Raw genomic sequence first — 56588 nt, forward strand, 5'->3', positions numbered from 1 at the left:
GATTCTTACACAGCCACTGGATCGATCAACCGATCCTTAACTGATCGGCATTACACCCGAAGGTGGCGTTATCGTTATTAATACTGGTCTTTATCCAACCAGTTGCCGCTTTCTATCAGCGTGAAGCCCTCAACGGGGCGCTGATAGACATACATCCAGGCGCTACCGTAGGGCGTCTGGATCAGGTGACGAGCATACTCGCCGCCTTTGGTACGCAGCGCATCCAATTCAGCCAGCGTCGATGCGTCAATACGATAGACCTCACCATGTACCGTGCCATCGCCGGGCACCGCGCCTGGATAGTGGCCCAGGCTGTACAGTTGATAATCATTGACACTATGATCGCCCAGCCACTGAGCGTTGGTCATCCAGTGGCTGTTGCCTTGTTTGCGTCGTAAACTGCCGTAAACAAATATTCGCATTGCTAAAACTCAAACTGATAGAGCAAATCGAGAGCCTGGTCTACGCCAGACACAGCTTCCATATATAGCTTAGGCATCAGGCGATAGCGTAACGTCAACGTCGCCAGGGAGTCAAAGATCCCTACCCCATATTTTACCTGCAGACCCGGCAGTACATAGCCGCTGACCACCACCTGGGAGGAGTCGCCCACTCCCTCGGTATCCAGCGCCAGATTGCTTACGCCAAACGTCTCGCCGATTTTACCCACAACCTGACCACTTTGTGCAACCCCCATACCAATAAGCATTGAAGTCATGGCTGCGCTATCGCTCTGTCCGCTGCCTAAACCCTGCCCGCGTAGCAGGTAAGAGAGCGCTTCCTGCTGCGACATCGCCGGATCGGAGAAAATCTCCGCTTTCGGCTGATCGGCCGAGCCGGTCACGCGAACGCCGGCGATAACGTCGTCCTCGGTGGCGTCCGGATTACGAATGGCTTCGATATTCAGCAGCGGCTGATCCGGCGGACCAGAGAACAGCAGCTCGCCTTTACGCACGATCAGATCCTGGCCGTAGGCATGGAAACGCCCTTCCGGGATGTTGATCTGCCCGTTGAGCCCCAGCCCCTGTTTGTCCTGCGCCACTTTCAAATCGCCGGTCAGACGCGCTTTCAGACCAAAGGCGTCGAGACGAACGTTGTTGCCCACGTGAATCGTCAGATTGCTGTTGATAGGGATACCGGCGCTCTGCTGCTTAATCGGCTGCAGATTTTTATCCAGCATCACTTCGTCAGATGAGACCCCAACGGCGCTTTCCGGCACTTCGTTGACGACGATACGCGCCCAGGGTACGTCAACGCTGCCATCCAGGTTAAACAGGCTTGGCGTGGCGGTAAAGACCACGTCCGGCGACACATCCAGGCGCACCATCGGCGGCACGGTTATCCGCACCCGGCTGCCCTTCGCCGCAATCTGCGCGCGCCAGTTGTCAATCTGCGTCCAGTCGGCGTTGCCGCTGAGCGCAATCTGTCCCTGGCGAGTGTTCACCGTCCCCTGCAGGGTCGAACGGGTACCGGTAAAATTCATCGCCAGCTGGCTCGGCTGCATATCAAAAGGCATAAAGTTACCGTCAATATCCACGCCGTTCAGCTGCATCTGACCGAAAAGCTGCGGGCTCTGGACGTTACCGCCCAGCGTCAGACGCGCGTTCAGTCTCCCTTCCGCCTTTTCACCGCGCGAGAAGATAGGGTTGATCATCGCCAGCGAGAAGTTGCTGATATTGACGTTACCGCCCAGATTGCGTCGGCCCTGGGGATCGGTGACCTGCACCTGTCCGTCCAGCTGGCCATTGTTGGTCAGGCGAATCAGCCAGCCCAGCTGGGCGCGGTTATTGTGCAGATCGGCCGTGAGGTTCAGGGTATCGAAAGCCACCGGCAGCGGCGCGTCGTTGACCGTCTGCGTCACCTTCACGTTACGCCCGCTCAGGGTGACCTTACCCTGCGGCAGCCCCTCTTTGGTGGTGTCCCAGCTCACATCGGCATTACCGCTAAACACGCCGCTGGCCTGGGTCGCTTCCGGCATAAAGGGCTTGAGCATCGCGAGATCGAAACGGTTGAGGTTCACCACCGCGCGCCCGCTCGCGCCGGCGTCGATGGTCTGCGGTACGCACAGCTCGGCGTTCGGGTTAGTCCAGCAGTGCGGCCCGATGCTGATTTTCTGCTCAAGGTTGCGGTAATCCAGCGCGATATCACGCGTCAGCGCCACCGGCCCCACCGGGGTCTGGAAACGGGTATTGCTCAGCGTGCCTTTCCAGCGCTCCGCTTTGCGGTCAAAGCTCCCCGCCAGCGAGAGCTGCCCGGAGACCGGATCGCCCTGCACCCGCAGCTGCAGGTCGTGCTGCTTCTCATTGCCCTTCGCATTGAGCTGCACCAGGCTGATATTCACGCCCGGCTGGCTAATACGGTCTACGCGTACGTCAAGGTTACCGCCAATCTGGTCGGTGGATTTCACATCGCCCTTCACGTTCACCTGAGCCACCGACAGCTCCTGCCAGCGCAGCGCCCGGGCGGTGATATCCGCCAGCAGCTGCGGCGCGTCGACGGTGCCGCGAACCTTCACCAGCCCTTTCGCCGTCCCGCCCAGGCCCGGCAGGGCGTTATCGAGATGCGGCGCGTCAATGGTGGCGTCGAGGTTAAGGTCTTTGACCCCCAGCTCACCTTTCACGTCGGCGCTGTTAGGGCCTAAAGCCAGATGCAGGCCGGGGATTTTCCACTGCATATAGCTGTTGCCCTGCAGCGATCCGCTTACATCGACTTTGTTTTGCTTCACGTTACCGGTAATTTTCAGCTCCGGCACCGACATCTGCCAGCTGCCGCCGTACAGGCTGCCCTGGGTCTTAATCAGACCGTTGAGCTTCGACGGCCAGTCCGGGACCTCTTTAGCGGTATTGATACCGTCAAGCGTCAGTTCGCCGCGCCAGCTGATCGCCTGCTGCCAGTCGAGCAGCGCCTTCAGTTCGGTTTTCCCTTCGAGGGCGGCGACGGTGAGCTTATCGAGATTCACCTGCTGCTCGTTGCCCTTCGCGTTCAGGTTAATCTTCGCTGGCGGCAGCGACTGCCCTTTCACCGCGGTGCTAAAGGCCAGGGTGTAGTCGGTCATCTTGCCGTTAAATTTCAGCAGAAGATCGTCAGCCTGATACGCTTTCTCGCCGGTAAACGGCCAGTAGAGCTGCTTGCTTTTCACCTCCATATCCAGCGGCAGGCCGGCCTCAGCCAGCTGCGTTTCGGCGCGCAGCGTCATCGCGACTGGACCATTCAGATCGACGCCGACCGTGAGCTTTTTACGCACTTCGCCGCCCACTTTTAGCTGCACTTTCTCGCCCTTCAGGGGGTCAATATTCAGCGTACCGTTGAGGGTGATATCGACCGGCCAGTTATCCTGCAGCTGCGCGTTACCGGAAGCCGTGACTTTCCCCTGGTCGGAGTCCACGTCCAGCGCGTCCAGCTTCATCTGCCCATCGATGCTGCTGACTTTAAGCAGCAGATTGTAGATGGTTATATCGGTATCGCCGGTGAGACGCAGCTGCTCGCCGCGGAACGCCTGAATATTAAGATTCAACGGCAGATGGACGTCAGTCATTTCCGGCAGCACCGGTTTCGAGAACAGCTCTTTCATCGTCTCGCCGAGCGGCTTTTCTTCCGGCCGCGGGTTGTCAATTTTCGGCTCGACAACCTGCTCCTGAGCCACCTTCGCCACCTTCGGCAGCGCGATGAGCAACCCCTGCAGCGAGGTCGGCGTCAGGGTGAGGTTTTTCTCCTGCCAGTTAAGCCCCGTGGAAAAGTCGCGCACCGAGACGGCGGTATCGTCAATTTTTACGTTGACGTTATGCAGCGCCACCCGGCTCAGGGTAACGGGATAAGGCGTGGAGAGATTCAGCGGCCCGCTCTCTTCTTCTTCAACCGGCGCCGCTGGCGGCATCTTGCTGGTATCGATCGCCACATAGATATCGCGCAGAGAGATATCGTTGACGCACAGGCTGCTGTCCCACAGGCAGCGTAGCTTAACGCCCAGATGGAACTGGCCGGCGGTGACCGCCACGCCCGGCTGCTCAAAGCGCACGTTCTCCAGCGTCAGATCGCGCCAGCCGCCGGTGGCTTTACCGATTTCCAGCCCCGGGACCCAGCGATCGGCGGCTTTGATAACCAGATGCAGACCGGTCGTCGTCCCCACCAGGAATCCTACCGTCCCCAGCAGCAGCAGCAGAAAAATCAGTACGCCGAGGCTTATCTTCTTCCATAAACTCATAATTCAGGCCCCAGACCGATGTAAAACTGTAAACCGTGCTCTTCTTTGTCGCCGATCGGTCTGGCGATATCCAGCTTGATTGGCCCGACCGGAGACTGCCAGCGCACGCCGAGGCCGGCGCCGGTTTTAAAGTTGCTTTCGCGGATATCGCTTACCGCTTCGCCGCTATCGACGAACACCGCGCCCCACCACTTGCCGCTCACGTTGTACTGATACTCCAGCGAGCCAGTAGCCAGCTTCGAGGCCCCCATCAGTTTGCCGTCGTCATCTTTTGGCGAGATAGATTTGTATTTATAACCGCGAATGCTGCGGTCGCCGCCGGCGAAGAAACGCAGATCCGGCGGGACTTTGCTGAAGTTATCGGCCTCAATCCAGCCGAGGTTGCCGCGCACCACGAAGCGGTGGCGGTCATAAAGGGTGCGGATCCAGACGTCCTGCGCCTGCATCACAATAAAGTTAATATCCGAGCCCCACATGGTGTTGGAGTAGTCCACCGAATAGCGCTGCGAATCGCCCCAGGTCGGCATCAGGCCGCCGCGCGAACGGGTACGGTTCACCGACACGCCGGGATAGATCAGCATGGTGGTGTTGGTGACGTTGGCCTGGGTAAAGTGGTCAAGGCTCCAGCGCAGGTTCAGCGCGCGCTGCCAGCCGCTCGACATCTCCCAGTAGCGCGAAACGGCCAGGGTGGTGGAGTCAGATTTGGTATCGTTGAGATCCGTGCGTTTAAAGCCGCCCTGCATCAGGTAGTACTGCTCCAGGGGGCTTTTTAACAGCGGTACCTTGTAGCTGAAATCAAGCTGCTGTTCAGGGGCGGAAAGGCTGAGGCTGGAAGTGAGGCTGTGGCCGTAGGAGTTCATCCACGGCTTTCTCCAGGTGCCTTTGACGCGCGGCCCGACGTCGGTTGAGTAGCCGACCCCGGTTTCCACGGTGTTCTCTTTACGCGGAGAGACCACGCCCTGCAAAGGCAGCACTTTCGTCTGGCGGGACTTGTCAAACTGCGGCGCCACCACGACGGAGCTAAACCAGCCGGTTGCCGCCAGGCGGCGGTTAAGTTCGGCTAAATCCTGCGAGGTGTAGTAGTCGCCCTGCTTAAACGGCACCAGGTTTTGCAGATATTCGTCGCGAATTTGCGAGCCTTCAAAAGTGACCGGGCCAAAGCGGTAGCGCTCGCCGCTGTTGTAGTCGATATCCCAGAAGGCCTGATGCCGGTCGAGGGAAACGCCAAGCTGGCTTTTATTAAACTCGCTGTCAAAGTAGCCCTTACGCAGCGCAACCCGGGTCAGAGAGCTTTTAAAACTGTCATAATCACCGTGATTGAGGACCGTGCCGATCGCCGGGCGCGTGTTTAGCAAATCCAGATAGTCGCGATCGGTTCGGGCGCCGCCGCGTAAAATCACGTCAGTGCCGCCAATGCGCACCGGTTCGCCGGGCGTGACTTTGGCGATCAGCACCTGACGCCCCCTCGCCGGCGGCGGACGTAAATCAAAATCAATCGTGGGTTCGTAGTAGCCCAGCGCTTTCAGTCCTTCGCGGATAGCATCATCAACGCGCGCGCGAAAGCGCCGGTCCGGCGTGACTTCATCGCTCTGGATCGTAGAGAGTTGGGCGCGGACGTTTTTTTCCAGTTCCCCGGATAGTCCCTCAACCTGCAAACGCACGCTCGCTGCGCTGGCGACCCCGCTGACCAGCAAAACGCTGGCGATACATAACTGGCGGATTTGTAGCACTTTTTCTCCTGAATATCCTTGTTTCCCCCCGAAGGAAACGAAAGTGCCGCTCCACGGCTTAACAAAACCCTAACAACTAAGGGTTGAAAAATAGACGTTATCCCAAATAATTCTTATGTTTAAATCTAGACGTATTAAGCGCGTTTATTGTGTTCAAAGACACGCTTGGTTACAACCTTAACCACATTTTCTGTTTTGAGAGGCCCACCGTGAGTCTATTTGATAAAACGCATCTTGTCGCCCAAGCGGACGCGCTGCCGGGACGCAACACGCCGATGCCGGTGGCTACGCTCCACGCCGTCAATGGTCACTCGATGACCAACGTTCCCGCAGGAATGGAAGTCGCCCTGTTCGCCATGGGCTGCTTCTGGGGCGTTGAACGCCTGTTCTGGCAGCTGCCCGGCGTTTATAGCACCGCCGCTGGCTACACCGGCGGCTATACGCCCAACCCAACCTACCGCGAAGTCTGCAGCGGCGAGACCGGCCATGCTGAAGCCGTGCGCGTGGTCTACGATCCGCAGGTTATCAGCTATGAGCAGCTGCTCCAGGTATTCTGGGAAAATCACGACCCGGCGCAGGGCATGCAGCAGGGTAACGACCGCGGAACGCAGTATCGCTCCGCGATTTATCCGCTAACGCCTGAGCAGAGCGAGGCGGCGAAGGCCAGCCTGGCGCGTTTCCAGGCGGCAATGAATGAAGCCAACGACCCGCGCACTATCACCACCGAGATCGCGACGGCGAAGCCGTTCTACTATGCGGAAGACGATCATCAGCAGTATCTGCATAAAAATCCGTACGGATACTGCGGCATTGGCGGAATTGGGGTTTGTTTGCCGCCGCAGGCCTGATGCGGCTGCACCGTAGGGCAGGCCGCCGGATTGAATAATTTACGCTCTGGCGGCTTTACAGTACCTTACGCTATACTACGCCGTGCTATCGCCGGTCCAGAGCCTTCGGACCGGCTTTTTGTGAATTCCACTTAGCGTTATCCACTTCCCTTCCGAGGATCTGATCTCAACGGTCAGATAAGATATGTTAAACAGTATTTTAGTAATACTTTGTCTGATAGCCGTCAGTGCGTTCTTTTCGATATCGGAAATCTCGCTGGCCGCATCACGTAAAATCAAACTCAAGCTGCTGGCCGATGACGGCAACATCAACGCTCAACGCGTGCTGAAGATGCAGGAAAACCCCGGGATGTTCTTTACCGTGGTGCAAATCGGCCTCAACGCGGTAGCGATTCTCGGCGGTATCGTCGGCGATGCGGCATTTTCGCCGGCGTTTAATAGCCTCTTTAGCCGCTATATGTCCCCGGAGCTCTCCGAGCAGCTGAGCTTTATTATCTCCTTTACCCTGGTCACCAGCCTGTTCATTCTGTTTGCTGACCTGACTCCGAAACGCATCGGTATGATCGCGCCTGAAGCCGTCGCTTTACGCATCATCAACCCGATGCGCTTCTGCCTGTTTCTCTTCCGCCCGCTGGTGTGGTTGTTTAACGGCATGGCCAACAATATCTTCCGCCTGTTCAAAATTCCGATGGTGCGTAAAGACGACATTACCTCCGATGATATTTACGCCGTGGTGGAAGCCGGCGCGCTGGCAGGGGTGCTGCGTAAGCAGGAGCATGAGCTGATTGAGAACGTGTTCGAACTGGAATCGCGCACCGTGCCTTCATCGATGACCTCGCGTGAAAACGTCATCTGGTTCGATCTTCACGAAGATGAACAGAGCCTGAAGAATAAGGTCGCGGAGCATCCGCACTCCAAGTTCCTGGTCTGTAATGAAGATATCGACCACATCATCGGCTACGTTGATTCCAAAGACCTGCTGAACCGCGTGCTGGCAAACCAGAGTCTGGTGCTGACCGGCGGCGTGCAGATTCGCAATACGCTGATTGTCCCGGATACCCTGACGCTGTCTGAAGCGCTGGAAAGCTTTAAAACCGCCGGTGAAGACTTCGCCGTGATCATGAACGAATATGCGCTGGTGGTCGGGATTATCACCCTGAACGACGTGATGACCACCCTGATGGGCGACCTCGTCGGCCAGGGGCTGGAAGAGCAGATCGTCGCGCGCGATGAAAACTCCTGGCTCATTGACGGCGGAACGCCGATCGACGACGTGATGCGGGTGCTGGATATCGATGATTTCCCGCAGTCCGGCAATTACGAGACCATCGGCGGCTTTATGATGTTTATGCTGCGTAAAATTCCCAAGCGCACCGACGCGGTGAAATTCTCCGGCTATAAGTTTGAAGTGGTGGATATCGACAACTACCGCATCGATCAGCTGCTGGTGACCCGTATCGACAATAAGCCGACGGTGCTGGTGCCCAAGCTGCCGGATGCGGCCAACAGCGATAAAGAGTCAGCGTAAAACCGTTGACGAACCGACAAGGCGGATGAAAATCCGCCTTTTTTATTGTCCGAATGTGAGGCTGCTCACGCCCCTCGGGCAATAGCAGATTTTTACTGCTCCACAGCGAAACGTTCATGACTCCCCTCTGCGCAAAAAGGTAACTTTGCTCGCGTCTACACGATCATATTCCTGAATAAAGGAAGCGAGGGTTACCATGATAGAATCAAATAAAAACTACTATATAAGCTGTCTGTTCTTCCTGTTCTTCTTTATTGGCTGGGGATGCTGCTATCCTTATTTATCATTGTGGTTAACGGAAACCATCGGCATTAATTACACTGACGTCGGTCTGGTTTATTCCTTTACCGCGATTATTGCCGTTTGCGTTCAACCACTATTCGGTTTTATATCCGACAGGCTGGTCTATCGTAAAAACCTGATGTGGCTGCTGGCCATCATTATTACCCTCTTTGCCCCCTACTGGATCTACGTCTTTGCGCCATTATTAAAAGTTAACGTTTTTCTCGGGGCGCTGGCGGGCGGCATCTATATTGGCATGGCCTACGGCGCAGGCTGCGGTATTTGCGAAGCTTACATTGATAAAGTCAGCCGTGCTTCCGGTTTTGAGTTTGGTCGCGCCAGAATGTTTGGCGGCATTGGCGCGGCTATCGGCACCTTCGCGGCAGGCAAGCTCTACGGGATCGACCAGAACATGATTTTCTGGCTGGCCAGCGGTGCCGGCGTATGCCTGCTGGTCATTGTCTGGAAAATGCAGATTAGCGCGAATAAACAAGGCGCGATACACAGCAGTAAAGCCTCGCCGGTCACCCTGAGCGACGCCACCTCGCTGCTGAAAATGAAGAAATTCTGGTTCTTCGCGATCTACACGATCGGCGTCGGCGCGGTATATGAAACCTACGACCAGCAGTTCGCCATCTATTACAGCCACTTCTTTGAGAGCAAAGCGCGCGGCGCGGAAGTCTTCGGCTATTTAACCACAGGTCAGATTTTCCTTGATGCGGTAGTGATGTTTTTCGCCCCATGGTTCGTGAATAAAATCGGCCCGAAAAATGCTCTGCTGTACTGCGGAATGATTATGAGTCTGCGCATTATCGGCTCGGCCTGGGCTATCGGTCCGGTGTCCATTAGCCTGATTAAACTGCTGCACGGTTTTGAGAGCTCGGTATTACTCGTCGCCGCGCTGAAATATATTACTGCCAACTTCAACCCGCTGCTTTCGGCCACGGTTTATTTAATCGGCTTCCAGTTTTCGAAAAGCTTTAGCTCTATTTTCCTTTCTACCGGCATCGGTCATATGTACCAGAGCATGGGCTTTACCAGCAGCTATATCGTGCTCGGCGGTATCGCCCTGTGCTTTACCCTGATTTCATTTATTACGCTGGACAAAGCGCGCGCTTTTGCCCCGCAGCCGGCGCCCGCGCATTAATTTAAGGAGGTAACCTGTATGTCTGATTTATTTTATGGCGTGGCCTATTACGATGAATATATGCCGGAAGATCGGCTGGCGAAAGATATCGCCTTAATGCAGGAAACGGGCATTAACGTGGTGCGGATTGCCGAATCGACCTGGAGTACGCTGGAGCCCCGGGAGGGCGAATATAACTTCTACCATATCGACCGGGTGCTGAATGCCATGCATAAAGCGGGGATCGCGGTGATTATCGGCACGCCAACCTACGCCGTCCCGGCCTGGCTGGCGGCGAAGCACCCGGATATTCTGGTCACTACCGTCAACGGGCAGCAAAAATATGGCCCGCGCCAGATTATGGATATCGTCAACCCGACCTTTCGCCGCTATGCCGAAAAGATTATCCGTACGCTAATGGCGCACGTGCAGCACCATCCGGCGATTATTGGCTGGCAGCTGGATAACGAAACCAAGCATTACGATAATATCGGCCGCCATATGCAGGAGGGTTTTGTACGCAGCCTGCAGGAAAAATACCCCGACCTTGACCAGTTGAATAACGATTTTGGTCTGGACTACTGGAGCAACCGCATCGATAGCTGGCAGGATTTTCCGCCGGTCGAAAACACTATCAACGCCAGCCTCGCCTGCGCGTTCTCCCGCTACCAGCGCCAGCAGGTGACGGAGTATCTCGCCTGGCAGGCGGAGATCGTGCGCGAATATGCCCAGCCGCATCAGTTCGTCACCCACAACTTCGATTTTGAATGGCGCGGCTACTCCTACGGCGTGCAGCCGCGAGTTGACCATTTTGCGGCGGCACAGACGCTGGATATTGCCGGTGTCGATATCTATCACCCGAGCCAGAAACACCTGACCGGGCGAGAAATCGCGTTTGGCGGCGCCATTACGCGTTCGCTAAAGCAGGGTAAGAATTACTTCGTGCTGGAAACCCAGGCGCAGGGCTTTGCCCAGTGGACACCTTATCCGGGCCAGCTGCGCCTGCAGGCTTTTAGCCACGTGGCATCGGGGGCGGCAATGGTCTCTTACTGGCACTGGCATTCGATTCATAACGCGTTCGAGACCTACTGGAAGGGTCTGTTAAGCCACGACTTCTCGCGCAACGCGACCTGGCAGGAGGCCACCACTATCGGGGCTGACTTTGCCCGCCTGTCGCCGCAGCTGGCGGAGCTGAAGGCAGAAAACGACGTCGCGCTGCTGATAAGCAATGAGGCGATGGACGCCCTTAACCAGTTCCGTCCCGGCGACGCGCAGGGCAATATTTACAACGATATTTTCCGCCGCTTCCACGATGCGCTGTACGACCACAATATCAGCCTCGATATTATCCACGACGTTAACGAGGAAACCGCGCGCTACCGCGCGCTGATCGTACCCGGACTCTACGCCGCCGATGATGGCCTGCTGACGCGCATCAACCGCTATATCGAGCAGGGCGGCAGAGCGCTGATCGGCTTTAAATCAGGCTTTAGCGATGAAAACGTGAAGGTGCGCAGCGGCGCGCAGCCGGGAATTTTGCGCGAGAGCTGCGGCGTGAGCTACAGTCAATTCACCCTGCCGGAAGAAACCACGGTAAGCGCCTGCAGCGCTGACATTGATTGCCGTCAAGACAATCAGGCCGAGCTGTGGATGGAGCTGCTGACGCCGGACGCCGGTACCCGTACGCTACTGCGCTATCAGCATCCGGCATGGGGCGACTATGCCGCCGCCACCGAGGCGGATTACGCTCAGGGTCGGGCGATTTACGTTGGCTTCCTGCCGCAGAAAACGCTGATTAGCCAGCTGTTCGATCGGCTGACCGCAGGACTGGATCTGCGTTCACGTACATCGGCCTACCGCTATCCGATGGTGGTCAAAAAGATGCGCAACCGCGACGGCAACAGCATCCACTTCCTGTTCAACTACTCCGGCGAACCGCAGGCGTTTATCAGCGAGACATCGGGCAACGCGCTGTTGAGCGGGGAAAAAGTTAGCTGCGGCCAGCCGTTGCGCCTCAAAGCATGGGAATTTACTATCATCGAAAGTTAAGCGGGCGGCGGCGCTCGGGCGGGAGAAACGATGGAACTGGATATCAATGAGCTACTGAACTTCTCGCCATTGATGAAGACCTTTACCTTCAACGCCTGGGTCGTCGCCGGCTTTACCCCCATCACCCGCGGCTCAAAGCTGGACTACTACATAAACCGCCCGCAGGGGATGAAAGGTTACATCATCAATCTGACGCTTCGCGGCCAGGCGCGCGCGAAAGCGGGAGACGGCTCCCTTCTGTGTCGTGAAAACGATCTGCTGCTCTTCCCGCCCGGCGTTCCGCACCATTACGGACGGGACGAACACAGCGAATACTGGGATCATTTATGGATCTACTTCATCCCCCGGCCCTACTGGATAGACTGGCTAAAATGGGATCAAACGACCCACGGCATTGGTAAAACCACGGTCAACGATCCTGAGCAGCTGCAGAGTCTGCGCGATCTGTTCTATGAAGTTATCCGCCACCACTCCGCTTCCGCCCCGCTGTCGGAGGCGCTGGCGATGAATGCGCTGGAGCGCCTGATCCTGAACTGCTTTCAGCGACAGCCGATCAGCAACCGCCACGCCCACGACCCGCGGATTAACGCGGTGTGCGACTATCTTAACGAACATATTGCCCAGGAGATGAAGATCGAGACCCTGGCGGCGATGGTTTTTCTCTCCCCTTCGCGGCTGGCGCATTTGTTCAAAAATGAGCTGGGGCAAACGGTTTACGCCTGGCGCGAGGCGCAGCGCATCAACCGCGCGAGGTGGCTGATCCAGAGCACCTCCCTGCCGCTTAACAAAATCGCCCTGTCGGTAGGTTACGGAGACCCGGTCTATTTCACGCGCATTTTCCGTAAACATAACGGCATTCCCCCGGGCGAGTACCGTAAACGCTATGCGGAAATGAAGGGATAGGTCCAGAAACATCAACGGCTCCCTTAGGGAGCCGCCTTTTTACCGTGTAGTCATACCTCTTTTCAGGTTATGCCATCTCTGTTTGCAGACGGCTCACCTGGCGGTTGACTTCAGACATCACTGACAAATGCAGCTTGTCCTTAACCTTCGGGATAAGGATTTTGCCCTTATCAAACTCAAAAGCGCCAACGTCCTTGATATACAAACGTCCACGGAACAGGATCTTCACGTACTTCGCTACTTGTAGCGGGTTGTAGCGTTGGAAAATTTTCATTGTTGTCTCCTGCCAGGGTTACGCTCCTGTGGTGCCACAGTTAGCCCACGTACCGGAATCGCAAATTTTAATGCCCTGAAACTATAGTCCAGAATCTGAGTGATACCCAGTTTGTATAAGTTTATTTACCTTATGATGACAATAATTCAGAGTTTTCGTTTCAGGCATCCGATGAAGGTAGTATAAGTCGCCGATTTTAGACGGAATTGTGCGTCAACACGCAAACTGGCACCATCATTGCGGGTAATGCCCATAAATCGCACTTATGATTAAAGCAGACCAAGTGGTCGGATCACCTGCACAGATAATAAAAGGAAACACCATGACCCTACGTAGATTACTGGCCGTTTCATGTCTCCTGTTCCCGCTGATGGCGTCGGCGCATAACTTTGTCGATGGCCAGCGCGTTGCGCCGGTCGGCGTCGCGGATCGGGGGGAGCTGGTACTGAACAACGATAAGTTTAGCTATAAAAGCTGGAATAGCGCGCAGCTGGTGGGGAAAGTGCGCGTCGTGCAGCATATTGCCGGGCGCTCGTCGGCAAAAGAAAAAAACGCGACCCTGATTGAAGCGATTAAAAGCGCGAAGCTCCCGCACGATCGCTATCAAACCACCACAATCGTCAATACCGATGACGCTATCCCGGGTTCAGGCATGTTTGTCCGCAGCAGTATTGAGAGCAACAAGCAGCTCTACCCCTGGTCGCAGTTTATCGTCGACAGCAACGGTGTGGTCCGCAAAGCGTGGCAGCTTAATGAAGAGAGTTCGGCCATCGTGGTGCTGGATAAAGATGGCCGCGTACAGTGGGCTAAAGACGGCGCGCTTAGCCAGGAAGAGGTGCAGCAGGTGGTTGCCCTGCTGCACAAGCTGCTCAATAAATAGAGACCCGGAAGCCGGGGTTGAGGAACGATTCACGCGGCGTGTAATCAAGGGTACGCCCCTGCCAGTCGTGAACGTGCGCCCCGGCGGCGCTGGCGACCGCATGACCGGCCGCGGTGTCCCAGGTGGAGGTCGGCCCGAAGCGCGGATAAAGCTGGGCCTGCCCTTCGGCGACCAGACAGAACTTCAGCGATGAACCGATTGAGGTGGTCTGGTGTTCGCCAAGCTGCTCCAGATACTCCTGCAGCTCCGGGTCATTGCCGTGGGAGCGGCTAATCACCACCAGCGGCGGACGCGCATCGCGGACCTGAATCTGCTTGCGAACGCCGCACTCCTCTTTCCACGCTTTGCCCTTTTCCGCGCTGTACATCACCTTCATCACCGGCGCGTAGACCACGCCAAGGATCGGCTTCCCGTTTTCAATCAAGGCGATATTGACGGTAAACTCGCCGTTGCGCTTGATAAATTCTTTGGTGCCGTCCAGCGGGTCCACCAGCCAGTAGCGCTGCCAGTGCTGGCGCACCTCCCAGGCCGGCGGGTCCTCTTCCGACAGAACCGGAATATCGGGCGTCAGCGCCAGCAGGCCGCTGATAATCACCTTGTGCGCCGCAATATCCGCGGCCGTGACCGGAGAATCGTCCTTCTTGCTGGCAACGTCCATCGGCTGTTTTCCATCGTAAACTTCCATGATGGCATCGCCCGCGTTCCGTGCTAGCTGACATACTTGTTCTAACATTCTCCACCTCGTCTGGTTACAGTGGCGTTAACTCGTTGTTTTATTTATATCGCATCATTGTGAGTTCCGCTATCTGTGATAACGATGGCGGTTTCTTTCACCGCTTTTCTGGCATGATTCACATTTCTGTAAGCAACAGAATGTAAATACATTTTCTTCTGTGCCATTGCTCATAAAAAAGGACGCCACTGATGATTAAGTTTAGCGCAACGCTGCTGGCCACGCTGATCGCCGCCAGCGTAAATGCGGCGACGGTCGATTTGCGGATCATGGAAACCACCGATCTGCACAGTAATATGATGGACTTTGACTATTACAAAGACAGCGCCACGGAAAAATTTGGCCTGGTGCGCACCGCAACCCTGATTGAGAAAGCGCGCCAGGAAGCCAAAAACAGCGTGCTGGTCGATAACGGCGACGTTATTCAGGGCAGCCCGCTGGGCGACTATATGGCGGCGAAGGGACTGAAAGAAGGCGATGTTCACCCGGTCTACAAGGCGATGAATACCCTGGATTATGTCGTAGGTAACCTCGGCAACCACGAGTTTAACTACGGGCTCGACTTCCTGCACAAAGCGCTGGCCGGGGCAAAATTCCCCTACGTGAACGCCAATATTATTGACGCCAAAACCGGCCAACCGATGTTTACGCCTTATCTGATTCAGGATACCCAGGTACAGGATAGCGATGGCAAAACTCAGACCCTGCGCATTGGCTATATCGGCTTCGTACCGCCGCAGATTATGACCTGGGATAAAGCCAATCTCAGCGGCAAAGTCACCGTCAATGACATTACCGCCACCGCGCGCAAGTTTGTCCCGGAAATGCGTGAGAAAGGTGCGGACGTGGTGGTGGTCATTGCCCACTCCGGCCTTTCCGCCGACCCGTATCAGGCGATGGCGGAGAACTCCGTTTACTATTTAAGCCAGGTGCCTGGGGTCGATGCCATTATGTTCGGCCACGCGCACGCCGTCTTCCCGAGCAAAGATTTTGCCGGTATCAAAGGCGCAGATATCGCGAAAGGTACGCTGAACGGCGTACCGGCAGTGATGCCGGGCATGTGGGGCGATCACCTTGGGGTGGTCGATCTGGTTCTGAACAACGACAGCGGTAAATGGCAGGTCAGCGCAGCGAAAGCCGAAGCGCGGCCGATCTACGATGCGGTGGCGAAGAAATCGCTGGCGGCAGAAGACAGCAACATGGTGGCGGTACTAAAAGCCGACCATGACGCCACTCGCGAGTTTGTCGGCAAACCGATTGGTCAATCCTCGGACAATATGTACAGCTATCTGGCGCTGGTGCAGGACGATCCGACCGTACAGGTGGTCAATATGGCCCAGAAGGCCTACGTTGAGCACTATATTCAGGGCGACCCGGATCTGGCGAAACTACCGGTACTCTCCGCCGCCGCGCCGTTTAAAGTCGGCGGACGCAAAAATGACCCCGCCAGCTTTGTTGAAGTGGAAAAAGGGCAGCTCACCTTCCGCAACGCCGCCGACCTCTACCTGTATCCCAACACCCTGGTGGTAATGAAAGTCAGCGGTAAAGAGGTTAAAGAGTGGCTGGAGTGCTCCGCCGGGCAGTTCAATCAGATTGACCCCGGCAGCAGCAAGCCGCAGTCGCTGATTAACTGGGACGGCTTTCGCACCTACAACTTCGATGTCATCGATGGCGTGAACTACCAGATCGATATCACCCAGCCGGCGCGCTATGACGGCGAATGTCAGCCCGTTAATCCGCAGGCCGAGCGAATTAAAAACCTGACCTTTAACGGCAAGCCAATCGATCCGAACGCCACTTTCCTCATCGCGACCAATAACTACCGCGCTTACGGCGGTAAATTCCAGGGCACCGGCGAGGATCATATCGCGTTCGCCTCGCCGGATGAAAACCGCTCGGTGCTGGCGGCGTGGATTGGCGCGGAGTCGAAGAAAAACGGCGAGATCCATCCGGCGGCGGATAACAACTGGCGCCTGGCGCCGATCCACAGCACCGTACCGCTGGATATTCGCTTTGAAACCTCACCAGGCGATAAGGCCGCGGCGTTTATCAAAGAGAAAGCGCAATACCCGATGCGCCAGGTGGCTACCGACGATATCGGCTTTGCCATTTATCAGCTGGGTTTGAGTAAATAATTGCCGGTTCCCCGGTTGTGCTGCGCTTACCGGGGCTATCCTGACATCATCCTCAGGCTACCTGTTCGTGGTTCGCCAGAACCGCGGGCAGGTTCAGCTCAATCCAGTCCGCCAGCGCCGCCACCTTCTCGCTCACCTGCTCACCGAGCGGAGTCAGACTATATTCAACGTGCGGCGGTACCACCGGGTACGACACGCGGTTAAGAAAGCCATCCTGCTCCAGCGCCTGGAGCGACTGGGCCAGCATCTTTTCGCTGACGCCGCCGATCTTACGCCGCAGATCGCTAAACCGATGGGTGCCATCGCGCAGGGACACCAAAATCAGTACGCCCCAGCGGCTGGTCACGTGCTTGAGCACTTCCCGCGAGGGGCACTGTTCGGCAAACAGGTTGCCGTTGCGTAGCTGCTCGCTCAGCGTCAGATTCGCCATATTCACACTTACCTTTTTGTACGTACTTACTAAAAGTTAGTTAAGGTGTTAGCTTACCACAACTGCCAATGAACACGAAGGAGAAGACCTATGATCGCAATTACCGGCGCAACCGGCCAGCTTGGCCAGCACGTCCTGGAAAATCTGTTAACTACCGTCCCCGCAGGCCAGGTTGTGGCTATCGTGCGCAACCCGGCGAAGGCCGAATCGCTGAGCCAAAAGGGCGTAGTGGTTCGTCAGGCCGACTACAGCGATGAAGCCGCGCTGACCGCCGCCCTGCAGGGCGTGGACAAACTGCTGCTGATCTCGTCCAGCGAAGTCGGCCAGCGCGCCGTCCAGCACCGCAACGTGATTAACGCGGCGAAAGCCGCCGGCGTGAAATTTATCGCCTACACCAGCCTGCTGCACGCCGATACCTCCCCGCTGGGGCTGGCGGATGAGCATATCGCCACCGAGAAAATGCTCGCCGACTCCGGCATTGCGTATGCCCTGCTGCGCAACGGCTGGTACACCGAAAACTACCTTGCCAGCGCGCCGCCGTCGATTGAACATGGCGTATTTATCGGCGCGGCCGGTAACGGCAAAATCGCCTCCGCCACCCGCGCGGACTACGCCGCCGCCGCCGCTCGCGTTATCGCCGAAGAGGGCCATGCCGGAAAAGTGTACGAGCTGGCGGGCGATGAAGCGTGGACCCTCAGCGAACTAGCCGCTGAGCTGAGCAAACAAAGCGGTAAAAACGTGGTGTATCAAAACCTCAGCGAAGCCGACTTCGCCGCCGCGCTGAAGGGCGTAGGCCTGCCCGCTGGCCTGGCTGACATGCTGGCGGATTCTGATACCGGCGCGTCCAAAGGCGGTCTGTTCGACGATAGCCGCACCCTGAGTAAGCTCATCGGTCGCCCAACCACGACGCTGGCAGAGAGCGTCAAAGGCATTCTGTAACTGTTACATAGTGGTTAATTTTTGTAGCATCCCGGCGGGCCATCCTCAATAATGCACGGATGTCCGTCGGGAGTTATCGCATGCAAGGCGTACCAGAACAGTTCAGTGATGAAAGAGACAGCGCGCGCTTTCGCCATCTGGCGCAGCTGCCCGGCGTTGAGCTGTACCATGCCCATATCTCCCGCTACGCCTTTGAACCGCACACCCATGAAGCTTTTGGTATCGGCGCGATAGAGCTTGGCGCCGAGCGTTTTCGCTATCGCGGCAGCCAGCACGTGGCTTCGGTTAACTCGATCGTCACCATGAACCCCGATGAGCTGCACACCGGCGAGGCGGAGACCGCCGACGGCTGGCGCTATCGGATGATTTATCTCGACCCGGATACGCTGGAAGAGGTGACCGGCGTGCGCCACTGGTGGTTCAGCGAGGTGGTGCGTCAGGATCCCCTGCGCTCCCGGCAAATCGGCAATCTCATCTACGGCCTGTGGCATACTGACGATCCGCTGGCGCAGCAGGGGCTGCTGCTGGATTTGATCGATACCTTCCGCCCGTTTGCCCATCACGCCGCTGCGCTGCCCGAAGCCCGCCACCGCTTCGAGCGGGTGCGCGACTATCTGCACGATAACTATATGCGTACGGTGACCCTTGATGAGCTGGCGCAGGTGGCGGCGCTGAGCCCATACCATTTCCAGCGCCAGTTCAAAGCGCACTTCCACGTTACGCCGCACCAGATGCTGATGGCGATTCGCCTGTGGCGCGCTAAAGCGTTTCTCACCCACGGCATGCCCGCCGCCGACGTCGCTCTCGCCGCCGGGCTGACCGACCAGTCGCACCTGACCCGCGCGTTCACCCGCCGCTACGGCATTACGCCGGTGCGTTATCAAAAGCAGGTTCTCCCGCGCTAATGCGCAACCTCATACAATATTCCCGCTTTTGCCTCGCCTACACTGTCGCCAACGAAAAGAGTAATGGAAGGCGTGATGATTAGTGGTGTGCTGTACGCCCTGCTGGCAGGGCTGATGTGGGGATTGATATTCGTGGGTCCTTTACTGGTGCCGGAATACCCGGCGGTTTTACAGTCGATGGGGCGCTATCTGGCGCTGGGGCTGATCGCCCTGCCGCTGGCCTGGCTGGGCCGCGCGCGGCTGCGCCAGCTCACCGGGAAAGACTGGTGGACGGCGCTGGGGCTGACCATGATGGGCAACTTAATCTATTACGTCTGCCTGGCCAGCGCGATTCAGCGTACCGGCGCGCCGGTATCGACGATGATCATCGGCACCCTGCCGGTCGTGCTGCCGGTTTTCGCCAACCTGCTCTATAGCCAGCGCGACGGCAAGCTGCCGTGGCGACGCCTGTTCCCGGCGCTGGTCTGTATTGCCCTCGGCCTGGCGTGCGTCAATATCGCCGAGCTGCATCAGGGCTTACCCGATTTCAGCCCGTGGCGCTACGGCTCCGGTATCGCGCTGGCGCTGATCTCGGTGGTATGCTGGGCCTGGTACGCGCTGCGCAACGCCCGCTGGCTGCGGGAAAATCCGGATAAACCGCCGATGATGTGGGCCACCGCGCAGGCGCTGGTGACCCTGCCGGTATCCCTGGCCGGATACCTTATCGCCTGCGGGTGGCTGCACGGCCAGCACGCGGACTTTCCGCTCCCCTTCGGCCCGCGTCCGGCGATGTTTGTCACCCTGATGCTGGCGATCGCTATCTTCTGTTCATGGGTCGGCGCGTGGTGCTGGAACGTTGCCAGCCAGCGTCTGCCAACGGTGATCCTCGGGCCGCTGATCGTCTTCGAAACCCTTGCCGGACTGCTGTATACCTTTATTCTGCGCCAGAGCCTGCCCCCGCTTCTCACCTTCAGCGGTATCCTGCTGCTGGTGCTCGGCGTGGTGTCCGCCGTGCGTGCCCGCCCGGAAAAGCCCGCGCTGCAGGAGCTGGTCAGCGAGAAAAAATAGCCTGGTATCCTAAAGGGGTATTCCCAGGTACATAAGATGCATTTAAAATACAACTTATATTCTTGATGACGAGGTAACTGCTATGGCTTTCCGTGACCAACCTTTAGGCGAGCTGGCGCTGACGATTCCGCGCGCCTCCGCGCTGTTCCGTCAATACGATATGGACTACTGCTGCGGCGGCAAACAGACGCTGGAGCGCGCGGCGTCGCGCAAAGAGCTGGACGTCGCGGTGATTGAAGCCGAGCTGGCCAAACTGGCGGAAGTGCCGGTAGAGCGCGACTGGCGGGCTGCGCCCTATGCGGAAATCATCGATCACATTATCGTTCGCTATCACGACCGGCATCGCGAGCAGCTGCCGGAGCTGATTTTACAGGCCACTAAAGTCGAGCGCGTTCACGCCGACAAGCCCAACGTTCCGAAAGGCTTAACCAAGTATCTGACCATACTGCACCAGGAGCTTTCCAGCCATATGATGAAAGAGGAGCAGATTCTGTTCCCGATGATCAAACAGGGCATGGGAACGCAGGCCGGCGGTCCTATCAGCGTCATGGAAAGCGAGCATGATGAAGCGGGCGAGCTGCTGGAGGTGATTAAGCACATCACGCAGAACGTGACGCCGCCGGCGGAAGCCTGCACTACCTGGAAAGCGATGTACAACGGCATCAACGAGCTGATTGATGACCTGATGGAGCACATCAGCCTTGAAAATAACGTACTGTTCCCGCGTGCCCTCGCCGGAAAGTAAATAAAAAGGCGCCCGCAGGCGCCCTCGACATTGTCAGTCTTATTGGCCACCCCGGGTGGCCTTTTTTATGACGGACCGTTGCAAGCAACGTTAAAAACCGCTGCCGAAGATTTTTTATTTCGCCAGGCGCTTCTTGCCGGCAAACAGCCAGCCCGCGCCGAGCAGCACAAACCACAGCGGGGTCACCATCAGCGCTTCGCGGGTATCGGCTTCCAGCGTCAGCAGGACCAGCACAAAGACGAAGAATGCCATGCACACCCAGCACATCAGTTTGCCCAGCGGCATCTTATATTTGGACTGCTCATGCAGCTGCGGACGCTTTCTGCGATAGGCCAGATACGAGCACAGGATAATCGTCCAGACGAACATAAACAGGATCGCCGACACCGTGGTAATCATGGTAAACGCCGCGATCACGCTTGGATTGACCATCAGCATGACTACGCCGCCCAGCAGACACATACAGGAGAAGGTCAGGCCTTTCGCCGGTACCGCGCGCTTCGACAGCTTGGCGAACATTTTCGGCGCCTGTCCGTCCTGCGCCAGACCGAACAGCATACGGCTGGTGGAAAACACGCCGCTGTTAGCGGAAGAGGCCGCCGAGGTCAGCACCACGAAGTTGATCAGGCTTGCCGCCGCCGGCAGCCCGACCAGCACAAACAGCTCAACGAACGGGCTCTTTGACGGCACGACGGAGCTCCACGGCGTCACTGACATAATCACGATCAGCGCAAAGACGTAGAACATAATGATGCGGATTGGAATCGAGTTAATCGCCCGCGGCAGGGATTTCTCAGGATCTTTGGTTTCCGCCGCCGTGGTTCCCACCAGTTCGATGCCCACAAAGGCGAATACCGCTATCTGGAAGCCGGCAAAGAATCCGCTGATGCCTTTCGGGAACCAGCCGCCGTCATTCCACAGATGGGCGAAAGAGGCCTCTACGCCGGTCGGTGACTGGAAGTGCATCATCACCATCACCAGGCCGACGACAATCAGCGCCACGATAGCGACAATTTTGATCATCGCAAACCAGAACTCCATCTCGCCGAACATCTTCACGGTGGCGAGGTTAAGGCCCAGCAGCAGCAGGATGACCGCCAGCGAGGCGACCCAGTCGGAGAGTCCCGGGAACCAGAACTGCGCATAGGCGGTGATCGCCACCACGTCCGCCATCCCGGTTACCACCCAGCAGAACCAGTAGGTCCAGCCGGTAAAATAGCCTGCCCAGGGGCCCAGCAGGTCGGCGGCAAAATCGCTGAACGACTTGTATTCGAGATTCGACAGCAGCAGTTCGCCCATGGCGCGCATGACGAAAAACAGCATAAAGCCGATGATCATATAAACAAAAATAATTGACGGCCCGGCAAGGCTGATGGTTTTGCCTGAGCCCATAAACAGCCCGGTGCCAATCGCACCACCGATAGCAATAAGCTGAATATGCCGGTTAGTGAGATTTCGCCGCAGCGATTGTTCAGTCGGAGCCTGTTCGTCGGCAGCGACTTTTACCTGATCTACCATGTGATTTTTTCCTGTTGTACCTGTCTGTGTTGTTCGGGCTCTACTGGCCCTTCATTCGTATTAACCCCGGAACGAGGGTTTATCGATATTAGGTAAGAATCGGAGGGATGAATACTATGATTTAGATATAATGTTAATTTTATGTTTAAAGTGAGTGTTATATCACTCCGGTTACGCGAAACAGCTCACAAAAATACACCCATTAAGCAGATATGCAATATAAAGCTCCACCAAACGCTCAACTTAAGGGTTTTACACTATTTAAAGCGGCTCCCTCCCCCATACGGGAGAGGAAGCACCTGCTGTTTAGATAATATCCAGCAGTTCAACTTCAAAAATCAGGGTGCTGAACGGAGGAATGGATGCGCCCGCGCCGCGCTCGCCGTAGGCCAGGCTGTGCGGAATCGTCAGTTCCCATTTGGAACCCACCGGCATCAGCGTCAGCGCTTCAATCCAGCCGCCGATCACCCCGGTCACCGGGAATTCAGCCGGTTCGCCGCGCGCAACGGAGCTATCGAAGACGGTGCCGTCGATCAGCTTGCCGGTGTAGTGAACGCGAACGCGGTCAGTACGCGCCGGGATCGGGCCTTCGCCCTGGGTCAGAACGCGGAACTGCAGGCCAGACTCGGTGCTGTTCACGCCTTCGCGCTCGCGGTTTTCTTCCAGGTATTTCTCGCCATCCGCGGCCATTTCCTGGAAACGCTCGCGACGCACGGCGTCAGCGCGTTCGTGGATTTCGCGCAGCGCGCGGTGAACGGCTTCCACCGGCACCTGCGGCTGTTGACCTTCCAGCGCGTCAGCAATACCCGCGACCAGCGCTTCCGGCAGCAGCCCCTGCAGGCCAGATTCGCTCAGCTGTTGTCCAACCTGCAAGCCGATACCGTAACTTGCCTGTGCTTCGATCGTGTCAAAAGTTGGGGTTGCCATCTTTGTTCCTTTTTTGGTGGGGATTCTCATGCTCCCGGGCCTTCAAATTGCGAAAGGCGGCGAGCGGAGAAAAGAGGTGGGAAGCATATCAGCCATAGCACGACGGGTAAAACTTTGTCGCCTGGATGATGACAAATCTAAGGGAAACAGAAACAATAGAGAGATAAGGTTAACCTCACGAAACATAGCTTTGTCTCGTCCTTCAGGAAGTTAGCCATCTATACTCTAGAGAGAGCAGGATAAAAATATGCGGAGCAGGAGGAAAGCCATGCCCGGGCGCTTTGAACTGACATCTACCCTGGCGAAGATCTGGCACGCCCCGGATCATTTTCGCCTCATGGATCCGCTACCGCCGATGCACCGCCGCGGCATCATTGCCGGGGCGCTGCTGGTAATTATCGGCGTTCTGCTCCCTTCCGAGGATAACAGCAGCCCGGTTCAGGCCAGCCGCGAGGCGAATCTCAACCTGCAATCCCAGTCGCAGCCCTCTTCCGGCAATCAGGCGGTCCCGCTGCCGCCCATCACCAACACGCCGCCGGTCAACGATGCCGATCAGGTGGCGCCGGTCGCACCGGAGCCGATTCAGGATGAGCAGCCGGATCAGCCGCAGCAGACCGCATCTCAGCCTTATCAGGAGCCGCAGTCGACTCCCGGCATCGAGCAGCAGTGGCGGACCTACCGTATTGAATCGGGGAAAACTCTCGCGCAGCTGTTCCGCGACCACAACCTGCCGCCGACCGACGTTTACGCCATGGCCCAGGTGGAAGGCGCCGGTAAACCGCTAAGCTCACTGCAGACCGGGCAGACGGTCCAGATCCGTCAGAACGCCAGCGGCGTGGTCACCGGGCTGACTATCGATACCGACGGCGGCCAGCAGGTGCTATTTACCCGCCAGTCGAACGGCAGCTTTATTCGCGTCCGTTAAGGCCTCACGGCCGGGTAGCTTACCCGGCCTGCTGTGGCGATTTCCCGGATGTTGTCCCCGGCTTATTCACCCACCAGATCCCGGCGCACACCAGCGCCAGCGCAACCGCATATTTCAGTTCAAGAATATTCTCGCCGAGGAAGATGGCCGACAGTACGGTGCCGGCGACCGGGACCACAAAGTTGAACGGCGCAATCATGCTCACCCGGTTATGCTTGAGCAGCACGCTCCATAGCGCAAAGGCGATGGAAGAGAGCAGCGTCAAATAAGCCAGAACCAGCGCAGCAGCGGCGCTGTGAACCTCAAGGGTGCCGCCGGTCAGATAGCCGCCGCCGACCAGTACCAGGCCGCCAAACGCCAGCTGCCAGCCGGTCATCACCGTCGGGTCAACCGTCTGCGAAATGCGCTTCCCGTACAGCGTCGCCGCCGACAGGATAAACGCCGCCAGCACCACAAAGCCGTCACCCTGCCAGACAAAGCTAAAATCGCTCAATGAACGATTAACATTCACCAGCATTACGCCGGCAAAGCCGACAATACAGCCGATGGCTTTGTTGTAGCTCAGCCTGTCATTCTGATAGATAAAGTGCGCCAGCAGAACGCTGAAGAAGGTACCGGTGGCGTTCATAATCGATCCCTTCACGCCGGTGGTAAACGCCAGGCCAACGTAGAAGAAAACGTACTGGATAGAGGTTTGCGTGACGCCAAGTATCGCCAGCTGCCCGCACTGACGGGGATTCAAGCGGGCAATCGGCTTACGCTGCACCAGCGCGAAGAGCAGCAGCAGCGCGCCGGCAAACAGAAAGCGATAGCCAGCAAAGACGATTTTAGACGGCACATCATCAGTGGCAATCTGAAACAGTTCATAGCCGCTTTTAATCGCCGGATAGGAGCTTCCCCACAGCAGACAGCAGAGGGTTGCGCAGGCATAAGCCACTTTCTTGCGGGAAAAAATCGAGGGTGCGTCCATTCACTTCACCAGAAATAAAATAGTGTTTTATTTTATTATCCAGAAAGTTGCTAAGAATAGCCACCATACCAGGAAAAGATTCGACAAAGACAGAAAAGCAAAACGCCGGCACAAGGCCGGCGTCTCGACGTGAGTTGAGTAAAAAATTACTCAGCTACAACGTTAACAACCAGTTTAGCGAAAACTTCGCTGTGAACCTGGAAGTCCACTTCGTGCTCACCGGTGGTGCGCAGAACGCCGTTCGGCAGACGAACTTCGCTCTTAGCAACGGCAACGCCAGCTGCAGTTACAGCGTCAGCGATGTCGCGAGTACCGATGGAACCGAACAGTTTACCTTCGTCGCCAGATTTAGACGCGATGGTAACGGTGCCCAGTGCGTTGATTGCTTCAGCACGTGCGTTAGCAGCGCCCAGAACTTCAGCCAGTTTGGCTTCCAGTTCAGCACGGCGTGCTTCGAAGAATTCAACGTTTTTCTTGGTAGCAGGAACAGCTTTACCCTGTGGTACCAGGAAGTTACGAGCATAGCCCGCTTTAACGTTAACCTGATCACCCAGGCTACCCAGGTTTGCTACTTTATCAAGCAGAATAACTTGCATTACCTTATCCTCTCAAAGTCGTATTAATGGACCGTGACCGATTACTGATGACGATCAGTGTACGGCAGCAGGGACAGGTAGCGAGCGCGTTTGATAGCGCGTGCCAGCTGACGCTGATATTTTGCACGGGTACCGGTGATACGGCTCGGGACAATCTTACCGCTTTCGGTGATGTAGTTTTTCAGCGTAGCGATATCTTTATAGTCGATCTCTTGAACGCCTTCCGCGGTGAAACGGCAGAACTTGCGACGACGGAAATAACGTGCCATATGGCTAGTCTCCAGAATCTATCAATTCAATCTGCTCGGCATGCAGAACCATTTTGCTCAAGCCGTTCTTTGCCTTGTGGCAAGAGATGAACCCTCGAACGATTACTGCGCTACCGACCGTTATACTGTGAGTAATGGCCTGGTTCTGGTGTCCGCTAATTATCACGGGCATCTGGCACCATGCCTGCCGGTGAAAACCGGCTTCCTCCTGCACTGAACGATGCTCAAGCACGAACTGGCAGTGTGGAATTCCTGACGGGCTGACCTTACGAAGTGGAGTCCTGCATACAATGCCGGACAGCTCCAGACGGTTGGTCATCAGGATTACTCTTCAGAATCCCCAGCTTCAGAATCATCTGCGGTTTCGTTGGCGAAATCTTCGCGACGCTCACGGCGCTCGTCTTTCGCTTTAACCATCGGAGATGCTTCGGTAACAGCGTGCTTAGTACGCATTACCATGCTGCGGATAACGGCGTCGTTGAAGCGGAAGTTAGTTTCCAGCTCATCGATCGCTTCCTGCGGCGCTTCAACGTTCAGCAGAACGTAGTGAGCTTTGTGCAGTTTGTTGATCGGATAAGCCAGCTGACGGCGGCCCCAGTCTTCCAGACGGTGGATCGTACCTTCTGCTGCAGTGATTGCACCAGTGTAACGTTCGATCATGCCCGGAACCTGTTCGCTCTGGTCAGGATGGACCATAAAAACGATTTCGTAATGACGCATCGAATTGCTCCTTACGGATTATTCAGCCTCCTGTCTGGGTCAGCCGCGGCCCATGGAGGCAAGGAACGTGTTAAAGGGCGGCTGAAAAATTGACGCGTCATAATACGGGCGAGCGGGGTTTAAGACAAGTGAATTGTGCAAATAATTCGCACTAAGCGCGAAGTGGCCTTAAGCCGGTGATTTAAAATTAATCAACGACGGAAGCGACAATTTTTTGAACAACTGCATCAGAAATGGTCGCGATACGCCAGACAGGCAGAGATTACACTTAGATCAGAAGCAATCCATACCCCAGGGAAGCGGGTGAACGTCAGGAGCGTCATAAGGAGGTAGGTGATGAAATACATCCTCATAACCATGATGGCAGCGCTTTTGTTGAGCGCCAACGCGCTGGCTGCTATTAAAATCGATGCCCGCCAGGCCCGCAACATGGACGATGTGCAGAGCCTCGGCGTTATCTATATCAACCACAACATCGCCACCGAGCAGGAAGCCGACCAGGCGCTTAGCCAGCAGAGCGATGCTCAGGGAGCGAAGTACTTCCAGCCGATCCTCATTCATGAACCGGGAAGCGACGGCGCCATTCACGCCAGTGCCGCCATTTACCGCTAGTTTTCCCGGATCGTTGGCTTCTTCCCGTTGCAGGGAGAAGCCAACGATGGCATTGCCCGGCGGTCATACCCGCACAATCGCGCCTTAATGCAATTGAGAATTATTTTTTCTCGTGACTTATCAGCGCCAGCGTAACCTGATTTAATCACTCTTTAACCGCATGATTATCCGGAGTGCTTCATGGTTCCGCGTTTTGCCACGCTAAGCCGTATCCCAAAAGGGGTTTGGGTTCTTGGCGGCGTTAGCCTGCTGATGGATGTTTCCTCGGAAATGATCCACAGCCTGCTCCCTCTATTTATGGCCACCACGCTGGGAGCCAGCGTCATTATTATCGGCATTATCGAAGGCGTCGCGGAAGCCACCGCGCTGATACTGAAGGTGTTTTCCGGCGTCATCAGCGATTATGTCGGCAAGCGTAAAGGGCTGGCGCTGCTCGGCTATGGCCTGGGTGCGCTGAGCAAGCCTCTTTTCGCCATCGCGCCCACCTCAGGCGTGGTGTTTAGCGCCCGGATGATCGACCGCGTGGGCAAAGGGATACGCGGCGCGCCGCGGGATGCGCTGGTCGCCGACGTCACCCCGCCGGAAATTCGCGGAGCCGCCTACGGGCTGCGCCAGTCGCTGGATACCATCGGCGCTTTTCTGGGGCCGCTGCTTGCCGTCGCGCTGATGTTTGTCTGGGATAACGATTTCCAGTCTATTTTTTGGGTCGCGGCGATCCCCGCCGTTCTCTCTATCGCTTTACTGGGCTTTGGATTAAAAGAGCCCAGGACGGCGGTCGTCCAGAAACGCACTAACCCCCTGCGCCGCGAGAATCTCAAGAAGCTTTCCGCCGCCTACTGGTGGGTGGTGGCTATCGGCTCGATTTTTACCCTTGCCCGCTTCAGCGAAGCCTTTCTGGTCCTGCGCGCCCAGCAGATGGCGATCCCGCTGTTCGCTATTCCGCTGGTGATGGTCGCCATGAATCTGGTTTACAGCCTGACCGCCTATCCATTCGGGAAACTATCGGACAGCATGAGCCACAGCAGAATGCTGCAGTGGGGCCTGCTGGTGCTGATCGCCGCCGATATCGTGCTGGCGCTCAGCAGCCACTGGAGCACGCTTTTAGCCGGCGTCGCGCTGTGGGGTATTCATATGGGCATGACGCAGGGTCTGCTGGCGGCGATGGTGGCGCACACCGCCCCGCCTGAACTGCGCGGAACAGCGTTCGGGATGTTCAACCTGATGAGCGGCATCGCCCTGCTGCTGGCCAGCGCCGGTGCGGGCGTGCTGTGGGAAGTTCTGGGCGCCGCCTCGACGTTTTACGCCGGCGCGATAATCTGCGTCGTGACGCTGGTTGGCATGCGCTGCATGCCGTCGGCTTATCAGCAAAACTAAAAATGGCTCCGGAGCAGACCGGTTGATTCATCATAAAGATGAAATGCTCCGGAGCACCTGTTTCACTTTTGCCCGTAATAGGCATCTGGCCCGTGCTTGCGCATAAAATGCTTGTCCATCAGCCAGCTATCGATGGGCTTCAGCTGCGGGTTGATCGCGCGAGCAATCCACGCCATCCGCGCCACCTCTTCCATCACCACCGCGTTATGCACCGCATCGTGCGCATTCTTGCCCCAGGCAAAAGGCCCGTGCTGGTAGACCACGATGCCCGGCGTATGCAGCGGCTCAACGTCACCCAGCGTTTCGATAATCACGTGGCCCGTGTTCAGCTCATAAGCCTCCGCCACTTCCTGCGCGCTTAACGCCCGGGTGCAGGGAATGTCGCCAAAGAAGTAGTCCGCGTGGGTCGTCCCCAGCGCGGGAATAGCCAGACCCGCCTGCGCCCAGGCCGTCGCGTGCGTCGAGTGGGTATGCACCACGCCGCCAAGGCTCGGATAGCGGCGATACAGCGCCAGATGCGTGGCGGTATCGGAAGAAGGACGATAGCGACCTTCCACCACGTTCCCCTCGAGATCCACGACCACCATATCGTCCGCTTTCATGGTCTCGTAGGCGACGCCGCTGGGCTTAATCGCCACCAGCCCCCGTTCGCGGTCGATAGCGCTGACGTTACCCCAGGTAAAAGTGACCAGGCCGTAGCGCGGTAAATCCATATTGGCGTCGAAAACCTGCCGTTTCAGCGTTTGCATTATGCCACCTCCAGCAGACCGGCGCTGGCCATCCGCGCCTTCACCCAATCGCGCGCTTTCGCGACCTCGGCGGCGGGATCGTCGGTCGTTTCGCTCCACATTTCAATTAGATACGGACCGCAGTAGCCCGTCTGCTTGAGCGTTTCGAAACAACGTTCAAAATCGACGACGCCTTCGCCGAACGGCACGTTTTTAAATACGCCGGGTTTCGTGTCTTTTATATGCACCGCCACGATATGCCCCATCCCGGCCTGAAGCTCCATCTGTACGTCGTTATCCCAGGCGGAAAGGTTGCCGATGTCCGGATAGAGCTGGAACCACGGATTATTCAGGTAGTGGGCGTAGCCCAGCGCCTTGCTGATCGAGTTCATCAGCGGGTAGTCCATAATTTCCATCGCCAGCGTTACCTGCGCGCGGCTGGCCATTTCAACGCTCTCTTTTAGCCCATCGCGGAAACGACGGCGCGTCTCGTTATTGGCTTCCTGGTAGTAGACGTCGTAGCCCGCCAGCTGGATTACGCGAATCCCCACATCCTGCGCCAGCCGAATCGCTTTGCGCATAATCTCCAGGCCCTGCGCCCGTACCGCGTCGTCTTCGCTACCGAGCGGGAAGCGCCGATGGGCGCTCAGGCACATTGAGGGCACGCGCACCCCGGTTTCCGCAATCGCGTTAACCAGCGCGAAGCGCTGCTCCCGGCTCCAGTCGAGCCGGGCCAGGCGGGCGTCAGTTTCATCGACCGACATTTCGACGAAATCAAAACCGAGCGCCTTAGCCAGCCGCAGACGTTCCAGCCAGCACTCCCCGGCGGGGAGCGCTTTTTCATAGATGCCGAGCGGAATAGGTTTCGACAGCATAGCCGCTCCTTAGCCCCACAGCTGGGCGATCGAACGTTTGAACTGCCGCGCGGCTTCCACCGGGGAAGCGGCGTCGCGAATGCTGCGGCCGGCGATAAAGACGTGGATCGGAATCCCCTGGAACAGCGGCAAATCCTCCAGCGCCAGGCCGCCGGTGACGGTGACTTTAAAGCCCATCCCGGACAGGCGTTTGATCGCGCTGATATCCGCCTCGCCCCACGCTACGCCGGCGGCCTGGGCATCGCGGCTGCGGTGATAAACCACCTGCTGAATGCCCGCTTCACGCCACTCCTGCGCCTGCTCCCAGGTCCAGTAGCCGGTCAGTTCGATCTGGACGTCGCCGTTGAACTCTTTCGCTACGTCCAGCGCGCCTTTGGTGGTGTTGATGTCCGCGCAGCAGATCACGGTGACCCAGTCGGCGTTGGCTTCAAAGCACATGCGGGAGAGAATTTTACCGGCATCGGCGATTTTGGCATCCGCCAGCACGATTTTGTTGGGATAGAGCGCCTTCAGGTCGCGAACGGCGCGTACGCCCTCAGCCACGCAGAGAATCGTACCGACTTCAATAATGTCCACTTCATCGGCAATCAGGCGCGTCGTTTCATACGCGGAAGACATAGATTGGTTATCGAGCGCAACCTGCAACATAGGTAATGACATTTTGGTGTTCCTTTTAAACGGCCGCTGCCGTAGCGTTATCAATTAATTCCAGGACTTCCTGCGCGGAGCGGCAGGCGCGTAAACGGTCAAAATTGGCTTCATCTTCAAACAGGTTGACGATCTGCATGATGCCGACTTCCTGATGGGTATTGGCATCCACGGCCGCCATGGTGATCAGGATGTCGACCGGGTCGTTATCCTCATGATTGAAAACCAGCGGCGTTTTCAGCGTAACCAGCGCAAAGCCCGTTTTCTTCACCCCCTCTTCCGGCCGACCGTGCGGCATCGCCAGACCGGGAGCAATCACAAAATAAGGGCCGTGCTGAGCAACGCCATCCAGAATGGCCTGGTAGTAGCGCGGCTCCACGACATCCGCCTTCACCAGTAAATCAACGCTCAGCTTGACGGCTTCCTGCCAGGTGCTGGCGTCAGCCTGTAAAAGGATGGAGTTGTTCTCCACCAGCGAATCACGTAATTTCATTTGGCGTCCTTACTTCACATCCTGCGGGAAGTGCGCTTTGATCACCTCCAGCAGTTTTGGGCCAAAATCCGCAGGCGAGAGCATGTTGCGCACGCCAACCACGTATTTGTTGCCGGAGACGCTAATCTCACCGGCGATATGGGTGGAGGCGATGATAATGTCCGCGCCGTTGAGTTCACTTTTGTATTCCCCCACCGCGCAGCTGTTTACCGTGTGATCGATATTTGACTGGGTCAAAAACTGGTCCACCTTCATCTTCATGATCATGGAACTTCCTTGCCCGTTGCCACATACAGCCAGAATACGTACGGTCATAGTCAAAACTCCTTATTGAGCAGAAGCATCTGCCAGTTGTTTTTCCGCGTCCTCTTCAGCGCGCAGCGTGCGCCCTGCGAAGAACATATAAGCCAGTGCGATAATGATAATGACGGCCATAAACGCGATACCGATGGAGGCGAAGCCCTGCATCATCGGCGGCGCCAGAATTGACCAGTCCGCCATGCCCATCCAGGCGCTCATGCCGGTCAGCTTCACCGCCCAGACGCAGCCAAAGATTTCGATCATGCCCATCACCAGACAAATCTTGAGCGCCGCGCGCCAGCCGCCAAAGTGGTTAGCAAAGACGCCGATGGTGGCGTTCGAGAAAAACATCGGGATAAAGCCCGGAATAATCAGAATGGAAGAGCCGAAGCCGACCAGAATACCGACGGCGATCAGCTGGCCGATGGTGCCCCACATAAAGCCCCAGACGACGGCGTTTGGCGCAAAGCTATAGATCGCCGCACAGTCAATGGCCAGTACGGCGCCGGGAATCAGGCGCTGGGAGATACCGTTGAACGCCTCGGAAAGTTCGGCGACGAACATGCGCACGCCCTGGGTGATAATGAAAATCGCGACGGCGAACGAGAAGCCCGTTTGCAGGATATAGACCGTCCAGTGGGTGTTACCCGCCATCGCCTGTACGGTGTCGATGCCGAAGGAGAGCAGAATCGCGCCGAAGAAAATGGTCATCACGATGGCCGTGGAGACGATGTTGTCGTGAAAGATGTTCAGCCAGCCCGGCAGCTTAAGATCCTCAACGCTCTCCTCTTTTTTACCCAGATACGGGGCGACCTTGTAAGCAATCCATGAAGCGAACTGCTGCTGGTGTCCGATGGAGAAGCCGCAGCCGTCGGTCACTTCCTGGGTCGGCTTATACATCATGTTCGAGGTAATGCCCCAATAGAGCGACACCAGTACCGCTGTACAGATGATGGTCGTCCACATCGGGTAGCCGAAGATGTAAAAAGAGACGGCAATCAGCCCCGCCTGCTGGAACATGATGTGCCCGGTCAGCATGATGGTGCGAATACCGGTAATACGCCGCAGCAGGACATAACAGATATTCAGCGCCAGGGCTAACAGCACGGCATAGCCCACCCAGCTGTAGGCGTCGCCCATGCGTTCGATCGTGGCCATCATTGACGCGTAGGTATCGGAGATAGCGCCGTTAATGCCGTAAACCTCAGACATTTTCGCCACGACCGGCTTAAACGTGCTGGTCAGAATGCCGGAGCCGGCCTGCAGCAGCATAAAACCGATAATGGTTTTAATCGTCCCTTTAACAATAACGCTGGCGCTTTTGCGCAGCAGGATATAGCCCAGGCAGGTCACAATACCCAGCAGCAGCGGGGCGTTTGTCATAACCTGGTTAAAGAACACGGTAAAGATGTGGTAGAGAATCTCCATAACACACTCCAGAAGGTGGACGCTCTGAACGCACGCTACGCCCAGGTTGGTTGTTGCGATCACTCTAATAATCAAAAATAATCACAACAAGATTATATTTGATTAAATGTGACGCACGCCGCAAATAATCACACAATCCGCCATCGTATTAATTCTCATTTCTACAAAATGTAAAATAGTATATTTAAATCAATGAAATAAAACCTAACTCATGTCATAACGTCAGCCTGCCCCTCTTTTTACTCTCCACGATCCCCCTCATGAAGGGCAAATTTCAGGATTGCAATCCTGAACAAACGGTGCCAGTATTCGTCAAAACAAATCACATTGTGATTACTTTTGATAATATGTGAGGGAAAAACAAATGAGTAAAGTACAAACCATCACCCGCGAATCATGGATCCTGAACACTTTTCCGGAGTGGGGTAGCTGGCTGAACGAAGAAATTGAACAAGAGCAGGTTGCGCCGGGCACCTTTGCCATGTGGTGGTTGGGCTGTACGGGCATCTGGCTGAAATCCGAAGGCGGAGCCAATATCTGCGTCGATTTCTGGTGCGGTACCGGCAAGCAAAGCCACGGGAATCCGCTGATGAAAACGGGCCACCAGATGCAGCGTATGGCCGGCGTGAAGAAGCTCCAGCCAAACCTGCGCACCACTCCGTTTGTTCTCGATCCGTTCGCTATTCGCCAGATCGACGCCGTACTGTCCACTCACGATCATAACGATCATATTGATGTGAACGTGGCCGCCGCGGTCATGCAGAACTGCGCCGAGGACGTGCCGTTCATCGGCCCGCAAACCTGCGTCGACCTGTGGATAGGCTGGGGCGTTCCAAAAGAGCGCTGTATCGTGATGAAACCAGGGGATGTGGTTAAAATAAAGGATGTTGAAATCCACGCGCTTGACGCTTTTGACCGTACGGCCCTGATCACCTTACCCGCGGATCAAAAAGCCGCAGGCGTCCTGCCGGACGGAATGGATCAGCGCGCGGTGAACTATTTGTTCAAAACGCCGGGCGGCAACCTGTATCACAGCGGCGATTCCCACTACTCCAACTACTACGCGAAGCACGGTAACGAACACCAGATCGACGTGGCGCTGGGCTCCTATGGCGAGAACCCGCGCGGTATCACCGACAAAATGACCAGCGCCGATATCCTGCGCATGGCCGAGTCGCTGAATGCTAAAGTGGTAATCCCGTTCCATCACGATATCTGGTCAAACTTCCAGGCCGATCCGCAGGAAATCCGCGTTTTGTGGGAGATGAAAAAAGATCGTCTGCAGTATGGCTTTAAGCCTTTCATCTGGCAGGTGGGCGGAAAATTCACCTGGCCGCTGGATAAAGACAACTTCGAATACCATTATCCGCGCGGATTCGACGATTGCTTCACGATGGAACCGGACCTGCCCTTTAAGTCGTTCCTGTAAGGCTTCTCCGGCGGGACCGCCCGCCGGAAATTATCCCCGTCAGCATTAGTATTTTCACCTGATTTCAAATATCATCTTTGCTTATCACTTTTAATCGGATTTGCTCATGACGGAAGCGCAAAGACATCAAATTTTACTGGATTTGCTGGCACAAACGGGATTTGTCACCGTGGAGCAGGTGATTTCCCGGCTGGGAATTTCTCCGGCGACGGCACGACGCGATATCAACAAACTCGACGAAAGCGGCAGGCTGAAAAAAGTCCGCAACGGCGCGGAAGCCATCAGCGAGCAGCGCCCGCGCTGGTCGCCAATGAATATTCACCAGGCGCAAAACCACGATGAGAAGGTACGGATTGCGCGTGCGGCTTCGCAGCTGGTCAACCCTGGCGAAAGCATCGTCATTAACTGCGGCTCTACCGCATTCCTGCTTGGGCAGGAGCTGTGCGGCAAACCGGTACAGATCATCACCAACTATTTGCCGCTGGCCAACTATCTGATCGATCAGGAACACGACAGCGTCATCATTATGGGCGGGCAGTATAACCGCAGCCACTCTATCACCCTGAGCCCGCAGGGCAGCGAAAACAGCCTGTATGCCGGGCACTGGATGTTCACCAGCGGCAAAGGGTTGACCGCCGAAGGGCTGTATAAAACCGATATGCTGACGGCGATGGCGGAGCAAAAAATGCTTAACGTCGTCGGCAAACTCGCGGTCCTGGTCGACAGCAGCAAAGTCGGCGAACGCGCCGGAATGCTCTTTAGCCAGGCCGGGCAAATCGACCTGGTGATTACCGGTAAACAGGCGGATGAGGCGATCCTCAAGCAGCTTGAGGATCAGGGCGTACAGGTGATTCGCGTTTAAAGGTGACGTTGAAAAAAGTCCACCGTCGCGGCTAACGCTTCCGGCGTAATGCGGTGGCGGACGCCTTTCTGCCAGAGGCAGGTTAAATTGTCGGCCAGCGCGTTTTGCTGCAGCGCCTGCTGCAGGCGGAAGGTTTCCCCCGGCGGCACGACATCATCTTCATCGCCGTGCCAGAGCAGCAGCGGACGGCTGGCCAGGGTCGCCAGCTGCTGGCTGACGTCCCACGCCACCAGCTGTTCTGCATCGAACGAAGGCGAAGGGAAAAGCGCCTGCGAGAGCGAACTGAAATAGCCTGACCCCATCAGGCAGGCTACGCTTTTCAGCTCCGGGTGGTGGGTCATAATCCCTAATGCCGTCATTCCGCCCATCGATGCGCCTGCCACCGCCAGCCTGTCGTCAGCAAGCCATCCCCGATCCCGAATCGCCTCCTGTAGTGCCGGAAATTCAATAAAATTGTTCATCAGAATCGGCCAGAAGCGCTGCATCCGCCCCTGCTCGTCTCCCCGGTAGCGCGCGCCGTGTTCCGCTGCATCAGGCATAATCACCCGAAACCCCGCCTCTGCAAGCGCAACGGCAAAATAGCTGTAGACCAGCTTAGAAGAGGTAAAACCATGATAAAAGACAATGCAAGGCAGCGCCGTATCCACGGCGCCCTGCGGGTACGCATGGAGAACCTCCCCACCCGCAAGGTTACGCATTTCTAGTGCAATCATTTACCGTCTCCTTTCTCTCAAGTGATGTTATGTTATTACTCAAGTCGCTCGTTCGCACATGATTCATAATCTTGAGAACCAGATTACGCTTTCACGATATTTTCATTCGAAAATCGCGTACGGGATAACAATTTGGGAACATTCCCCGGAAATGACATTCAGGCTACCACTACACTATGACTAACAGGAAACGAGATATGGTTATGCGTAGGTTTGCACCGTGGTTAATGGCAATCGCTTTAACCGGCTGTAGCGCCCTACAGGGGACGCCAAAGGCGCCGCCGCCGGCAACCGACCATCCACAAGAGATCCAGCGTAATCAGACGGCGGGTCTGCAGAAGATGGGGACGGTAAGCGTATTAATGTACGGCTCACCGATGGATGTCGAGGCTGCGCTAAAGGTCAAAGCTGAGGCGGCTAAAGCGGATTACTACGTCATCATAATGATTGATGACACCATGGTTCCGGGCCAGTGGTATTCGCAGGCAATTTTGTACCGTAAATAGCGGTCAACCTTTAAGCCAGCTTTACACTGCTTTGCATCCATTCACGTTCTCCTGTGCATAATAACGTTCGGCCAGCTGTAACCTGGCAGAACGTTAGCAACGGACTGCCCTCAGGACTATGTGAAATGGAGCTGACGATGAAACGAACTTTTACCCTACCCAGCCTGATGTTGACCACCGTCACGGCCAATACTTCCGCGCAGTCAGCGGAGTTTGCCAGCGCTGACTGCGTAACGGGCCTGAACGAAATTGGCCTGATTTGCGTTAACAACATCTCGGGCAGCCAGCAGGATGTTGAACACGCTATCGCCGTGCAGGCCGATGAGCAGGGCGCCTCCTGGTATCGCATCGTCCAGATGTACGAGGAGCAGCAGCCGGACAACTGGCGGGTACAGGCCATTCTTTATGCCTGAGGCGCCTGTCGTCCACGCCCCGTTGCCCGTAACAGTAAGTCATCCAGCGTCTGCTCATCCAGCCGCATGCCGCCGCGCGCGTCGAGCATCATACGGCACCAGGCCTCTGCCAGCGGCGGTGACGCGAAGCGTAATAGCTGCGCCCCAACGCCCAGCATATAGACCAGCCGGGTAATCTCCCGCCCCTGCTCTTCCAGAGGCCGCCGTAGCCACTGCTGCAGCTGCCGCCACGTCCGATCGAAATGACGATTTTGCCCTTTCACTTCCGCGCACTCCGCCGCCAGAAGTTCGAGCGCCGCCGGCTGCTTCATCAGAACCCGCATCACGTCCAGACACATAATATTACCGGAACCTTCCCAGATGCTGTTTACCGGCATTTCACGGTACAAACGCGGTAATTCACTCTCTTCACAATAGCCTGAACCGCCCAGTACCTCCATCGCCTCGGCGACGAACGCGATCCCGGATTTGCAGACAGCAAATTTCGCGGCGGGCGTGAACAGCCTTGCCCATAGCGCTTCCTGCACATCGTCGCGCCTGTCCCAGGCCCTCGCCAGGCGGAACAGAAAGGCGGTTTGCCCTTCCAGCCGCAGCGCCATCTGCCCCAGAACCTGACGCATTATCGGCTGATCGACCAGATTTTTACCAAATGCCTGACGCTGCAGAGCATGGTATAGCGCTACCGAATAGGCCCGGCGCATCAGCGCATGGCTACCCAGCGCGCAGTCAAAACGGGTCAGGCCGCCCATTTTGAGAATTTGCCGGACGCCATCGCCCTCTTCTCCGACCAGCCAGCCGCAGGCATTGAAAAACTCGACTTCGCTGCTGGCGTTCGCGCGGTTACCTAATTTATCTTTCAGCCTTTCCAGATGTACACCGTTACGCTGGCCATCCGGCAACAGGCGCGGAACAAAAAAGCAGGAGAGGCCCGCCGGCGCCTGAGCCAGCACCAGATGAGCATCGCTCTGCGGTACCGAGAAAAACCATTTATGTCCGATCAGATGATAAAAGCCTTCTGCGCTTTTCTCCGCTCGCGTCGTGTTGCTCAGGACATCGGACCCGCCCTGCTTTTCCGTCATCCCCATCCCGATAAGCAGCCCGCGTTTCTGATTACCCGGCACAAGGTGCGGATCGTAGCGATCGCTTAATAGCGGCGATAGCCAGTCGCTAAAAGTCTCGGGTAAGGAGCGCTGCAGCAATGGAATCGCGGCAAAGGTCATGGTGGTGGGACACAGGGTGCCCGCCTCGACCTGCGCATGCAGCATAAAGCGGGCAGCGCGGGCAACGAAGGCGCCTTCACGAGCCTCTTCCTGCCAGGCAAGATTATGTACCCGGTTAGCGCACAGCCCCTGCATCAGTAAATGCCAGGCGGGGTGGAAACGAACATCGTCAAGACGCGATCCCGTTGCGTCATAGCGCAGCAGTTCCGGCGGATTGCTGTTGGCCAGGCGCCCCAGCTCCAGCGATTCGGCCGTCCCCAGCTGTTGGCCAATGCTCGCCAGCAGATCGCCATCCCAGCCCGCGCCTTCGCGGACGACGGCTTCACGCAGGGCGGTATCGGACAAGAATAAGTTACTGTTACATAGCGGCGAGGGTTGATTAAATACGGTATGAGTTTGCCAGTGCATTATGTTTCCCTCCTTCAATGGCTCTATCCATAAGTATGGACAACGGCGCACTTTCCGTCAGAGAACTCTGTTATAAAGTTCTCTCACAATCAGAAAGGGAATTTCATGATTCATTTAATTATTGAAGATCGGCAAAATGCGCCGAACTATATTCCGCTTATCCACCGCCATCTTCCTCATCTCGCGATGAGCGCTATCAAACAGAACCTGAACGCTTCCGGTTACGTCACCTCATTTGATGAAAACAAAATCTGCGATGACATTCTGGAAGAGCAGAATCCTATTGGAAATTTTCTTAATCTCATCAAAGTATTAAAGAATCGAGGCGCGCAGCTTAAATTCCTCGAGCAAACGGGAGATGAACCGGGAGAGGAATTACCCTTGAGCCAGGTCCTGAACTATGTTGAAAGAGGTCTCGACATTGCCCGTCGGATAGAGCGAGAAGGCGGTCAGAACTGAAGAAGATAAGCCATTCCAGAGAATGGCTTATTTGGAAAGAAGAGATTAGCTGCGCTGGCGTACCGCTTCAAACAGGCAAATACCGGTGGCGACCGATACGTTCAGCGACGACACGCTACCGGCCATCGGGATGCTGATCAACTCGTCGCAGTGCTCCCGGGTCAGGCGGCGCATGCCTTCGCCTTCCGCCCCCATGACCAGCGCCAGCGATCCGGTCATTTTGCTCTGGAACAGCGTATGATCGGCCTCGCCGGCGGTACCGACGATCCAGACGTTCTCTTCCTGCAGCAGACGCATGGTACGCGCCAGGTTGGTGACGCGGATCAGCGGGACGTTTTCCGCCGCGCCGCAGGCCACTTTTTTCGCCGTGGCATTCAGCTGCGCAGAACGGTCTTTGGGGACAATCACCGCATGCACGCCAGCGGCGTCAGCGCTACGTAAACAGGCGCCGAGGTTGTGCGGATCGGTCACGCCGTCAAGGATCAAAAAGAACGGCTGATCGAGAGAGGCGATCAGATCCGGCAGATCGTTCTCCTGATACTGACGTCCGGGCTTCACGCGGGCAATAATTCCCTGATGAACGGCGCCTTCGCTTTTCTCATCCAGAAACTGGCGGCTGGCGACCTGAATCACCACGCCCTGCGCTTCCAGGGCATGGATCAGCGGCATAAGGCGCTTATCCTCACGGCCTTTCAGAATAAAGACTTCCTGAAAACGTTCAGGAGCGCGCTCCAGCAGTGCCTGCACCGCGTGGATGCCGTAAATCATTTCACTCATTTATCTACTCGTTTAGGTTCTGTTATCCGTTCCCTTCCCCCCGCCCCGCCACGATGTCGGGAGGCGCGGGGGGAAAGGGAATCGCACTACTCAGCGATATTCTTTTTCTTCGCCGCGCGCTTGGCTTTGGTCGCTGCGGCTATCTTCTGGGTTTTCTCCGACGGCTTCTTCGCTTTCTTCTCGCCTTTTGGCTGAGCGGCTTTCGGCTGAGACTGACCTTTCTGTTTGCGGAATGCGCTATCCGGCTCGAAGTTTACCTGCTTGCCCGCCTGACGGCGACGTCCGGAAGATTTACCTGCGCCGCCCTTCTTCGCTTTTTCACGCTCGGTCTTACCGACGTTGCGCGGCGCGCGCTCGCTGGAGATAAGCGAGAAGTCAATTTTACGCTCGTCCATGTTGACCGCTTCAACGCGCACTTCCACGCGATCGCCCAGTCGATAGGTCTGGCCGCCGGATTCACCAATCAGACGCTGTCCGACCTGATCGAAGCGGTAGTAGTCGTTATCGAGGGAAGAGACGTGCACCAGACCATCAATAAACAGCTCATCCAGACGGACGAAGAAACCAAAGCCGGTCACGCTGGCAATCACGCCCTTAAAGACGTTACCCACCTGATCCAGCATGAAATCACACTTCAGCCAGTCCGAAACATCGCGCGTCGCTTCATCAGCACGACGCTCGGTCATTGAACAGTGCGCCCCCAGCTGCAGCATCTCGTCCATGCTGTAGTGCCAGCCGCCGGTCTCGGTGCTATTGCCTTTATGTCCCTGCTCTTTCGCCAGTAAATACTTGATCGCGCGATGCAGCGAAAGGTCAGGATAGCGGCGAATCGGCGAGGTGAAGTGGGCATAGGATTGCAGCGCCAGACCAAAGTGGCCGCGGTTTTCCGGGTCGTATATCGCCTGTTTCATCGACCGCAGCAGCATGGTTTGCAGCATCTCTGCATCCGGACGATCGGCGATAGAGGTCAGTAATTCCGCATAGTCGCGCGGCTCCGGCTTGTTGCCGCCAGGCAGTTCAAGCCCCAGCTCCGCGAGCACCGAACGGAATGCGGTAATCGCTTCCGTACTCGGTTTGTCATGGATACGGAACAGCGCCGGTTCCTCGGCCTTCTCAACGAAGCGCGCAGCGGAGATGTTCGCCAGGATCATGCACTCTTCAATCAGCTTGTGCGCATCGTTACGCTGAGTCTGCTCAATACGTTCAATGCGGCGTTCAGCATTAAAGATGAATTTAGCTTCTTCACTCTCAAATGAGATACCGCCGCGTTCTTCACGCGCGCCGTCCAGCACTTTGTAGAGGTTATGCAGCTCTTCAATATGCTTAACCAGCGGCGCGTACTGCTCACGCAGATCCTGGTCGCCCTGCAGCATATGCCAGACTTTGGTATAGGTCAGACGGGCATGGGAGCTCATCACCGCTTCGTAGAATTTGAAGCCGGTCAGACGCCCCTTGGCCGAAATCGTCATTTCACAAACCATACAGAGCCTGTCGACCTGAGGATTCAGTGAACACAGGCCGTTAGAGAGCACTTCAGGCAGCATCGGAACCACCTGAGACGGGAAGTAGACCGACGTGCCGCGGCTGCGCGCTTCGCCATCCAGCGGCGTACCCGGGCGCACGTAGTAGCTCACATCGGCGATCGCCACCCACAGACGCCAGCCACCGCCGCGTTTCTTCTCGCAGTACACGGCATCATCAAAGTCACGGGCGTCTTCGCCATCAATGGTGACCAGCGGCAGGCTGCGTAAATCAACGCGCCCTTGTTTCGCCTCTTCCGGTACCTGTTCTTTCAGGCCGGCGACCTGTTTTTCGACCGCTGGCGGCCAGACGTAGGGAATTTCATGGGTGCGCAGGGCCATATCGACCGCCATGCCGGTACCCATATTGTCGCCGAGGACCTCAACGATCTTGCCGACCGCTTTGGTGCGGCGGGTTGGGCGCTGGGTCAGCTCAACCACCACCACAAACCCCATCCGCGCGCCCATGATCTGTTCCGGGGGGATCAGGATATCGAAGCTCAGGCGGCTGTCATCCGGCACCACGAAGCCAACGCCCGCATCGGTAAAGTAGCGGCCCACAATCTGGCCCGTTTTTGGCACCAGTACGCGGACAATACGCGCTTCGCGACGGCCTTTACGGTCGGCGCCCAGCGGCTGCGCCAGCACCTGATCGCCGTGAATACAGGTTTTCATCTGCTCGGACGACAGATACAGGTCATCTTTACGGCCTTCAACGCGCAGGAAGCCATAACCATCGCGATGACCGATAACGGTCCCTTTCAGCAGGTCAAGACGTTCCGGCAGCGCATAGCACTGACGACGCGTAAATACCAGCTGACCATCGCGTTCCATTGCGCGCAGTCTGCGGCGCAATGCTTCTTGTTGTTCTTCGCCTTCAATATTCAGCTCTATTGCCAGCTCATCTCGGCTAGCCGGTTTTTCGCGTTTTGCTAAATGATCGAGGATAAATTCCCGGCTCGGGATTGGATTAGCGTATTTTTCAGATTCGCGGTCCAGGAAAGGATCTTGTGACATGTCGGTTCCTCCGTTGTCATCTCCAGTGAAGTTTACGTCACTCCACCAGCAATAATTTATAAAGCGGTTGATTCTTTTCAACCAAATCGGCCAGCGTGTAGTTATCCAGTTCCTTGAGAAAACTTTGCGCGGCTTCAGCAAGCGCCTGTTTCAGACGACAGGCGGGCGTAATATGGCAAAATTCGCTGCTGCAGTTGACCAACGAGAGCGGCTCCAGATCGCGAACAACATCACCCACGCGAATCATATTTGCCGGTTTCCCCAGACGAATTCCCCCGTTTTTTCCCCGTACCGCCGTCACGTACCCCACGCGACTTAGCTGATTGATTATTTTAACCATATGATTACGGGAAACGCCGTAAACCTCCGTCACTTCGGAGATGCTGGTCATTCTTCCATCCGGTAGCGACGCCATATAAATCAGCGCGCGTAATCCGTAATCAGTGAAACTCGTTAACTGCACAATCAACCTCAGGGAAAAGAAAAACAGAGTGCGTCGGTAGACAATTACTATTGATGATAAACCAGCCAGCGCTCAGGCCGCTAATTTATTTAAATGGGGCGGGCGAACAGCAAAAACAAGAGGCGCCTTAACGGCGCCCCTGGAGATCGTTATGCGTCGAACGGATCGCGCAAAATCATCGTCTCGGTACGGTCAGGACCGGTAGAGATAATATCAACCGGTACGCCGGTCAGCTCTTCAATGCGTGCGATGTAGTTCAGCGCTGCCTGCGGCAGACCGCTGCGCTCTTTCACGCCAAAGGTGGTTTCAGACCAGCCCGGCATGGTTTCGTAAATCGGCTCGATGCCTTCCCAGTTGTCAGCAGCCAGCGGAGTGGTCGTCACTTCGCGGCCATCCGGCATCCGGTAGGCTACGCAGATTTTAACTTCTTTCAGGCCGTCCAGGACGTCCAGCTTAGTCAGGCAGAAACCGGACAGGGAGTTAATCTGCACCGCGCGGCGCACCGCTACGGCATCCAGCCAGCCGGTACGACGACGACGGCCGGTGGTAGCGCCAAACTCGTTACCCTGCTTGCACAGGAACTCGCCGGTTTCATCAAACAGCTCAGTCGGGAACGGACCCGCGCCTACGCGAGTGGAGTAGGCTTTGATGATACCCAGAACGTAGTCTACATAACGCGGACCCAGACCGGAGCCGGTCGCCACGCCACCTGCGGTGGTGTTGGAAGAGGTTACGTACGGATAGGTACCGTGGTCGATATCGAGCAGCGTGCCCTGTGCGCCTTCAAACATGACGAAATCGCCACGCTTGCGCGCCTGGTCAAGCAGATCGGAAACGTCAACAACCATCGCGGTCAGGATGTCGGCAATCGCCATGACGTCATCGAGAACCTTCTGGTAGTCAACCGCTTCAGCTTTGTAGAAATTCACCAGCTGGAAGTTGTGATATTCCATCACTTCTTTCAGTTTCTCAGCGAAGGTGGCTTTATCAAACAGATCGCCAACGCGCAGACCGCGGCGAGCCACTTTATCTTCGTAAGCCGGGCCGATACCGCGACCGGTCGTACCGATAGCTTTCGCGCCGCGCGCTTTTTCACGCGCGACATCCAGCGCGACGTGATATTCGAGGATAAGCGGGCACGCTTCAGAAAGCAGCAGACGCTCGCGGACAGGGATACCACGGTCTTCCAGACCTTTCATCTCTTTCATCAGCGCAGCCGGAGAAAGCACGACACCGTTACCGATGATGCTGGTGACATTCTCGCGAAGAATACCTGATGGAATGAGATGGAGGACGGTTTTTTCACCGTTGATTACGAGAGTATGGCCGGCGTTGTGACCGCCCTGATAGCGCACAACATATTTAGCCCGTTCAGTCAGGAGATCGACGATCTTCCCTTTACCTTCGTCACCCCATTGGGTGCCCAGTACGACGACGTTGTTACCCATTTTTCAAAATCACCGTTTGCTTAAAAATGGATTCTACCATCGCTTTTTCAGAGTTACAGCACTTTTTGCACTCAAAAGGCGGGAAATTAGTCTACTTTACGCTCAGCCAATCGTTTTCCTCAACATGTAGTAGATGACGATACCGGCAACCACAAGACCTCCGCCAAACCGGCGTAATAAATTATCCGGTAATTGACTCATCGTGGCGACCATTCGACGCCACGCGCGCGGATAAAGCAACGGCCCAAGCCCTTCAAGTACTAAAACCAGCGCCAGTGCCAGCCAAATTGTAGAGTTCATTATTCACCTTTATTTAAGTACAGCCACCGTCGCTCACCCCTGTGAGTCGTTGCTCAATTCATATTCTCCGGTATTTCATCATTGTTATGAACCGGCTTTATGAAACAAAATACATAACCCATTGGCGACCCCAAATCCGCTGCGAACATTGTAAAAAAGGCGCCTCAACGGGCGCCTTTTTGCTTACTCATTGCTTATCAGCGGGTCGCTGACGTGGGTGATTTCATATAGCGGAAGAAATCGCTGTCCGGGCTGAGAACCATTACATCCTGATTGCTCTGGAAGCTGTTCTCATACGCACGCAGGCTACGGATAAAGGCATAGAAGCCTGGATCCTGGCTGAATGCATCAGCAAACAGTTTCGCCGATTCAGCATCGCCTTCACCGCGCAGAATACGACCCTGACGCTCGGCTTCCGCCAGCGTTTTAGTCACTTCATAATCCGCGGTCGCGCGCAGTTTTTCAGCTTCTTCCTGACCCTGTGAACGGTGACGACGCGCTACCGCTTCACGCTCGGCGCGCATACGGTTGTAGATCGCTTCAGACACTTCGGCAGGCAGGTTGATCTGTTTAATACGCACGTCGACGACTTCAATACCCAGCGCCGCCATACTGTTCGGGTTGATCACCTGAACCTTACCGTTCGTTTCTGCTTCAACACGCTCCGCCGCTTTAGCAATCGCGTCATCGGCAGCCGGCGTACTGACTTCATCTTCTGTGCCCGCAGAACCTGAGTTCAGCGCATCGCGGACTTCCAGGGTCAGACGGCCGCGGGAGTCGGTCACGATGTCTTTCACATCCAGACGGCCAATTTCAGAACGTAGACGGTCAGAGAATTTACGCTTCAGCAGCACCTCGGCCTGGGAAACGTCACCGCCGCCGGTTGCCAGGTAGTAACGGCTAAAGTCGCTGATGCGCCACTTGATGTAAGAGTCAACAATCAGGTCCTTCTTCTCTTTGGTAACAAAGCGGTCGGCCTGGTTGTCCATCGTCTGGATACGCGCATCAAGCATCTTCACGGATTCAATAAAAGGAATCTTGAAGTGAAGGCCAGGCGCGTACACCAGCGGTTTGTTTTCATCGTCGCGCAGAACTTTACCAAAACGCAGCGTAATGCCGCGCTCGCCCTCTTTGACCACAAAGATGGACATGTAGAGCACCACCAGCACGATGACAATTATCGCGATAACAGATTTACGCATCGTTATTCCCCCTGACGCTGGTAGTCGTTACGCTGCGCGTTGGCGCGGCGTTGGTCCATAATGGTGCCTCCCGTAGAGGTAGAAGCGTTACTGGCGCTGTTTGAGCTGGCTGCAGGCGGCAGACGCAGCAGATCGCTTGCGCCACTGCTATCGCTCTTTGCCGCCGGCGCGCCGGCGCCTTTCAGCATCTGATCCAGAGGCAGAACCATCAGGTTGCTCCCCTTATCGTTAACCAGCACTTTGCGCGTATGGCTCAGCACTTTTTCCATGGTTTCGATATACAGACGCTCGCGGGTAATTTCCGGAGCCGCTTTATACTCAGGCAGAATTTTTGCAAAACGAGCCACTTCACCCTGCGCTTCAAGAACGGTCTGGGTCTTATAGGCGCGAGCCTCTTCAAGGATACGCTGCGCCTGACCGTTAGCCCGCGGCTGGACTTCGTTGGTGTAAGCTTCCGCTTCACGAATGTACTGCTGTTCGTTTTCACGCGCGGCAATCGCATCATCAAACGCGGCTTTTACTTCCTCCGGCGGACGCGCCGTCTGGAAGTTGACGTCGAGCAGGGTGATACCCATGTTGTACGGACGAATGGTCTCTTCCAGCTCGCGCTGGGTATCGCTACGAATGACGGTACGTCCTTCGGTCAGGATACGGTCCATGGTGTATTTACCGATCACGCCACGCAGGGCGCTGTCGGTGGCCTGACGCAGGCTGTCGTCCGCGCTGGTGACGCTAAACAGATAGCGTTCCGGATCGGTCACGCGGTACTGCACGTTCATCTCAACGCGCACGACGTTTTCGTCAGACGTCAGCATGACGCCGGAAGCCGCCAGTTCGCGGACCGACTCAACGTTAACCGCCTGAACATTATCAATGAAGGTAGGTTTCCAGTTAAGGCCAGGCTCAACCAGATGGCTAAATTTACCAAAGCGAGTGACGACGCCACGTTCAGCTTCTTTAATGGTATAGAAACCGCTGGCTGCCCAGATAATAACCGCAGCGGCGGCAACGATGCCGACGATACGTCCGCCCATTGGCCCGCGAGGTCCCTGAGAGCCGCTACCGCCGCCCAGTCCACCTTTTCCACCACCCAGGCCGCCAAGTTTTTTACTTAGCTTACGGAAGATATCATCCAGATCGGGAGGTCCCTGCTCGCGACCGCCTTTGTTGCCATTTCCCCCAGAGTTGCCGCCTTGGTTATTGCTGCTTCCCCACGGGTCGCGGTCCTGTCCGTTATTACCGGGCTGATTCCACGCCATGTATATGCTCCATATTTGTTTTTGATATCCCCACAGGGGTCAATATCTTCAGGCAAGCTGCAAGGTCAAATCACGTATTCAACCAGCGCTGGCTCTTGTTTACAGAGGCGACGCCAGTCAACGATCGGCATGCGCACCTGCAGACCAACGCTACCGTCATCCTCCATCCACTCTTTCTCTATCGCCTGAAGCTGATAGAACCGGCTTCTCAACCGACCTTCCTGCGGCGGCAGGCGCAGCGTGTGCTGGGCCACTTCACCAGAAAGCCGTTCCGTCAAAGCCTGAAAAAGCAGCGGTACGCCAACCCCGGTCTGGGCGGAAAGCCAGACCCGAATCGGTTTATTTTCTTCATCCCGATCGATACGCGGCTCAAAATCATCCAGCATGTCGATTTTATTCATGACCAGCAGCGCCGGGATCTCATCAGCTTCGATTTCCGCGAGCACCGTATTCACTGCGTCAATATTTTCCTGCACGCGCACATCGGCAGCATCAATGATATGCAGCAACAGCGTCGCCTGGCGCGTCTCCTGGAGCGTCGCTTTAAACGCGGCCACCAGATCGTGCGGCAGGTGGCGAATAAAGCCTACGGTATCCGCCAGGACGGTTTCGCCGACATCAGGGACATCAATCCGGCGCAGCGTTGGATCCAGAGTGGCGAACAGCTGGTTCGCAGCATAGACCTCGGCTTCGGTTATCTGGTTGAACAACGTGGATTTACCGGCGTTGGTATAACCGACCAGCGACACGGTTGGAATATCGGCTTTGGCGCGTGACCGCCGTCCCTGCTCACGCTGTTTTTCAACTTTTTCCAGTCGCGCCAGGATCTGCATAATACGATTACGCAGCAAGCGGCGGTCAGTTTCGAGCTGGGTTTCCCCCGGGCCGCGCAAACCAATCCCGCCTTTCTGTCTTTCAAGGTGGGTCCAGCCGCGAACGAGGCGAGTCGCCATGTGGCGCAGCTGCGCCAGCTCGACCTGCAGTTTCCCTTCGTGGGTACGCGCTCGCTGGGCAAAAATATCTAAAATCAAGCCGGTACGATCGATAACCCGACATTCGCATAAGCGCTCCAGGTTTCGTTCCTGTGCCGGACTCAGGGCATGATCGAAGAGCACGACCGATGCACCGGTCGCTTTTACGGCTTCCGCAATTTCGACTGCTTTACCTTCACCAACAAAATACTTCGGGTGCGGTGCTTTACGGCTACCGGTAATCACCTGCATTGCTTCGACACCGGCGGAAGAGGCCAGAGTTTCAAACTCCTGGAGATCTTCCATATCTTTGTCTTGCGAAAAATAGATGTGTACCAGTACCGCCTGCTCACCGGCGTCATAACGGTCAAACAAGCGTAAACCCCTTATAAAATACCAGCGGGGAACGCAGAAAACCTGGCTCCCCGACGTGGAAAAACAGCATCTGCCTTATTCGGCGTCTTCGCTGTCTTGCTGCGGCGCAGAAGAACCCTGCGCACCACCACCGTGGTGATAGTTGTTTGTACCGCCGCCAGCATTGTTGCTGTGGTGTGACACCGGGCGAGACGGGACAACAGTAGAAATTGCGTGCTTATAGACCATCTGGCTGACCGTGTTTTTCAACAGGATCACGAACTGATCGAAAGACTCAATTTGCCCTTGCAGCTTAATACCATTCACCAAATAAATAGAAACCGGAACACGTTCCCGACGCAAAGCGTTCAGGAACGGATCTTGTAAAGATTGCCCCTTAGCCATTCTCTCTTTTCCTTATATGTATGCTTGTTTTGTACTCAGAACCTTACGATTCTTAAAAAAATTACGCACGATACCCGTTCAATTGTACACGTTCAGTCCAGGCTAGCACCAACAACCTGTAATACTTTGTTGAACGCTTGTTCAGGTTGTTCACTGTCTAACCAGTGGATACCTTCCCAACCGCGCAGCCAGGTCACCTGACGTTTAGCTAACTGTCTCGTGGCGCAAACACCTCGATAAACCATTTCATCATACGGGATCTCGCCATTTAGGTAAGACCACATCTGGCGATATCCGACACAACGAATGGAAGGCATATCCGTATGCAAATCTCCCCGGGCAAAAAGCGCCCGCACTTCTGCTTCAAAACCTGAAGCCAACATCTGATGAAAACGCTGTTCTATGCGCTGATGGAGCAGTTCACGGCTCGCCGGGGCGATGGCGAACTGGTGCACCTTATACGGCAGAGCATCACCTGACGTTTGCGTCAGCTCCGTTAAAGTTTTACCCGAAATGAAAAAAACTTCCAGTGCTCGGGAAAGTCTTTGCGGATCATTTGGATGAATACGAGCGGCGGCAACCGGATCAATTTCCTGTAGCTGCTGGTGTAACGCGTTCCATCCCTGCTCTGCGGCCTGTTGCTCGATCCTGGCTCTGACCTCAGGGTCAGCCGAGGGTAGAGGCGACAATCCTTCCAACAACGCCTTGAAATACAACATCGTTCCGCCAACCAGTAGCGGAATACGCCCGGCAGCGACGATATCGGCCATCTCTGCCAGCGCATCGCGGCGGAAATCCGCCGCGGAATAAGCTTCGGCCGGGTCAAGAATATCCAGCAGACGATGCGGCGCAGCGCTCAGCTCCGCGGCATCGGGCTTGGCCGTGCCTATGTCCATTCCTCGATAGATGAGGGCTGAATCAACGCTAATCAACTCTACTGGCAAAACTTTACGTAAGGCGATAGCCAATGCGGTTTTACCAGAGGCCGTCGGGCCCATTAAAAATATTGCCTTAGGCAGGCTTGCCTCAGTTACATCACTCATCTTTCAGGGCATTCATCGCCGAATGTAAATCAACAGGTTGTAACAGACCACCCGGCGGCGCTTTAACCAGCTGCGGACATAAGCGTTCGATATCCGCCAGGACGGCAATCGCCTGCGCCATGTTCCACTGCGCATGTTCGCTCGCCAGATTACGCGCCATCCACTGAGCAATATTGCCGACGTCGACGGTTTTTTGCTGCGCCAGGTAGCCTATCAGTTCAGGAATCAAGATTTGTAAATTTTGTTGTCTTAAGGGTAAAGGCACTGCGCGGACCGTCACGTGGTGCGCATCGGACTGGAGTTCAATCCCGACCTCAGCCAGCGCCGACTGAGCCTGCTTGAGCGCGTCTTTTTCCTCGTCGGACACTTTTATCCGCAGCGGGATAAGCAGCGGTTGGGCGCAAACCGCCTCTGCGCCCGGCGTTAGCTGCGCCTGGCGCAGCCAGCGCTCAGCAACCGGCAGAGCCAGCAGCGCTAACTTACCGCCGCGCTCCAGCAGCGCGCAGTCGCTATCGATAATCGTCAGTACGCGGCCAAAGCTTTGGCTATGGCCCGACAGGCCTTCCGCTGCCGGTGCGGGAGCCAAGGGTTTGCGCTCCGTGGCCGGCGTATCCAGCAGTTGGCGATAAAGCGCACCCTGCTGTTTTTGATAGCCTGGCTGCGCGTGCGGCCAGGCGGCTCCGCCAGATGAACCCGAGGCGGCGGACTCTCGCGAACCTCCGGTATTAAAACGCGGCGCGGCGGGCTCATCCCGGTAACGGGGAGCGGCGCTTTCACGCGCGACCGCCGGCTGGGCAAAATGATTGCCGCCCGCCGCAATGCGGTTTTCCGGCACCTGCCGCGGCGCGGGCTCATCGCCCTCTTCCGCCAACGGCACCTCCAGCTGCTGCTGCAGGACGCTCAGCACGCCCTGATAGATAAAGTCATGCACCAGGCGCGACTGATGAAAACGCACTTCATGTTTGGCCGGATGGACGTTCACATCCACCTGATGCGGATCTATCTTCAGATACAGCACAAAGGCAGGCTGCTGGTCGGCGCCCAGTTTGTCTTCACAGGCCTGGCGAATCGCGTGATTAATCAGGCGATCGCGCATCATCCGCCCATTGACGTAGCAATACTGAATCTCCGCCAGCGTCGGATTGGTATGTAGCGGATCGGCCACCCAGCCGCTGAGGGTCAGGTCGCCGTGCTGCCACTCAATCGCCAGCGCGTGTTCGAGAAATGGCAAACCGCAGATCGCGCCCAGACGCCGCTCGCGCTGGCCGTCCTGCGATACCGCCCGGTACTGGCGCACGGACTTGCCGTTGTGGCTGAGGTTGATGGTCACGTCGAAGCGCGCCAGCGCAATGCGCCGCACGATCTCGTCGATATGGCCAAACTCGGTTTTCTCGGTGCGCATAAATTTGCGCCGGGCGGGGGTGTTATAAAACAGATCCAGCACTTCCAGCGTTGTTCCCACCGGGTGCGCCGCCGGCTTCACGGTGACCGCCTGATCGCGCCCTTCAGCATAGGCCTGCCAGGCCTCCTGCTGATCTTCGGTACGCGAGGTCAACGTCAGGCGTGCCACTGAGCTAATACTGGCCAGAGCTTCGCCGCGAAAGCCGAGGCTAATGATCGCCTCAAGGTCATCCAGCGAAGCAATTTTACTGGTGGCGTGACGAGCCAGCGCCAGCGCCAGCTCGTCTTTTTTGATGCCGCAGCCGTTATCGCGAATGCGGATTAACTTCGCCCCGCCGCGCTCAATATCAATGTCGATGCGCGTCGCCCCGGCATCGAGGCTATTTTCCACCAGCTCTTTGACCACCGACGCCGGACGTTCCACCACTTCACCTGCGGCAATCTGGTTGGCGAGCTGCGGCGGTAGAACCTGAATCGGCATGGCCGTCTCCTTAATTTAACAACGTCCCGTCTGACGAACCTGCGCTGGCAGTCTGCGCGGCTGCCCCGCGCGGCGCGGATTGCAGAGGATGCTGCATAAAGTAGTTACGCAGGCCGTTATAAATCGCCTCTGCGACCTGCTGCTGATAAGCATCGCTACCCAGCAGCCGCTCTTCGCCGGTATTACTGATAAAACCCGTTTCCACCAGGATCGACGGGATATCCGGCGAACGCAGTACGCCGAGGCTGGCATGCTCAGGGCGACGCTTATGTAAATCGCCGATCCGCTGCAGCTGGCTCAGCACATTGGTCGCCACATCATACCCGACGCGCTGGGAATGGCCGAACTGTAAATCCAGCACCGCCTGGCTCAGGTAAGGGTCCGACTGGCTGTTGGCCAGTACATCGCCCGCGCCGCCCAGCAGTTCTGACTGTTTCTCATGCTGCTCGAGCCAGCCGGCCATTTCGCTGTTCGCGCGACGGTTGGAAAGCACCCAAACCGAGGCCCCGGTAGCATCGCGATTCGGCGCAGCGTCGGCGTGAATCGAGACAAGGAAATTGGCGTTTTGCTTACGTGCGACGTCAGAACGCCCCATGACGGAAATGAAATAATCGCCGTCGCGCGTTAGCACGGGCCTGAACTGCGGATCGGCATTCAGCAGCGCGCGGAGCTTACGCGCAATCGCTATGGTCACATTCTTTTCTTTCGTGCCGTTCGGACCAATGGCTCCCGGATCCTGGCCGCCGTGGCCGGCGTCAATGGCGATAATCACTTTATCGTCGCCGGAAACGGTACGCGCCGCAGGACGCGTTACGCTACTGGTGCTGGTCACCGCGGTAAGCCGGTCGTTATCGGCTTTAAACGGGTTGCGCGCGGGTTCGCTCGGACGCACGGGCTGCGCCACGGGCCTTTCCGCCTGTCTAACCACCACCGGCTGAGGTGGAGGCGGAGGCGGCGCGTCGGCGTTAATCGTAAACACCACGGTGTAGTTAGAGCCGTTCTGCTGTTTCACCGCGCGGGTTTTGCCATCGGCGGTGAGATCCACCAGCAGGCGCAGCGACTGCGTATCCTGCGGCGTCCCGGAACGAATGCTTTTTACCAGATTATTGCCGCTAAACTGCAGCGGTAGCCCCTGGAGTACGCCAGTCTGTTTAATATCCAGCGCCACGATGCGTTTGCCCTGGGGGCTAAACGAATATTCAGGTTCGCCGATAAAGCTAATGGTAATGCGGGCCTGCCGATCGCCATTTGAGACCTGGATATCGGATAAACTTGCCGCAGTGCCCTGAATGCTGAACAGCATCAGTGCGGCGGCCAGCCAACTGGTTAAGCGATACATCATCCCGTCGTCCTTCAGGCTAATTAGCCAAACGCGCCAATAAAGACTCACCCAATGAGGAGACCGCGGTTACGCGCGCCTCACGCCCTTGTGCCTGATACTCAAGGTGAATTTCAACATCCGGGTCCGGAAGTACTCCCGTGCCCTGCTGAGGCCATTCCACCAGGCAGATAGCATCGTCAGTAAAATAATCGCGGATCCCCATAAACTCGAGTTCCTCAGGATCCGCCAGGCGATAAAGATCGAAGTGATAGACCATCAAATTATCGAGACTGTATGGCTCGACGAGGGTGTAGGTTGGGCTTTTAACGTTGCCACGGTGACCGAGAGCCTGAAGGAAACCGCGGCTAAAGGTGGTCTTACCCGCCCCTAAATCGCCATACAAATAGATGACCGTCGCGCCAGCGCATGCCTGCGCGACGCGATTGCCAAGGCTTAAAGTCGCCTGCTCATCGGGTAAAGGAATCACTCGGTTAATCATGGTCTACGTCAATCACATCCGGGTTAACAACACGCCTGAGCGTGAAAAAAAGATCGGTCGCCAGCATTCCGCGGGTGCCGTGTCTCGCCGCCAGCCGATCGGCGGCTTCGCCATGAGCAACGCATCCGGCGCAGGCAGCATCATACGGCGTCAGGCGCTGGCCTAACAACGCAGCGATAATACCGGTCAGCACATCGCCCATCCCGCCGCTGGCCATCCCAGCGTTACCGGCGTCGATAATAGCCATTTCGCCCGTTTCGCTCGCCACGATCGTACCTGCACCTTTCAGCACCACGATGCCACCATAACGTTTTACCAGACGTTGTGCAGAATGTAAGCGATCGCTTTCAATTTCTGCCACACTCACGTTCAGCAGGCGGGCGGCTTCGCCGGGATGCGGCGTCAGCACGCGATTGTGACGTTTATCGGGATTGATTGCCAGCAGGTTCAGCGCATCCGCATCCCAGACCATCGGTTTGCGAAAATTCTCCGCCTGGCGTAGCGCATTTTTACCCCACTCGCCCAGCCCCAGCCCCGGCCCAATCGCAATGACATCCGCCCAGTGCAGACTCTCTTCGAGAGAGCGGGACGTCAGCTCATGGACCATCAGCTCAGGCCTGGCGGTCAGAATGGGCGCAATGTTGTCCCGGTGAGTCAGTACTCGCACCAGCCCGGCGCCCGCGCGCAGCGCCGCTTCACCGCTCATTCGTATGGCGCCCGCCGTCCCCGGTTCGCCGCCAATAATCACCAGCTTACCGTGGTCGCCTTTGTGCGAGGTTGGACGCCGCGGCGGCAGCCAGCCGGGGAGCTGCGAGGCATCGAAGCGACTGAGCGCCGTCGTTTGGCCTGCCAGCCAACCCTCAAGCCCCAGGGCGTGGTGATGCAAACGGCCAACGACATCGCGGGCTTTTCCGGTCAGCAGCCCCGGCTTAAGCGCGATAAAGGTGATGGTATGAGCGGCATGGATAACCGCGCCCGGCGTCGTCCCCGTTTGCGCATTCAGGCCGGAGGGGATATCCAGCGCCACAACCGCAGCCGGATGGGCGTTTGCCCGCGCGATCAGCGCCGCAACGTTTTCCCGGGGCGCGCTCTGTAACCCGGTACCGAGCAGGCCGTCAATAATCAGCGTGATATCTTCCGGCCAGGGGATGCTGGCGGCATGAATCGTGCCGCCGGCGTTGAGCCACTCCTCACGCGCGAGGCTGGCCTCTTCCGGCAGCGGTTTCTCGCTCTCCAGCGCCAGCAGCGTGACCTGAATGCCTCGCGACTGTGCCAGGCGAGCCACCACGTAGCCGTCGCCGCCGTTATTACCGTGGCCGCAGAGAATCAGCCAGTGCTGGCTTTCAGGATACTGGACGCGCGCAAGCTCAAAAGCCGCTTCGCCCGCACGACGCATCAGTTCATACAACGTCAGCCCAAGGGCATCCGCCGCTTCTTTTTCCGCTCGTCGTAGCGCCTCCGCCGACCAGATGATATGTGGTATACTCCCGGTGTTTTTCGTCATCGTATGGTCCATCATGTCACAGCCCCTCGATCTCAATCAGTTAGCGCAGCAAATCAAACAATGGGGCACAGAGTTGGGGTTCCAGCAGGTCGGTATTACCGATACCGATCTCAGCGCCAGCGAACCTAAACTGCAGGCGTGGCTGGATAAACAATACCACGGCGAAATGGCGTGGATGGCGCGTCATGGCATGATGCGCGCGCGCCCCCATGAGCTCCAGCCCGGTACCCTGCGCGTGATTAGCGTGAGAATGAACTACCTGCCCGCTAATGCCGCTTTCGCCCGTACCCTGAAAGACCCCGCCGTGGGTTACGTTAGCCGTTACGCCCTCGGACGGGACTATCACAAGCTATTACGTCATCGCCTGAAAAAATTAGGTGAGATGATTCAGGGACAGTGTGCTTCGCTCAATTTTAGACCTTTTGTCGATTCCGCGCCGATTCTTGAACGCCCTTTAGCCGAAAAAGCGGGGCTGGGATGGACAGGTAAGCACTCGCTCATCCTTAGTCGCGATGCCGGCTCGTTCTTTTTCCTCGGTGAACTGCTTATCGATCTCCCTCTTCCCATTGACCAGCCCGTCAAGGAAGAGTGCGGCCGCTGCGTTGCCTGTATGACCATCTGCCCAACCGGCGCCATCGTCGAGCCCTATACCGTCGATGCCCGGCGCTGTATTTCCTATCTGACTATCGAACTGGAAGGCGCTATTCCGGAAGAGTTTCGCCCGCTGATCGGCAACCGCATATACGGCTGCGATGACTGCCAGCTGATTTGCCCGTGGAACCGCTTCGCGCAGCTCACCGATGAAGAGGATTTCAGCCCGCGCAAGGCGCTACACGCCCCGGCGCTTATTGAGCTGTTCGCCTGGAGCGAACCCTGGTTTTTAAAAGTGACGGAAGGTTCGGCCATTCGCCGTATTGGTCATCTGCGCTGGCTGCGTAATATCGCCGTCGCGTTGGGCAACTCGCCCTGGGATGAAGCGAACCTGAAGGCGCTGGAAAGCCGCAGGGGTGAGCACCCGCTTCTCGACGAACATATCGAGTGGGCGATGGCGCAGCAAATTGAAAAGAGAAATGCCAATGTGGTTGAGGTGCAGTTACCCAAAAAGCTGCGTCTGGTCAGGGTGGTTGAAAAAGGGCTACCGCGCGACGCCTGATTCATTCACAGGGTGTGAATAAAAATAAAAACACATTGCGTTTCAAGGGGCAGACGTTCGTCAAGTGATCGGATTAACACTTTGAAATGAAATTTAACTGTTACATTTCAATTAGATATAAGAATACTATTTACATAGTGAAGTAATTTTCTGAGAGAGGACGAAAGGTTAAGCTGTGGATAACTCTGTTCACAGTATTTTCAGGACCGCGCGAAAATCATCACCGGCGCGTGCTTGCGCTGTGGATAAACTGGGTATGAGAAGATATTTGGAGCGGGAAACGAGACTCGAACTCGCGACCCCGACCTTGGCAAGGTCGTGC

Annotated in this window: 55 protein-coding genes; 20 read left to right on the plus strand and 35 right to left on the minus strand. The window is 56.5% G+C overall.

Annotated features, from left to right (window positions below):
* Positions 1 to 77 precede the first annotated feature (77 nt).
* The 3 genes from ABLU88_RS26870 to tamA are packed head-to-tail and all read right to left on the minus strand — an operon-like array spanning position 78 to position 5931.
* Positions 78 to 422: a gamma-glutamylcyclotransferase gene (locus ABLU88_RS26870; RefSeq protein ID WP_004098039.1), complete on the minus strand. Its 345-nt coding sequence runs from the start codon at positions 420 to 422 to the stop codon at positions 78 to 80.
* Between the two features lie 2 nt (positions 423 to 424).
* On the minus strand, positions 425 to 4201 hold the full coding sequence (tamB, locus tag ABLU88_RS26875) for an autotransporter assembly complex protein TamB (RefSeq protein WP_207171965.1): 3777 nt from the start codon (positions 4199 to 4201) through the stop codon (positions 425 to 427).
* Positions 4198 to 5931 (minus strand): autotransporter assembly complex protein TamA, encoded by a 1734-nt coding sequence (tamA, locus tag ABLU88_RS26880; protein WP_014227642.1) that lies wholly within the window; start codon positions 5929 to 5931, stop codon positions 4198 to 4200. The genes tamB and tamA overlap by 4 nt, the downstream gene beginning before the upstream one ends.
* 209 nt (positions 5932 to 6140) lie before the next feature.
* On the opposite strand from tamA, the gene msrA reads away from it, so the two are divergent.
* The 5 genes from msrA (at position 6141) to araC (ending at position 12667) form a co-directional block, all read left to right on the plus strand.
* Complete coding sequence (msrA, locus tag ABLU88_RS26885) at positions 6141 to 6779, plus strand: peptide-methionine (S)-S-oxide reductase MsrA (RefSeq protein WP_014227641.1); 639 nt, start codon at positions 6141 to 6143, stop codon at positions 6777 to 6779.
* A gap of 184 nt (positions 6780 to 6963) precedes the next feature.
* Complete coding sequence (locus ABLU88_RS26890) at positions 6964 to 8307, plus strand: hemolysin family protein (RefSeq protein ID WP_025107621.1); 1344 nt, start codon at positions 6964 to 6966, stop codon at positions 8305 to 8307.
* Positions 8308 to 8503: 196 nt separating this feature from the next.
* Positions 8504 to 9736, plus strand: coding sequence for an oligosaccharide MFS transporter (locus ABLU88_RS26895; RefSeq protein ID WP_014227639.1), 1233 nt, complete (start codon positions 8504 to 8506; stop codon positions 9734 to 9736).
* Between the two features lie 18 nt (positions 9737 to 9754).
* Positions 9755 to 11764 carry a beta-galactosidase gene (locus tag ABLU88_RS26900; protein ID WP_348838637.1) on the plus strand — a complete coding sequence of 670 codons (2010 nt, stop codon included), beginning with the start codon at positions 9755 to 9757 and terminating at the stop codon, positions 11762 to 11764.
* Between the two features lie 30 nt (positions 11765 to 11794).
* Positions 11795 to 12667, plus strand: coding sequence for an arabinose operon transcriptional regulator AraC (araC, locus tag ABLU88_RS26905; RefSeq protein ID WP_004098024.1), 873 nt, complete (start codon positions 11795 to 11797; stop codon positions 12665 to 12667).
* A 67-nt stretch (positions 12668 to 12734) separates the two neighbouring features.
* Here araC and ABLU88_RS26910 read toward each other — a convergent pair whose 3' ends face one another.
* Positions 12735 to 12941 (minus strand): DUF1107 domain-containing protein, encoded by a 207-nt coding sequence (locus tag ABLU88_RS26910; RefSeq protein WP_004098023.1) that lies wholly within the window; start codon positions 12939 to 12941, stop codon positions 12735 to 12737.
* Between the two features lie 322 nt (positions 12942 to 13263).
* Here ABLU88_RS26910 and ABLU88_RS26915 point away from each other — a divergent pair, with 322 nt between their 5' ends.
* On the plus strand, positions 13264 to 13821 hold the full coding sequence (locus ABLU88_RS26915) for a YtfJ family protein (protein WP_032747643.1): 558 nt from the start codon (positions 13264 to 13266) through the stop codon (positions 13819 to 13821).
* Here the strand turns inward: ABLU88_RS26915 and cysQ are convergent.
* Positions 13811 to 14554 (minus strand): 3'(2'),5'-bisphosphate nucleotidase CysQ, encoded by a 744-nt coding sequence (gene cysQ / locus ABLU88_RS26920; RefSeq protein WP_004098019.1) that lies wholly within the window; start codon positions 14552 to 14554, stop codon positions 13811 to 13813. The genes ABLU88_RS26915 and cysQ overlap by 11 nt on opposite strands.
* 191 nt (positions 14555 to 14745) lie before the next feature.
* Here cysQ and ABLU88_RS26925 point away from each other — a divergent pair, with 191 nt between their 5' ends.
* A complete protein-coding gene (locus ABLU88_RS26925) occupies positions 14746 to 16689 on the plus strand; it encodes a bifunctional 2',3'-cyclic-nucleotide 2'-phosphodiesterase/3'-nucleotidase (RefSeq protein WP_201993738.1) in 1944 nt (647 codons plus the stop codon).
* A 52-nt stretch (positions 16690 to 16741) separates the two neighbouring features.
* On the opposite strand, the gene ABLU88_RS26930 is transcribed toward ABLU88_RS26925, so the two are convergent.
* Positions 16742 to 17119, minus strand: coding sequence for a helix-turn-helix domain-containing protein (locus tag ABLU88_RS26930; protein ID WP_004098015.1), 378 nt, complete (start codon positions 17117 to 17119; stop codon positions 16742 to 16744).
* A 90-nt stretch (positions 17120 to 17209) separates the two neighbouring features.
* Here ABLU88_RS26930 and ABLU88_RS26935 point away from each other — a divergent pair, with 90 nt between their 5' ends.
* From ABLU88_RS26935 to ytfE, 4 genes are all read left to right on the plus strand, one after another.
* Positions 17210 to 18058 carry an SDR family oxidoreductase gene (locus ABLU88_RS26935; RefSeq protein WP_014227633.1) on the plus strand — a complete coding sequence of 283 codons (849 nt, stop codon included), beginning with the start codon at positions 17210 to 17212 and terminating at the stop codon, positions 18056 to 18058.
* An 80-nt stretch (positions 18059 to 18138) separates the two neighbouring features.
* On the plus strand, positions 18139 to 18963 hold the full coding sequence (locus tag ABLU88_RS26940) for an AraC family transcriptional regulator (RefSeq protein WP_004098011.1): 825 nt from the start codon (positions 18139 to 18141) through the stop codon (positions 18961 to 18963).
* Between the two features lie 75 nt (positions 18964 to 19038).
* The gene (locus tag ABLU88_RS26945) at positions 19039 to 20010 is read left to right on the plus strand and encodes a DMT family transporter (protein ID WP_064405995.1); all 972 of its coding nucleotides are present in this window, start codon (positions 19039 to 19041) and stop codon (positions 20008 to 20010) included.
* 82 nt (positions 20011 to 20092) lie between these two features.
* Positions 20093 to 20755 (plus strand): iron-sulfur cluster repair protein YtfE, encoded by a 663-nt coding sequence (gene ytfE / locus ABLU88_RS26950; RefSeq protein WP_201993737.1) that lies wholly within the window; start codon positions 20093 to 20095, stop codon positions 20753 to 20755.
* A gap of 114 nt (positions 20756 to 20869) precedes the next feature.
* Here the strand turns inward: ytfE and cycA are convergent, their stop codons facing one another.
* Together cycA and fklB are read right to left on the minus strand one after the other, a co-directional pair.
* Positions 20870 to 22273 carry a D-serine/D-alanine/glycine transporter gene (gene cycA / locus ABLU88_RS26955; protein ID WP_004128150.1) on the minus strand — a complete coding sequence of 468 codons (1404 nt, stop codon included), beginning with the start codon at positions 22271 to 22273 and terminating at the stop codon, positions 20870 to 20872.
* Positions 22274 to 22579: 306 nt separating this feature from the next.
* Positions 22580 to 23200: an FKBP-type peptidyl-prolyl cis-trans isomerase gene (fklB, locus tag ABLU88_RS26960; protein ID WP_004871077.1), complete on the minus strand. Its 621-nt coding sequence runs from the start codon at positions 23198 to 23200 to the stop codon at positions 22580 to 22582.
* Between the two features lie 268 nt (positions 23201 to 23468).
* On the opposite strand from fklB, the gene ABLU88_RS26965 reads away from it, so the two are divergent.
* Positions 23469 to 24125 carry a LysM-like peptidoglycan-binding domain-containing protein gene (locus ABLU88_RS26965; protein WP_348838645.1) on the plus strand — a complete coding sequence of 219 codons (657 nt, stop codon included), beginning with the start codon at positions 23469 to 23471 and terminating at the stop codon, positions 24123 to 24125.
* Between the two features lie 19 nt (positions 24126 to 24144).
* Here the strand turns inward: ABLU88_RS26965 and ABLU88_RS26970 are convergent, their stop codons facing one another.
* From ABLU88_RS26970 to rpsF, 5 genes are all read right to left on the minus strand, one after another.
* Positions 24145 to 25095, minus strand: coding sequence for a DMT family transporter (locus ABLU88_RS26970; RefSeq protein ID WP_046876859.1), 951 nt, complete (start codon positions 25093 to 25095; stop codon positions 24145 to 24147).
* A 146-nt stretch (positions 25096 to 25241) separates the two neighbouring features.
* Entirely contained in the window at positions 25242 to 25691 is a 450-nt protein-coding gene (gene rplI, locus ABLU88_RS26975; RefSeq protein ID WP_004098003.1) for a 50S ribosomal protein L9, read from the minus strand.
* 41 nt (positions 25692 to 25732) lie between these two features.
* The gene (rpsR, locus tag ABLU88_RS26980; RefSeq protein ID WP_000135199.1) at positions 25733 to 25960 is read right to left on the minus strand and encodes a 30S ribosomal protein S18; all 228 of its coding nucleotides are present in this window, start codon (positions 25958 to 25960) and stop codon (positions 25733 to 25735) included.
* Positions 25961 to 25964: 4 nt separating this feature from the next.
* Complete coding sequence (gene priB / locus ABLU88_RS26985) at positions 25965 to 26279, minus strand: primosomal replication protein N (protein WP_004098002.1); 315 nt, start codon at positions 26277 to 26279, stop codon at positions 25965 to 25967.
* 5 nt (positions 26280 to 26284) lie between these two features.
* Positions 26285 to 26680, minus strand: a complete 396-nt coding sequence (rpsF, locus tag ABLU88_RS26990; protein ID WP_004098001.1) for a 30S ribosomal protein S6 — start codon at positions 26678 to 26680, stop codon at positions 26285 to 26287.
* 336 nt (positions 26681 to 27016) lie between these two features.
* Between rpsF and ABLU88_RS26995 the strand changes: the two genes are divergently transcribed.
* Together ABLU88_RS26995 and ABLU88_RS27000 are read left to right on the plus strand one after the other, a co-directional pair.
* Positions 27017 to 27292 carry a DUF1471 domain-containing protein gene (locus ABLU88_RS26995; protein WP_004098000.1) on the plus strand — a complete coding sequence of 92 codons (276 nt, stop codon included), beginning with the start codon at positions 27017 to 27019 and terminating at the stop codon, positions 27290 to 27292.
* Positions 27293 to 27472: 180 nt separating this feature from the next.
* Positions 27473 to 28666 (plus strand): MFS transporter, encoded by a 1194-nt coding sequence (locus ABLU88_RS27000; protein ID WP_046876858.1) that lies wholly within the window; start codon positions 27473 to 27475, stop codon positions 28664 to 28666.
* Positions 28667 to 28728: 62 nt separating this feature from the next.
* Here ABLU88_RS27000 and ABLU88_RS27005 read toward each other — a convergent pair whose 3' ends face one another.
* Genes ABLU88_RS27005 through ulaA form a run of 6 tightly spaced genes read right to left on the minus strand, consistent with a single transcriptional unit; the run spans position 28729 to position 33138 of the window.
* A complete protein-coding gene (locus tag ABLU88_RS27005) occupies positions 28729 to 29415 on the minus strand; it encodes an L-ribulose-5-phosphate 4-epimerase (protein ID WP_048262006.1) in 687 nt (228 codons plus the stop codon).
* A complete protein-coding gene (locus ABLU88_RS27010) occupies positions 29415 to 30269 on the minus strand; it encodes an L-ribulose-5-phosphate 3-epimerase (protein WP_032697160.1) in 855 nt (284 codons plus the stop codon). The genes ABLU88_RS27005 and ABLU88_RS27010 overlap by 1 nt, the downstream gene beginning before the upstream one ends.
* 9 nt (positions 30270 to 30278) lie before the next feature.
* The gene (gene ulaD, locus ABLU88_RS27015; RefSeq protein ID WP_064375663.1) at positions 30279 to 30929 is read right to left on the minus strand and encodes a 3-keto-L-gulonate-6-phosphate decarboxylase UlaD; all 651 of its coding nucleotides are present in this window, start codon (positions 30927 to 30929) and stop codon (positions 30279 to 30281) included.
* A 13-nt stretch (positions 30930 to 30942) separates the two neighbouring features.
* Positions 30943 to 31410, minus strand: coding sequence for a PTS ascorbate transporter subunit IIA (gene ulaC / locus ABLU88_RS27020; protein ID WP_004097995.1), 468 nt, complete (start codon positions 31408 to 31410; stop codon positions 30943 to 30945).
* 9 nt (positions 31411 to 31419) lie between these two features.
* Complete coding sequence (gene ulaB / locus ABLU88_RS27025; protein WP_004109091.1) at positions 31420 to 31725, minus strand: PTS ascorbate transporter subunit IIB; 306 nt, start codon at positions 31723 to 31725, stop codon at positions 31420 to 31422.
* A 12-nt stretch (positions 31726 to 31737) separates the two neighbouring features.
* On the minus strand, positions 31738 to 33138 hold the full coding sequence (ulaA, locus tag ABLU88_RS27030; protein WP_004097992.1) for a PTS ascorbate transporter subunit IIC: 1401 nt from the start codon (positions 33136 to 33138) through the stop codon (positions 31738 to 31740).
* Between the two features lie 364 nt (positions 33139 to 33502).
* Here ulaA and ulaG point away from each other — a divergent pair, with 364 nt between their 5' ends.
* Positions 33503 to 34567 carry an L-ascorbate 6-phosphate lactonase gene (gene ulaG / locus ABLU88_RS27035; RefSeq protein WP_014227627.1) on the plus strand — a complete coding sequence of 355 codons (1065 nt, stop codon included), beginning with the start codon at positions 33503 to 33505 and terminating at the stop codon, positions 34565 to 34567.
* Between the two features lie 106 nt (positions 34568 to 34673).
* Entirely contained in the window at positions 34674 to 35429 is a 756-nt protein-coding gene (ulaR, locus tag ABLU88_RS27040) for an HTH-type transcriptional regulator UlaR (RefSeq protein ID WP_004097990.1), read from the plus strand.
* Here ulaR and yjfP read toward each other — a convergent pair.
* Complete coding sequence (gene yjfP, locus ABLU88_RS27045; protein ID WP_122116889.1) at positions 35426 to 36142, minus strand: esterase; 717 nt, start codon at positions 36140 to 36142, stop codon at positions 35426 to 35428. The two genes, ulaR and yjfP, sit on opposite strands and share 4 nt — an antisense overlap.
* Before the next feature lie 197 nt (positions 36143 to 36339).
* Between yjfP and bsmA the strand changes: the two genes are divergently transcribed.
* Positions 36340 to 36648 carry a biofilm peroxide resistance protein BsmA gene (gene bsmA, locus ABLU88_RS27050; protein WP_004097988.1) on the plus strand — a complete coding sequence of 103 codons (309 nt, stop codon included), beginning with the start codon at positions 36340 to 36342 and terminating at the stop codon, positions 36646 to 36648.
* Between the two features lie 137 nt (positions 36649 to 36785).
* Positions 36786 to 37061 carry a DUF1471 family protease activator YjfN gene (gene yjfN, locus ABLU88_RS27055; protein ID WP_014227626.1) on the plus strand — a complete coding sequence of 92 codons (276 nt, stop codon included), beginning with the start codon at positions 36786 to 36788 and terminating at the stop codon, positions 37059 to 37061.
* Here yjfN and ABLU88_RS27060 read toward each other — a convergent pair.
* A complete protein-coding gene (locus ABLU88_RS27060) occupies positions 37052 to 38689 on the minus strand; it encodes an isovaleryl-CoA dehydrogenase (protein ID WP_049069023.1) in 1638 nt (545 codons plus the stop codon). The genes yjfN and ABLU88_RS27060 overlap by 10 nt on opposite strands.
* A gap of 105 nt (positions 38690 to 38794) precedes the next feature.
* On the opposite strand from ABLU88_RS27060, the gene ABLU88_RS27065 reads away from it, so the two are divergent.
* Positions 38795 to 39148 carry a hypothetical protein gene (locus tag ABLU88_RS27065; RefSeq protein ID WP_122116888.1) on the plus strand — a complete coding sequence of 118 codons (354 nt, stop codon included), beginning with the start codon at positions 38795 to 38797 and terminating at the stop codon, positions 39146 to 39148.
* A gap of 45 nt (positions 39149 to 39193) precedes the next feature.
* Here ABLU88_RS27065 and rlmB read toward each other — a convergent pair whose 3' ends face one another.
* The 14 genes from rlmB to nnr form a co-directional block, all read right to left on the minus strand.
* Positions 39194 to 39925: a 23S rRNA (guanosine(2251)-2'-O)-methyltransferase RlmB gene (rlmB, locus tag ABLU88_RS27070; RefSeq protein ID WP_004109129.1), complete on the minus strand. Its 732-nt coding sequence runs from the start codon at positions 39923 to 39925 to the stop codon at positions 39194 to 39196.
* 86 nt (positions 39926 to 40011) lie between these two features.
* Positions 40012 to 42462, minus strand: coding sequence for a ribonuclease R (gene rnr, locus ABLU88_RS27075; RefSeq protein WP_004097981.1), 2451 nt, complete (start codon positions 42460 to 42462; stop codon positions 40012 to 40014).
* Between the two features lie 37 nt (positions 42463 to 42499).
* The gene (gene nsrR / locus ABLU88_RS27080) at positions 42500 to 42925 is read right to left on the minus strand and encodes a nitric oxide-sensing transcriptional repressor NsrR (RefSeq protein WP_004097980.1); all 426 of its coding nucleotides are present in this window, start codon (positions 42923 to 42925) and stop codon (positions 42500 to 42502) included.
* Positions 42926 to 43074: 149 nt separating this feature from the next.
* Entirely contained in the window at positions 43075 to 44373 is a 1299-nt protein-coding gene (locus ABLU88_RS27085; protein ID WP_004097979.1) for an adenylosuccinate synthase, read from the minus strand.
* A gap of 102 nt (positions 44374 to 44475) precedes the next feature.
* Positions 44476 to 44673 carry a DUF2065 domain-containing protein gene (locus ABLU88_RS27090; protein ID WP_004097978.1) on the minus strand — a complete coding sequence of 66 codons (198 nt, stop codon included), beginning with the start codon at positions 44671 to 44673 and terminating at the stop codon, positions 44476 to 44478.
* Between the two features lie 197 nt (positions 44674 to 44870).
* Positions 44871 to 45875 carry a protease modulator HflC gene (hflC, locus tag ABLU88_RS27095; protein ID WP_004097977.1) on the minus strand — a complete coding sequence of 335 codons (1005 nt, stop codon included), beginning with the start codon at positions 45873 to 45875 and terminating at the stop codon, positions 44871 to 44873.
* 2 nt (positions 45876 to 45877) lie between these two features.
* Positions 45878 to 47134 (minus strand): FtsH protease activity modulator HflK, encoded by a 1257-nt coding sequence (gene hflK / locus ABLU88_RS27100; protein WP_014227623.1) that lies wholly within the window; start codon positions 47132 to 47134, stop codon positions 45878 to 45880.
* 65 nt (positions 47135 to 47199) lie between these two features.
* Positions 47200 to 48480: a ribosome rescue GTPase HflX gene (hflX, locus tag ABLU88_RS27105; protein ID WP_004097973.1), complete on the minus strand. Its 1281-nt coding sequence runs from the start codon at positions 48478 to 48480 to the stop codon at positions 47200 to 47202.
* Positions 48481 to 48555: 75 nt separating this feature from the next.
* Positions 48556 to 48864, minus strand: coding sequence for an RNA chaperone Hfq (gene hfq, locus ABLU88_RS27110; protein ID WP_004097968.1), 309 nt, complete (start codon positions 48862 to 48864; stop codon positions 48556 to 48558).
* Between the two features lie 92 nt (positions 48865 to 48956).
* Positions 48957 to 49907, minus strand: coding sequence for a tRNA (adenosine(37)-N6)-dimethylallyltransferase MiaA (gene miaA / locus ABLU88_RS27115; protein WP_032695150.1), 951 nt, complete (start codon positions 49905 to 49907; stop codon positions 48957 to 48959).
* Positions 49900 to 51789: a DNA mismatch repair endonuclease MutL gene (gene mutL, locus ABLU88_RS27120; protein WP_025107633.1), complete on the minus strand. Its 1890-nt coding sequence runs from the start codon at positions 51787 to 51789 to the stop codon at positions 49900 to 49902. The genes miaA and mutL overlap by 8 nt, the downstream gene beginning before the upstream one ends.
* A 10-nt stretch (positions 51790 to 51799) precedes the next feature.
* Positions 51800 to 53131, minus strand: coding sequence for an N-acetylmuramoyl-L-alanine amidase AmiB (gene amiB / locus ABLU88_RS27125; protein WP_047724784.1), 1332 nt, complete (start codon positions 53129 to 53131; stop codon positions 51800 to 51802).
* Between the two features lie 16 nt (positions 53132 to 53147).
* On the minus strand, positions 53148 to 53609 hold the full coding sequence (tsaE, locus tag ABLU88_RS27130; protein ID WP_014227619.1) for a tRNA (adenosine(37)-N6)-threonylcarbamoyltransferase complex ATPase subunit type 1 TsaE: 462 nt from the start codon (positions 53607 to 53609) through the stop codon (positions 53148 to 53150).
* A complete protein-coding gene (nnr, locus tag ABLU88_RS27135) occupies positions 53602 to 55113 on the minus strand; it encodes a bifunctional ADP-dependent NAD(P)H-hydrate dehydratase/NAD(P)H-hydrate epimerase (protein WP_219674905.1) in 1512 nt (503 codons plus the stop codon). Before nnr ends, tsaE begins: the two co-directional genes overlap by 8 nt.
* A 13-nt stretch (positions 55114 to 55126) precedes the next feature.
* On the opposite strand from nnr, the gene queG reads away from it, so the two are divergent.
* Positions 55127 to 56266: a tRNA epoxyqueuosine(34) reductase QueG gene (queG, locus tag ABLU88_RS27140; RefSeq protein ID WP_064377785.1), complete on the plus strand. Its 1140-nt coding sequence runs from the start codon at positions 55127 to 55129 to the stop codon at positions 56264 to 56266.
* The last annotated feature ends 322 nt before the right edge of the window (positions 56267 to 56588 follow it).

This window comes from Klebsiella sp. GW_Kp182 (assembly GCF_040062275.1).
In the GTDB taxonomy this organism is placed as follows: Bacteria; Pseudomonadota; Gammaproteobacteria; order Enterobacterales; family Enterobacteriaceae; genus Klebsiella; species Klebsiella michiganensis.

Excerpts from the sequence above, each read along its gene's own strand:
- ABLU88_RS26870 (WP_004098039.1), bottom strand. The coding sequence starts at position 422 with ATGCGAATATTTGTTTACGGCAGTTTACGACGCAAACAAGGCAACAGC.
- tamB (WP_207171965.1), bottom strand. The coding sequence starts at position 4,201 with ATGAGTTTATGGAAGAAGATAAGCCTCGGCGTACTGATTTTTCTGCTG.
- ABLU88_RS26890 (WP_025107621.1), top strand. The coding sequence starts at position 6,964 with ATGTTAAACAGTATTTTAGTAATACTTTGTCTGATAGCCGTCAGTGCG.
- ABLU88_RS26895 (WP_014227639.1), top strand. The coding sequence starts at position 8,504 with ATGATAGAATCAAATAAAAACTACTATATAAGCTGTCTGTTCTTCCTG.
- ABLU88_RS26900 (WP_348838637.1), top strand. The coding sequence starts at position 9,755 with ATGTCTGATTTATTTTATGGCGTGGCCTATTACGATGAATATATGCCG.
- araC (WP_004098024.1), top strand. The coding sequence starts at position 11,795 with ATGGAACTGGATATCAATGAGCTACTGAACTTCTCGCCATTGATGAAG.
- ABLU88_RS26910 (WP_004098023.1), bottom strand. The coding sequence starts at position 12,941 with ATGAAAATTTTCCAACGCTACAACCCGCTACAAGTAGCGAAGTACGTG.
- ABLU88_RS26915 (WP_032747643.1), top strand. The coding sequence starts at position 13,264 with ATGACCCTACGTAGATTACTGGCCGTTTCATGTCTCCTGTTCCCGCTG.
- cysQ (WP_004098019.1), bottom strand. The coding sequence starts at position 14,554 with ATGTTAGAACAAGTATGTCAGCTAGCACGGAACGCGGGCGATGCCATC.
- ABLU88_RS26925 (WP_201993738.1), top strand. The coding sequence starts at position 14,746 with ATGATTAAGTTTAGCGCAACGCTGCTGGCCACGCTGATCGCCGCCAGC.
- ABLU88_RS26930 (WP_004098015.1), bottom strand. The coding sequence starts at position 17,119 with ATGGCGAATCTGACGCTGAGCGAGCAGCTACGCAACGGCAACCTGTTT.
- ABLU88_RS26935 (WP_014227633.1), top strand. The coding sequence starts at position 17,210 with ATGATCGCAATTACCGGCGCAACCGGCCAGCTTGGCCAGCACGTCCTG.
- ABLU88_RS26940 (WP_004098011.1), top strand. The coding sequence starts at position 18,139 with ATGCAAGGCGTACCAGAACAGTTCAGTGATGAAAGAGACAGCGCGCGC.
- ABLU88_RS26945 (WP_064405995.1), top strand. The coding sequence starts at position 19,039 with ATGATTAGTGGTGTGCTGTACGCCCTGCTGGCAGGGCTGATGTGGGGA.
- ytfE (WP_201993737.1), top strand. The coding sequence starts at position 20,093 with ATGGCTTTCCGTGACCAACCTTTAGGCGAGCTGGCGCTGACGATTCCG.
- cycA (WP_004128150.1), bottom strand. The coding sequence starts at position 22,273 with ATGGTAGATCAGGTAAAAGTCGCTGCCGACGAACAGGCTCCGACTGAA.
- fklB (WP_004871077.1), bottom strand. The coding sequence starts at position 23,200 with ATGGCAACCCCAACTTTTGACACGATCGAAGCACAGGCAAGTTACGGT.
- ABLU88_RS26965 (WP_348838645.1), top strand. The coding sequence starts at position 23,469 with ATGCCCGGGCGCTTTGAACTGACATCTACCCTGGCGAAGATCTGGCAC.
- ABLU88_RS26970 (WP_046876859.1), bottom strand. The coding sequence starts at position 25,095 with ATGGACGCACCCTCGATTTTTTCCCGCAAGAAAGTGGCTTATGCCTGC.
- rplI (WP_004098003.1), bottom strand. The coding sequence starts at position 25,691 with ATGCAAGTTATTCTGCTTGATAAAGTAGCAAACCTGGGTAGCCTGGGT.
- rpsR (WP_000135199.1), bottom strand. The coding sequence starts at position 25,960 with ATGGCACGTTATTTCCGTCGTCGCAAGTTCTGCCGTTTCACCGCGGAA.
- priB (WP_004098002.1), bottom strand. The coding sequence starts at position 26,279 with ATGACCAACCGTCTGGAGCTGTCCGGCATTGTATGCAGGACTCCACTT.
- rpsF (WP_004098001.1), bottom strand. The coding sequence starts at position 26,680 with ATGCGTCATTACGAAATCGTTTTTATGGTCCATCCTGACCAGAGCGAA.
- ABLU88_RS26995 (WP_004098000.1), top strand. The coding sequence starts at position 27,017 with ATGAAATACATCCTCATAACCATGATGGCAGCGCTTTTGTTGAGCGCC.
- ABLU88_RS27000 (WP_046876858.1), top strand. The coding sequence starts at position 27,473 with ATGGTTCCGCGTTTTGCCACGCTAAGCCGTATCCCAAAAGGGGTTTGG.
- ABLU88_RS27005 (WP_048262006.1), bottom strand. The coding sequence starts at position 29,415 with ATGCAAACGCTGAAACGGCAGGTTTTCGACGCCAATATGGATTTACCG.
- ABLU88_RS27010 (WP_032697160.1), bottom strand. The coding sequence starts at position 30,269 with ATGCTGTCGAAACCTATTCCGCTCGGCATCTATGAAAAAGCGCTCCCC.
- ulaD (WP_064375663.1), bottom strand. The coding sequence starts at position 30,929 with ATGTCATTACCTATGTTGCAGGTTGCGCTCGATAACCAATCTATGTCT.
- ulaC (WP_004097995.1), bottom strand. The coding sequence starts at position 31,410 with ATGAAATTACGTGATTCGCTGGTGGAGAACAACTCCATCCTTTTACAG.
- ulaB (WP_004109091.1), bottom strand. The coding sequence starts at position 31,725 with ATGACCGTACGTATTCTGGCTGTATGTGGCAACGGGCAAGGAAGTTCC.
- ulaA (WP_004097992.1), bottom strand. The coding sequence starts at position 33,138 with ATGGAGATTCTCTACCACATCTTTACCGTGTTCTTTAACCAGGTTATG.
- ulaG (WP_014227627.1), top strand. The coding sequence starts at position 33,503 with ATGAGTAAAGTACAAACCATCACCCGCGAATCATGGATCCTGAACACT.
- ulaR (WP_004097990.1), top strand. The coding sequence starts at position 34,674 with ATGACGGAAGCGCAAAGACATCAAATTTTACTGGATTTGCTGGCACAA.
- yjfP (WP_122116889.1), bottom strand. The coding sequence starts at position 36,142 with ATGATTGCACTAGAAATGCGTAACCTTGCGGGTGGGGAGGTTCTCCAT.
- bsmA (WP_004097988.1), top strand. The coding sequence starts at position 36,340 with ATGGTTATGCGTAGGTTTGCACCGTGGTTAATGGCAATCGCTTTAACC.
- yjfN (WP_014227626.1), top strand. The coding sequence starts at position 36,786 with ATGAAACGAACTTTTACCCTACCCAGCCTGATGTTGACCACCGTCACG.
- ABLU88_RS27060 (WP_049069023.1), bottom strand. The coding sequence starts at position 38,689 with ATGCACTGGCAAACTCATACCGTATTTAATCAACCCTCGCCGCTATGT.
- ABLU88_RS27065 (WP_122116888.1), top strand. The coding sequence starts at position 38,795 with ATGATTCATTTAATTATTGAAGATCGGCAAAATGCGCCGAACTATATT.
- rlmB (WP_004109129.1), bottom strand. The coding sequence starts at position 39,925 with ATGAGTGAAATGATTTACGGCATCCACGCGGTGCAGGCACTGCTGGAG.
- rnr (WP_004097981.1), bottom strand. The coding sequence starts at position 42,462 with ATGTCACAAGATCCTTTCCTGGACCGCGAATCTGAAAAATACGCTAAT.
- ABLU88_RS27085 (WP_004097979.1), bottom strand. The coding sequence starts at position 44,373 with ATGGGTAACAACGTCGTCGTACTGGGCACCCAATGGGGTGACGAAGGT.
- ABLU88_RS27090 (WP_004097978.1), bottom strand. The coding sequence starts at position 44,673 with ATGAACTCTACAATTTGGCTGGCACTGGCGCTGGTTTTAGTACTTGAA.
- hflC (WP_004097977.1), bottom strand. The coding sequence starts at position 45,875 with ATGCGTAAATCTGTTATCGCGATAATTGTCATCGTGCTGGTGGTGCTC.
- hflK (WP_014227623.1), bottom strand. The coding sequence starts at position 47,134 with ATGGCGTGGAATCAGCCCGGTAATAACGGACAGGACCGCGACCCGTGG.
- hfq (WP_004097968.1), bottom strand. The coding sequence starts at position 48,864 with ATGGCTAAGGGGCAATCTTTACAAGATCCGTTCCTGAACGCTTTGCGT.
- miaA (WP_032695150.1), bottom strand. The coding sequence starts at position 49,907 with ATGAGTGATGTAACTGAGGCAAGCCTGCCTAAGGCAATATTTTTAATG.
- mutL (WP_025107633.1), bottom strand. The coding sequence starts at position 51,789 with ATGCCGATTCAGGTTCTACCGCCGCAGCTCGCCAACCAGATTGCCGCA.
- amiB (WP_047724784.1), bottom strand. The coding sequence starts at position 53,131 with ATGATGTATCGCTTAACCAGTTGGCTGGCCGCCGCACTGATGCTGTTC.
- tsaE (WP_014227619.1), bottom strand. The coding sequence starts at position 53,609 with ATGATTAACCGAGTGATTCCTTTACCCGATGAGCAGGCGACTTTAAGC.
- nnr (WP_219674905.1), bottom strand. The coding sequence starts at position 55,113 with ATGACGAAAAACACCGGGAGTATACCACATATCATCTGGTCGGCGGAG.
- queG (WP_064377785.1), top strand. The coding sequence starts at position 55,127 with ATGTCACAGCCCCTCGATCTCAATCAGTTAGCGCAGCAAATCAAACAA.